Origin of the sequence: Ohtaekwangia kribbensis, assembly GCF_042676245.1 — a bacterium.
Classification (GTDB): Bacteria; Bacteroidota; Bacteroidia; order Cytophagales; family Cyclobacteriaceae; genus Ohtaekwangia; species Ohtaekwangia kribbensis.
Genome location: NZ_JBHTKA010000007.1, coordinates 1,153,428 through 1,211,098 on the forward strand (window position 1 = coordinate 1,153,428; position 57,671 = coordinate 1,211,098).

The 57,671-nt window shown below is 44.4% G+C and carries 31 protein-coding genes (2 of these 31 cut by a window edge); 23 read left to right on the forward strand and 8 right to left on the reverse strand.

The genetic code is table 11. From position 1 onward, the window contains the following. The 5 genes from ACFQ21_RS19875 to ACFQ21_RS19895 all read left to right on the forward strand — a co-directional run. A protein-coding gene (locus tag ACFQ21_RS19875; RefSeq protein ID WP_377581639.1) for a glycine-rich domain-containing protein crosses the window boundary here: on the forward strand, nt 1-7,599 show its 3' portion. It extends 1,158 nt beyond the left edge of the window; 7,599 of the gene's 8,757 nt are visible here — the last part of the coding sequence; its start codon lies off the left edge, out of view; the stop codon is at nt 7,597-7,599. A 311-nt stretch (nt 7,600-7,910) separates the two neighbouring features. Further along, entirely contained in the window at nt 7,911-8,618 is a 708-nt protein-coding gene (locus ACFQ21_RS19880) for a DUF4198 domain-containing protein (RefSeq protein ID WP_377581641.1), read from the forward strand. A 333-nt stretch (nt 8,619-8,951) separates the two neighbouring features. Then, nucleotides 8,952-11,411 carry a TonB-dependent siderophore receptor gene (locus ACFQ21_RS19885; protein ID WP_377581643.1) on the forward strand — a complete coding sequence of 820 codons (2,460 nt, stop codon included), beginning with the start codon at nt 8,952-8,954 and terminating at the stop codon, nt 11,409-11,411. A gap of 183 nt (nt 11,412-11,594) precedes the next feature. After that, nucleotides 11,595-12,272 (forward strand): DNA alkylation repair protein, encoded by a 678-nt coding sequence (locus ACFQ21_RS19890; RefSeq protein ID WP_377581646.1) that lies wholly within the window; start codon nt 11,595-11,597, stop codon nt 12,270-12,272. Between the two features lie 129 nt (nt 12,273-12,401). Beyond that, nucleotides 12,402-12,710 (forward strand): hypothetical protein, encoded by a 309-nt coding sequence (locus tag ACFQ21_RS19895; RefSeq protein WP_377581649.1) that lies wholly within the window; start codon nt 12,402-12,404, stop codon nt 12,708-12,710. A gap of 36 nt (nt 12,711-12,746) precedes the next feature. Here the strand turns inward: ACFQ21_RS19895 and ACFQ21_RS19900 are convergent, their stop codons facing one another. The 3 genes from ACFQ21_RS19900 to ACFQ21_RS19910 are packed head-to-tail and all read right to left on the reverse strand — an operon-like array spanning nt 12,747 to nt 18,241. Next, complete coding sequence (locus ACFQ21_RS19900; protein WP_377581651.1) at nt 12,747-15,968, reverse strand: error-prone DNA polymerase; 3,222 nt, start codon at nt 15,966-15,968, stop codon at nt 12,747-12,749. Nucleotides 15,969-16,014: 46 nt separating this feature from the next. Then, on the reverse strand, nt 16,015-17,508 hold the full coding sequence (locus tag ACFQ21_RS19905; RefSeq protein ID WP_377581653.1) for a Y-family DNA polymerase: 1,494 nt from the start codon (nt 17,506-17,508) through the stop codon (nt 16,015-16,017). A gap of 4 nt (nt 17,509-17,512) precedes the next feature. Further along, complete coding sequence (locus ACFQ21_RS19910; RefSeq protein ID WP_377581655.1) at nt 17,513-18,241, reverse strand: ImuA family protein; 729 nt, start codon at nt 18,239-18,241, stop codon at nt 17,513-17,515. A gap of 356 nt (nt 18,242-18,597) precedes the next feature. On the opposite strand from ACFQ21_RS19910, the gene ACFQ21_RS19915 reads away from it, so the two are divergent. Next, entirely contained in the window at nt 18,598-18,951 is a 354-nt protein-coding gene (locus tag ACFQ21_RS19915) for a hypothetical protein (protein WP_377581656.1), read from the forward strand. Nucleotides 18,952-19,008: 57 nt separating this feature from the next. On the opposite strand, the gene ACFQ21_RS19920 is transcribed toward ACFQ21_RS19915, so the two are convergent. Both ACFQ21_RS19920 and ACFQ21_RS19925 read right to left on the reverse strand, forming a co-directional pair. Beyond that, the gene (locus tag ACFQ21_RS19920; RefSeq protein ID WP_377581658.1) at nt 19,009-19,908 is read right to left on the reverse strand and encodes an SDR family oxidoreductase; all 900 of its coding nucleotides are present in this window, start codon (nt 19,906-19,908) and stop codon (nt 19,009-19,011) included. Nucleotides 19,909-19,984: 76 nt separating this feature from the next. Further along, entirely contained in the window at nt 19,985-20,563 is a 579-nt protein-coding gene (locus tag ACFQ21_RS19925) for a Crp/Fnr family transcriptional regulator (RefSeq protein ID WP_377581661.1), read from the reverse strand. Between the two features lie 406 nt (nt 20,564-20,969). Between ACFQ21_RS19925 and ACFQ21_RS19930 the strand changes: the two genes are divergently transcribed. Next, complete coding sequence (locus ACFQ21_RS19930; RefSeq protein WP_377581663.1) at nt 20,970-23,141, forward strand: malectin domain-containing carbohydrate-binding protein; 2,172 nt, start codon at nt 20,970-20,972, stop codon at nt 23,139-23,141. A gap of 270 nt (nt 23,142-23,411) precedes the next feature. Next, nucleotides 23,412-23,918, forward strand: a complete 507-nt coding sequence (locus ACFQ21_RS19935; protein ID WP_377581666.1) for a hypothetical protein — start codon at nt 23,412-23,414, stop codon at nt 23,916-23,918. Here ACFQ21_RS19935 and ACFQ21_RS19940 read toward each other — a convergent pair. Beyond that, nucleotides 23,907-25,394 carry a tetratricopeptide repeat protein gene (locus ACFQ21_RS19940; RefSeq protein WP_377581668.1) on the reverse strand — a complete coding sequence of 496 codons (1,488 nt, stop codon included), beginning with the start codon at nt 25,392-25,394 and terminating at the stop codon, nt 23,907-23,909. The two genes, ACFQ21_RS19935 and ACFQ21_RS19940, sit on opposite strands and share 12 nt — an antisense overlap. Before the next feature lie 208 nt (nt 25,395-25,602). Here ACFQ21_RS19940 and ACFQ21_RS19945 point away from each other — a divergent pair, with 208 nt between their 5' ends. The 9 genes from ACFQ21_RS19945 (at nt 25,603) to ACFQ21_RS19985 (ending at nt 43,390) form a co-directional block, all read left to right on the forward strand. Continuing rightward, entirely contained in the window at nt 25,603-25,920 is a 318-nt protein-coding gene (locus ACFQ21_RS19945) for a TMEM175 family protein (RefSeq protein WP_377581671.1), read from the forward strand. 801 nt (nt 25,921-26,721) lie between these two features. Next, nucleotides 26,722-28,533 (forward strand): carboxypeptidase regulatory-like domain-containing protein, encoded by a 1,812-nt coding sequence (locus tag ACFQ21_RS19950; RefSeq protein ID WP_377581674.1) that lies wholly within the window; start codon nt 26,722-26,724, stop codon nt 28,531-28,533. Nucleotides 28,534-28,538: 5 nt separating this feature from the next. Then, complete coding sequence (locus tag ACFQ21_RS19955) at nt 28,539-29,996, forward strand: glycoside hydrolase family 76 protein (RefSeq protein WP_377581676.1); 1,458 nt, start codon at nt 28,539-28,541, stop codon at nt 29,994-29,996. A 64-nt stretch (nt 29,997-30,060) separates the two neighbouring features. Beyond that, nucleotides 30,061-33,210 (forward strand): SusC/RagA family TonB-linked outer membrane protein, encoded by a 3,150-nt coding sequence (locus ACFQ21_RS19960; RefSeq protein WP_377581680.1) that lies wholly within the window; start codon nt 30,061-30,063, stop codon nt 33,208-33,210. A gap of 43 nt (nt 33,211-33,253) precedes the next feature. Then, entirely contained in the window at nt 33,254-35,311 is a 2,058-nt protein-coding gene (locus ACFQ21_RS19965) for a RagB/SusD family nutrient uptake outer membrane protein (RefSeq protein WP_377581683.1), read from the forward strand. A 38-nt stretch (nt 35,312-35,349) separates the two neighbouring features. Next, nucleotides 35,350-36,162: a DUF3823 domain-containing protein gene (locus ACFQ21_RS19970; protein ID WP_377581686.1), complete on the forward strand. Its 813-nt coding sequence runs from the start codon at nt 35,350-35,352 to the stop codon at nt 36,160-36,162. A gap of 161 nt (nt 36,163-36,323) precedes the next feature. Continuing rightward, the gene (locus ACFQ21_RS19975) at nt 36,324-38,525 is read left to right on the forward strand and encodes a hypothetical protein (protein WP_377581688.1); all 2,202 of its coding nucleotides are present in this window, start codon (nt 36,324-36,326) and stop codon (nt 38,523-38,525) included. 86 nt (nt 38,526-38,611) lie between these two features. Further along, nucleotides 38,612-40,867, forward strand: a complete 2,256-nt coding sequence (locus ACFQ21_RS19980; RefSeq protein WP_377582051.1) for a GH92 family glycosyl hydrolase — start codon at nt 38,612-38,614, stop codon at nt 40,865-40,867. 21 nt (nt 40,868-40,888) lie between these two features. Beyond that, entirely contained in the window at nt 40,889-43,390 is a 2,502-nt protein-coding gene (locus ACFQ21_RS19985; RefSeq protein ID WP_377581690.1) for a glutaminase domain-containing protein, read from the forward strand. 89 nt (nt 43,391-43,479) lie between these two features. Here the strand turns inward: ACFQ21_RS19985 and ACFQ21_RS19990 are convergent, their stop codons facing one another. Then, nucleotides 43,480-46,065: a Kelch repeat-containing protein gene (locus ACFQ21_RS19990; RefSeq protein ID WP_377581692.1), complete on the reverse strand. Its 2,586-nt coding sequence runs from the start codon at nt 46,063-46,065 to the stop codon at nt 43,480-43,482. Between the two features lie 191 nt (nt 46,066-46,256). Between ACFQ21_RS19990 and ACFQ21_RS19995 the strand changes: the two genes are divergently transcribed. Beyond that, on the forward strand, nt 46,257-47,117 hold the full coding sequence (locus ACFQ21_RS19995; RefSeq protein ID WP_377581694.1) for an alpha/beta fold hydrolase: 861 nt from the start codon (nt 46,257-46,259) through the stop codon (nt 47,115-47,117). 295 nt (nt 47,118-47,412) lie between these two features. Continuing rightward, complete coding sequence (locus ACFQ21_RS20000) at nt 47,413-49,410, forward strand: family 43 glycosylhydrolase (RefSeq protein ID WP_377581696.1); 1,998 nt, start codon at nt 47,413-47,415, stop codon at nt 49,408-49,410. Nucleotides 49,411-49,518: 108 nt separating this feature from the next. Here ACFQ21_RS20000 and ACFQ21_RS20005 read toward each other — a convergent pair whose 3' ends face one another. Next, nucleotides 49,519-49,728: a hypothetical protein gene (locus ACFQ21_RS20005; RefSeq protein ID WP_377581698.1), complete on the reverse strand. Its 210-nt coding sequence runs from the start codon at nt 49,726-49,728 to the stop codon at nt 49,519-49,521. A gap of 816 nt (nt 49,729-50,544) precedes the next feature. On the opposite strand from ACFQ21_RS20005, the gene ACFQ21_RS20010 reads away from it, so the two are divergent. The 4 genes from ACFQ21_RS20010 to ACFQ21_RS20025 all read left to right on the forward strand — a co-directional run. Further along, nucleotides 50,545-53,835, forward strand: coding sequence for a SusC/RagA family TonB-linked outer membrane protein (locus ACFQ21_RS20010; protein ID WP_377581701.1), 3,291 nt, complete (start codon nt 50,545-50,547; stop codon nt 53,833-53,835). Between the two features lie 11 nt (nt 53,836-53,846). Next, nucleotides 53,847-55,853 carry a RagB/SusD family nutrient uptake outer membrane protein gene (locus ACFQ21_RS20015; protein WP_377581704.1) on the forward strand — a complete coding sequence of 669 codons (2,007 nt, stop codon included), beginning with the start codon at nt 53,847-53,849 and terminating at the stop codon, nt 55,851-55,853. A gap of 146 nt (nt 55,854-55,999) precedes the next feature. Beyond that, nucleotides 56,000-56,989 carry a glycoside hydrolase family 43 protein gene (locus ACFQ21_RS20020; protein WP_377581706.1) on the forward strand — a complete coding sequence of 330 codons (990 nt, stop codon included), beginning with the start codon at nt 56,000-56,002 and terminating at the stop codon, nt 56,987-56,989. Between the two features lie 138 nt (nt 56,990-57,127). Beyond that, nucleotides 57,128-57,671: the beginning of a glycoside hydrolase family 88/105 protein gene (locus tag ACFQ21_RS20025; RefSeq protein ID WP_377581708.1), read on the forward strand. 560 nt of this gene lie beyond the right edge of the window; the window shows 544 of its 1,104 coding nt (coding positions 1-544); its start codon is at nt 57,128-57,130; its stop codon lies beyond the right edge, outside the window.

Genomic DNA, 57,671 nt, shown 5'->3' on the forward strand with positions numbered 1-57,671 from the left:
GCAGCAGTTGTATCCTGTAATACCTGGTATTCTTATCAAACAGGTGACTACAATGACTTCAATACATGGACGCTTGATCCTTCTGGTTCTACATTCGACAACCCGGCCAACGTTTATCCGGGTGCTTATGAAGAGATTGTTATTCTGAACGGCTTTACGGTAACTGTGAATGTCTCAAACCAGACTTTGTCAACAACAACAATTCAAGGTGGCGGTATCCTGGATATGTCTATAACAACAGGACACAATTTAGGTACTATTACAGGTGCTGGTTTGCTTAGAATAAAAGGTGTCAATTTACCTACAGGTACTTATACTGACTTCGTATCTACTGTAGGCGGTACTATTGAATATTATGATATAGGTGGAAACCTGCCGACTACGCTCACAACGTATAATAAATTGAAGATGACGAACAGCACAGGAGCAGGGATAACCTATGTGCAAGTAAGTGATCTTACTGTGAACAGTACTTTCGATTTGTCAACAACCGGTGCAGGTACTGTTACATGGCAAATCAACAACAACTCGAATACTCAGCGAACCATTACACTTAATGGTAATTTGACTGTAGCCAGCGGAGGAAGAATTACTGCTGGTACTGGTAACTCTGCATCAGCTTCACCGCACAGTCTTACTATGTATGGGAATATTATTAACAACGGTATTATACAATTCTTTGATCCAACGCAGGCACCGTTTACAAGCGCATATACTTCATCAACAGTATTAAACGCAGCCTTACGAGGAAACGCTGTTAACGTTACGTTCAGTGGTGCGGGTGATCAAACCGTTACTTGTAACAACCAGACAAATTTCTATCGCCTGATTGTGGACAAAGGGACTGGACAGCAAGCTATATTAACGATCAACTCATCGGCAGCATCTAACCTGAAATTGTTTGGACCCGCTAACCGATTCAGCACTGGTTCAAGTTCAACCAGTTATTCAAACTGTGCGCTCTCACTTGTCAATGGTACACTTCAGCTTACCGGTACATTAACAATTCCTACGTTGATTGAGAACGGTACAGCAGGTATAGGATCCGATCTTTTCGCTATTCCTCAAACGGCTGCTTTGTGGTTGAACAGTCCGAACGTGAGCGTTACACTCACTACCAATATTTCTGGAACCAACGAAGACCAGCGCTTATTAGCTAACGGATTATTCAGAGTATCCAACGGTAGTACGTTCGATGGAGGTTTCTCCAGAGGTATTGGTTCTGCTGCAGGTGGTAGTGTAATTATAGAAGGAACTAACACTGTTGTTAAGATCTGGCAATACAGACCAATTGCAACCGGAACAGGTATATTTACCTATCAGCAAACAGGTGGTAATGTGTATGTAGGAACAACAGGTTACAACGGTACACCGGCAACAGCAGGACCTGACGATGGTATAGGAGGGTATACGGATGAATTTGCACGTTTCTCTTTAGGAAACACAAACTCATCTTTCCAGATGTCGGGAGGTACCATTAACATTGGTTCTCCTACGAGCGGAGCTAGCGGTTCAGGTGCATTAGCAGGCGGATTGGACATACAAAGTACATCTGCTAATTATAGTGTGACTGGCGGTACTATAAATGTATACATTCCACGAAATACATCGCCAACTGCTCCCAGCACGAGTCCAAGTCCGTTGAGTGGTTCCAATAACTTTACGATCTATTCAACAGCACCGCTTGGTAATATCAATATATACAGAGAAGGAACTACCGACAACAGAACCGCAGTGTTGAATAGTGCGCTTACGGTGTTGGGAAGTATATATATAGATGGCGCTAACACACCAACGCTGAATGGTAACAGCAAGAATGTTACGATCGGTGGAAATTTTACCGTGAGCAATGGTGCTACCTTTACTCCGGGTACCAGCATCATTACATTCAACGGTACAGGCGCTCAGCTGTTAACCAACAACGGAACTATTTCAACATTGGCTAACACTACCATGGTTGTGAATAAAACAACAGGTACCGTGTTGACGCTTGCAGGTACGACAAGTCCCGTTCTTCCTGCTACATTGAATGCGTTAACCTTAACATCAGGAACACTTGCCGATGGTGGTACAACTGTAACCGTAACGACCAGTCTTACTAACAATGCTGTACATACATCAACTGGTACTGGTAGCATTACCTATACGGGAACAAATACAATCGGTGGTACAAATGGCACATTCGGAAATTTGACGATCAGTGCAAATGCTACTGTAGCTACTGCAGGTGCTCAGACGGTAACAGGAACGTTACGATTGCTGAATACAAACACCACTTTGAATATTGCTTCTTACGCCCTTACTGTTTTAGGGAATATATATAGTGATGCGGGAACGAGTGTAGTATTTAATAATACGAAGCGAATATTGACCAGTGGTTTACACAATGCAGGAGGTCTTACGCGTCAAGGTATAGCCGGTAATTTGTTATTCCCGGTTGGTACGGGTACGTTGTACACTCCCAACACGATCAATGTTACGGCATCAACGCACGGAACGATAACGGTGAAACCTGTGAACAGCGAGCATCCTAACGTAGCAACAACAGGTCAAAGCGTACAATACTATTGGAATGTTACGAGTTCAGGATATTCAGGTATAACAGCGGTTACACATTTAAGTTATGATTATAGCACTGCCGTAGAAAATAATCCTACGGCTAATTACAGAGTTGCACGTTTCGACAGAACTTCAAACACCTGGGGCTATAACAACACAACTACTTTCAATGCGACAACGACTCCTCCAATTCCTACTTTTAATACAGGCAGCGGATGGACGATTTCTGGTGATCGCCTGGATGGTGAATATACCTGCGGTAATGCTGTTGCATTTGATGTTATCAAAACGTACTATAGCAAAGCGAACGGATCTTGGAGCAGTCTGAGTACATGGACGCACAGTGCTACACATATAGGAGTAGATGCTACTACAGCTCCATGTTCAAGTTGTCCGGTTATTATTGGTGATGGAGCTGCTGTCAATCATACCATTACGATGGACAACCATGGTCTTGGTTCAGGATCATTAGTAATCAATACAGGTTCAACATTAGACTGTAGCGATAAAACAGGACTTAACTTTGGAGCCGGTAGTGGTGGAGTGATTTCCGGCCGAGGTACTTTAAGAATAGGATCGCCTAACTTCCCTGCCGGAGACTTTACTAATTTTATAGGCTCTTCCGGGGGAACTGTTGAATGGTATGCATTTACCAACAATGGCTCTTTAAGACCAGGTACATTGACGGCCACTTCAGGAACACTATCCGGAATGACAACTGGTACTTATACCAACGTTACGGCCAGTGCAACGAATGGTTCCGGAACAGGAGCACGATTTACCGTTGTGGTCAGTGCAGCCAATACGATTACATCCGTTACGGTTACGCAACCTGGCAGAGATTATGTATCGGGAAATACAATTACTTTCAATGGTTCGTTATTCGGAGGAGCCGGTAGCAGAGTTTACACTTTGAATGCTGCTAATATGGGATATGAAATTCCATCGGTTGGTCCGGCACCTCAATCCCTGAATTTAACTTCTTACTATGATTTGATTATAAATCCCGGATCGGCTTATACAATATATTTGCCTAAGACTGGTCTGACTATATATAATAACTGGGTTCAACAAACCGGTACAGGTATAGTAACAAACTCGGGAGCCTATTCGAATGTAATTACTAAAGATTTCAATATATCTTCCGGTACATTTACGCTTACCAACGCAGGTAACAATGCATTGACAGTTGGAGGGAATGTCTCAAACAGCGGAACCTTTAACACTACCAGCGGAACGCATACACTTTCTGTAGTTGGTAACTTTACCAATAATGGTACAGTCAACTATAACAACACAGGAACAGTTGCTCTTACCTTTACAGGAAGTAATAACACATCATTTACCGGAACTGGTGCTGGAGGAACGACACTTGCAACACTCATCGTTAACAAGGGTACATCACAAACACCAACACTCACAATTGATGTTGGTGGTACAGTGACTGCAGCGAACTCAGGATGGCTTACATTAACGAATGGAACAGCATATTTTAATAATGCACAAACCTATACATTGGTTTCAACGGCAACTACATTTACAATACCGGCTACAGCCAAACTGCAAGTTGGTGCGGGTACTGTTAACATATTAACCAATGCAAGTGATGCCGCTGATTTGCTGTTAACCGGAACACTTGCTGTAACCGGAACAGGAACAGTAAATATAGCGGGCGGAACAAGCGGTAATGACATTGAATATGCTTCGGCAGGAACACCGACCATCCAGGTCGCAGATAATGGTATATTAAATGTAAACGGATCAATCAGAAGATCGACAACTACGATTACAGGAGCACTGGTATACAACCAAACCGGAGGAACTGTAACGGTTGGCGGACGCAATTCAAATAACACACGCGGTGTATTTGAAATTGATGCTAACACGGGAAGTAGTTTTACAATGACCGGCACTAGCGTACTTAATGTTCAGCGTCAAACCGGAGGTACCGGGTATGCAGATGTCTTTATCAATCCGCTTAGCAGTAATGTGGCTTCAACCAGTACAATTACGGTTGGTTTGCCTACCGCTACAACGCAAAGTAATTTCAGGATAAATATTGCTCCTTCTATTGGTAACTTAACTGTTCAAAATGGCGGAGGCAGCAATGCGCAAACTGTACGCATGTATTCAAATCCCCTAGTTATAGGAGGAACGTTAACGATACCAACGCCTTCTGTTTTAATTACAAACTCATTGGATGTTTCTATTGCAGGAAATCTGATTTGTAGTGGAACTTATACCGGGGGAACTAATAACACCACGTTCAACGGAACAGTGGCACAGGCAGCACAGTTATCATCCAGCAGTTCGTTTTATAATTTTACGGTAAACAAGACAACAGGTACTACATTGACTCTGTCAGGTACGTCACCAATCTTACAGAATTTATACATTCTTTCCGGTATTCTCGATGTAGGTCCATTGGCATTAGACGTGCGGACAAGTGTTACCAACAACAGTTCACAAGTCGGAGCGGGGTCTATTCTGATTTACTCTACAACTTCTCTGAGTAATACTATTAACAGCTCTAACGGCTCGTTTACGAATATTACTTTAGGAGGAACGGCAGCTTTAAAATCCATTATAGTTAATGGTAATGCTACTATAAAAGGCGTGCTTACTTTTCCTTCTTCTAACACACGCTATTTCAATATAGGATCATATCAACTTACTTTTGATGTAGATGCATCAGTAGCGAACGCATCATCCATCGGCTATATAAGAACGAACGGTGTATCTGGCGATTTGGGAGTAGTAAAAAATTGGGGTGTGGGAGCTGGACAGACTTTCGTGTATGAGATAGGATCTTCTACTAACTATACGCCTGTTTCTTATTCACTGAATGTAACCGGTGCAGGAACACTATCAGTAGCGCCTGTTAATAGTGCTCACCCTACATACAATCAAAATAGCACTGAACAAATCTTAAGATACTATTGGATTGTATCGCGTGGAAGCACACTCAATGCTACAGCAAGTGGTGACCATACATACTCCTATCCATCTTCGCTCATGGCAGGATCGGGAGGCGCTTTAGTTGCCGGGTATCTGGATGGAAATGCAGATCCTCTGGGCTGGACAACAAGTGGACATGGAGGTAGTGCTGATGCTACACATATGACTTTTATTTCAACGCCTACTACCAATTTACCTTCAGCTGGTAATTACTATGATTATTCGGTAGGTACAGTAAATACATTACCTAATCCAATACTTCCATTATACAGTCGGTTGGTGACAGCATCGGTTGCAAACCCGGGTACAGGAGGTAACTGGACATCAGCAGTCAGTTGGACAGCTGACCCAACAGGGATGGGGGCCGCATCTGCTTTTGTGCCTAACGGAGTGCCGGTTGTTGTACTGAGCGGAGCACGCATAAATACCAATTCAAACGGCAGACGCGCCTATAAAACAACGATCAATGGATTACTATATGTAGGTACAAGAACTGGACATAACCTGGGTATAATTAGTGGAACAGGTACTATGAGAACAGGTACCAATACTTTGCCTGCGGGTAATTATACAGCCTTTGTATCATCAGGTGGAGGTACCATCGAATATATTGCTCCAATGACTATGAACAACAGAACCACATATAATAACATAAGTATATATGCAGGTTCAACAGGTACAGTTACCATGACAGCATCTGATATTGTTGTGAACGGTAATTTGACAATAGCAGCTGGTACTACCCTCAGCAATGACGCGAACAATGCAGATATAGCGATTGCCGGTAACTGGTCTAACGATGGTACCTTTACTGAAGGTACAGGTTCCGTTACCTTTGATGGTAACAACAATCAATCCGTAACAGGTACAAACTCGTTCTATGATTTAGTCATCGATAAAGGAGCAAATAATGTTACCCTTACTGGAACGGGTACCACCTCTATAACTAATTCACTGGCATTAATTGCTGGTAATGTTATTACTTCTTCTAACAACGTCCTGGCAGTTGGAACAGCGAATGTAACCGGAGGATCAGCTAACAGCTTTGTTGACGGACCGATGACTAAAACAATCTCAGCGGCAGGAGCTTTTGTTGCTCCGTTGGGAAGTGTTCCTTCATCGAAATATAGACCGGCAACTATTGCCAACACAAGTTCTACAGATTCCTGGAGCTTTGAATATTTTGATCACAGCTCGTCACTGGATGGTTACTCGAACACCACCATGAACACAACCAATATCAATAAAGTTAGTGCCTTTGAGTACTGGATGATATCCAGAACTGGTTCAACATCTGCAGACCTTACGCTTACATACAATACAGGAAGTTATATACCTCCAAATATTGGTGATGTTACCAGCTTACGTGTAGCGCGATGGAATGGAACGCAGTGGGACTTGCCTCCAACCTCTGGCGGTACATTCTCGCAGTCCGGAACAAACATTGCGGGATCTGTAACGGTAACCAACATGACTAACTTTAGTCCTCAGACACTTGCTTCTACGGATGTGAACAGTCCTTTGCCAGTAGAGTTACTCTCTTTCACTGCAAGACTAATCACGCGTGGCGTAGAATTGAAATGGAAGACCGCTAATGAATTTAATAATGATTACTTCGACATTGAGAAATCACGAGACGGACGGAAATTTACCGCGATAGGACAGGTTGATGGCCATGGTACTACGAATGATGTTCAGCAGTATATATATATTGACGAGAAGCTAGCGGTAGGAAAAACATATTACAGATTGAAGCAGGTTGACTTCGATGGTAATGTTGTTTACTCCGATGTTGTGATGGTACAGTACGAAAGTGAAGATGCACCGCGCCTGAATGTTTACCCTAACCCTACAGCGGGTAACACTATAAAAATCGAAATGGAAGGTGTAACCAGTACAACAGAAATGCAGGTAGCATTCTTTGATCAGTTAGGGAAATTGCAATTGCAAGTTACGTTGTCTGTAGATGATACCGGTTATGCTACTGGTGAAGTATCTGTTGACAATCTGACATCAGGTGTATATGTTCTGAAGTTTGGTGACTCAGGCTTTGTTCGGAAACTGATCGTAACAGATAAATAATTTATTAAATTAGCTGATGCAGAATACAGACCTCCTGAGTACACATTCAGGAGGTCTTCTTTTTGTAGGGCATTCAATAAGATATACAGCAGTGTGGAATATAGTGTCCTGATCACTACATCGATCTTTGTAATCGGCTAGTACACACGCGGTATTCTTAACCAAGAAGAAATCCCCTTTAATGGTGATGGTAATAACCTCATCCGGGTATTTTTTGAAACTCATGTACGAATTAATTGATTCGACTTGCATACTGCTTCATATTTGGTGTTTTATAAAAGTCTAATAACCCAATAACAAAGATTTCATTTATGAAGCTCTACCGATATCTCATTCTTGCGACACTGCTGATGCTTGCTTTTAATTCAACAAGTTTTGCGCATGCTTTATGGATTGAAGCAGAACCTCAGGGCGCGCTTGGAAAGTCTCATGCTGTAAAGATATTCTATGGAGAGTATGCTGAAAATGAATTCGAGAAGACCAATAAATGGTATTCGGATGTGAATACATTTCTTCTTTGGTTGGTAGCGCCCGATGGTAAGAAAGTACAGCTTAGCTATTCCGAAGCAGGAGACCACTATATGGCAACGTTCATACCCAATCAGGAAGGTGTATATATACTCACAACCAGTCACAATGCGAAAGAAGTTGATGGTGGCTATATCTATCAGTTCAATGCGAGTGCAGCCGTTACTGTTGGTAAATCAAAGGAAGTGGCACAGAGTGTGCCTGGTAACGAGCTATATCTTGAGCCTGTAAAAAATAGCAAGGGTAAATCTGGAATTGTTAAAGCGTATTACAAAGGACAACCTGCCGCTGATATCACAATTACTGTTTTTGGGCCTGCCGGCTGGAGCAAGAATTTCAAGACAGATAAAAACGGTGTACTGGAAATCGAACCGCTTTGGAAAGGTACCTATGCTCTCGAAGGATTTTATACTTCCAGAGAAACCGGTAGTCATTTTAACGTTGCTTACGAACACATCTGGCGTTGCGCCACGTTGAGACTTGATCTGTAAAACTAAATTTTATTTCTAATAAGACAGACCTCCTGAGTGAACATGTTCTGGAGGTTTTCTTATTTATATACTTCAGGATATATACTTTTAATATTGAATGACTCACAGAATCGGAGTGTAGTATAATAAATGTTTAGACACATTGATTGTCCTCAGTTAGTATAGTCTATATGTATTAAAAATATATGTATTAAAAATGACTCCCGTTGTTATTTATACCTTCTGTTGATAAATACAGATACCTGCAAAAGGGTATATTTTTCACTTTCAAAAGCGATTGTCATGCACATAAATCCAAATGTAGTTTTGCATAATTAATTATGACCAAATCGCATGAAAAGATTTTACCCCTTTACAGGCATGGCGTGTACAGTGTTACTGTCCATCTTTTGCTTGCTAAACATCACAGTGCTGGCACAGCAACAGCACGGAAGCATTAACGGAACGATAACCTCTGCGGACGGCAGTGCCGCACCGTACGTTAACGTGGTGCTGAAAGGCACAAACAAAGGAACAACTACAAACGCAGAAGGTAAATTTGAGATTAAACGTGTTTCGCCCGGCTCATATATGCTGGTGGCAAGCTTTATAAGTTTCGATCCCATTGAACAGCCTGTGGAGGTTCGTGCTAATGAGAGCACATCGCTCACCATCACACTCAATGAAACCTCTGAACAACTGACGGAGATTGAGATATATGGTAAGTATGAAGGCTACAAGGCTGACAAGCCTTCACTGACCCTTCGCTTGCAATCCAACCTGATGGAGACACCTCAAAATATACAGGTAGTTACACGTGATGTACTTCGTGATCAACAGATCATCAGTATGAGTGATGGCCTTATTCGTAATGTGAGTGGTGTTACGCGTGCCGAACACTGGGGTGATATGTATACCAATATCAGTGCACGCGGTTCACAACTTCAGGCATTTCGCAATGGCTTTAACATTGTGAATTCCTACTGGGGACCGCTCACGGAAGATATGTCATTTGTAGATCATATCGAATTTGTGAAAGGTCCGGCCGGCTTTATGTTGTCCAGCGGAGATCCTTCCGGATTGTATAACGTTGTAACCAAGAAACCTACCGGAGTTACGAAAGGAGAAGCTTCCATTACAGCGGGCAGCTATGGTTTGTTCAGAGCCACGCTTGACCTTGATGGAAAGATGACTGCTGACGGAAAACTTTTGTATCGTCTCAATTTTTCTGCACAAAACAAAAACTCTCATCGTGCAAATGAGTATAACGACCGATATGCTATAGCCCCAGTAATCTCTTACCAACTGGACGATAGAACCAAGCTCACGCTGGAGTATATATACCAACGCGCGAATATGAGCAACGTGGGCTCATTCTATGTATTCTCAAAAGACGGATATGCTTCGCTTCCTGTTGACTTTACATCGCTTCCCGCAGGTATACCGGGAAGTGTAATGAATGATCACAGTGTATATATAAACCTGCAGCATTCGTTTAACGACAACTGGAAAGTTACCGGACAGGTAGCACGTTTCATGTATAATCAGGTTGGTGCTTCGATGTGGCCCAACGATAGCACTATATATCAGGATGGTACGTGTGTTCGCCGTGTCAGCATCTGGGATGCGAAGAGTACGATGACAATGGGACAACTCTTCGTGAATGGTGAAGCAACAACAGGCTCCATTCGTCATCGTGTATTGGCTGGTTTGGACATTGCCAATAAAAAATATCTCGCTGACTGGGGACAGTCTTTTGATCTTGACACGAAGGAGCAACCATTCGATCCGAAGAATCCATACCTGGGCATACCCGTCACCGGATACCCGGAGTTCGATCGCTCGATGCCGCTGGAACAGCGTGCTCAACTCTCGGGAGGTATACTTGAACAACGCTATACCAGTGTATATGTACAGGATGAACTTGTTTTCCTCGATAACAAATTGAGACTTACATTGGCTGGTCGCTATACGCATCTCGAACAAGCATCTTACGGTGGAGCGCCTGATAAAGCTGATCATGTTACACCGCGTGTTGGTTTGAGTGCATCCATCAATGAGCAAATCTCCCTGTATGCACTATACGATCAGGCATTTGTTCCGCAGAGTGGTACGCTTGTAGGTGGACGGAAAGTTCAACCGATCACGGGTAACAACATGGAGATAGGAGTAAAGAAAGATTGGACAGGCGGATGGAATACTACGCTTTCACTCTACCGGATATTAAAGAACAACGAGATCACAGCAGATCCTGGCAATCCAAATTCAGGCATGAGTATTGAACTCGGTGAGAAGCGCGCACAAGGTATAGAGTTTGATCTTCGTGGTACGATCCTGCCCGGACTCACGATGACAGCCAACTATGCCTATACTGACTCACGTGTAACGAAAGTAGCGGAGGGCGTAACGTCTCCGACGGAAGGATCGATCGTGCCTGGTTTTGCCAAGCATACGATCAACGCCTGGCTCAACTATCAGATTGAAAGTGGTGTATTAAAAGGTCTTGGTATATCCGGTGGCTTTACCAAATTAATGGACCGCGCTACCTATTGGACACCCGCACCTTCAACGGATAAAGATCTGCAAGATTATTTCAAGCTTGATGCCGGTATATTCTGGCAGCAGGATAAAATCAAAATTACTCTGAATGTGTTCAATGTACTCGATGAATATCTGTACAGCGGCTCGTATGAAGACTGGATGTACGATGGTCCTCAACCATGGAACGGTGGAGACGGACAAGTGTCACCAACCTATAGCTGGCAAACAGAAGCACCTCGCAATTTTCGCTTAAGCTTAACCTATAGCTTCTAAATTATAACATTTGGTTTTCGTTGGTAACTGTCTGCCGGGTATACTGGCAGGCAGTTTTTTTTATGCCTTTTTGTAAGTTGGTACTAAAGTATGAGAGTAGTCCTCGGTAATTCCTATAATTTTGAAAGGAAGTTATTATTCATTGGTATATCGTTTGAATGATAAACAACTATATTATCTGCTATGACACTAAAAGAAACGCTCGCGTCACTCAAGGCAATGGCAAACGAAAAGATGTTTGCACAAAATGTAAAACATGGTGCCGGTAAAAATCAGTTTGGTGTAAAGCTCGGTGACATTCGCACGCTCGGTAACAAAATCAAGTCAAACCATGATCTGGCTTTGGAGCTGTGGAAGACTGAAAATATAGATGCTCGGTTACTTGCAACGCTGATCATTCAGCCAAAGAAATTATCAGTACAGGAGTTGGGTGAACTTGTAAACTCCATCGCATTTGTGCAAGAGGCCGAATGGTTCAATGCGTATGTTTTGAAGGATCATCCTCAAAAAGAAACTGTCCGGGAAAAGTGGATGAACTCAAAGAATCCGTGGACCGCCAGGGCAGGATGGAGCCTTACCAGTGGTCGGGTAGCGCGTGAGCCCGAAGGTCTTGATATTGTAAAGCTTCTCGACAGAATCGAGTCGGAGATGGCTGTTGCTCCTCTTGAAGTACAGTGGACTATGAACTCAGCCTTGGCACAGATTGGAATTCATTTCCCTAAACATCGCAGGAGAGCTATTGATATAGGTGAATCACTGGGCATTTATCGCGACTATCCTGTCTCAAAAGGTTGTACTTCACCTTTTGCCCCGATCTGGATTAAAGAAATGGTAAGTCGAAACGCAGATAAAGTTAGCTGATAAAATATATAGTATATCTTGAGAACCCCAATACTACAAGTTTTATGTTCGGCACAACGGCAGGGCTAAAGGCCGTGTTGGATTAAAGTGCTTTTCCTAAGTCTGATGTTACATGATTGTAAGGTTATCATGGTTTCATTGGCAAATGCTGACCTTTTGCCTAACTTTCTCCCAAATAATCTTTTTATGTTTGATGGTGCAGATTTTCCGAAATCTCTGGATGAAGAGGTTTTTAATCTTTGGTTAGAAAATGGCAGGCAAAGCAAGATACGGTATAATTATTTGCTGATTGTTTGGGATGGGTACGAATCAAACTATTGCCCGGTTTATGTAGAACAGCGAGACGAAATCGGTCAATATGAAATGTACAGAACAGCCGTGGGCCGGGAGTCACTGGTCGCTGCATACGATCTGTATTCGGAATCAAGGATTGTATAACACTAAATCCGGAAGCAGGGTATATATAGCGGTTTGCTACCTGAAGTTTCTTCCTTCCGGAAATATTTTGCCTTGTATCATTTTGTTTTCAGGGGATTTACCTGGAAAGAACGGAGAGGTAGTTTCATCAGCCCGTGAGCGTGGCTCGAGCGATAGTTCAGTTTGCGCAGGTGCCGTTAATTTGTTGAACAGTCTTGATAAATTATAGCAGCGTTTTACAACTACGTGTATCACTTCGCCTTCACGTTGCAGCTTACCTTCTACCATGAGTAATTTGGATTGGATGATTTCCTTTCTATACTCATCAAAAAGTTTTTTGAACACCACCAGGTTAGCCGTGGCGGTTTCATCTTCAATAGTAATGAAACATATACCACTGGCCGTACCAGGACGTTGTCGTACAAGTACAAGTCCTGCTACTTTTACGTAGTCTCCATCTTTGGCAGACTCCAGTGAAGATGCAGTGCGAATGCGTAGTTGTTCCAGCGAGTGTCTTACAAAACTTACCGGATGTGCTTTCAGCGATAGCGATGTTGTAGCATAATCATGCACAACATGCTCAGAAGGTGTCATTTCCGGAAGCGCTATATTTTCTTCTGCTATATCTTGTTGCACCTGGTTAGAGAACAATGCGCGCGGCTGATAGTCTTGCGTAGACACATTCCACAAGGCTTTTCGCCTGTCATTCCCGATAGAACGGAATGCATCAGCATCCGCTAATTTTTCGAGTACAATTTCGGATAGTCCGGTTTCACGCAATGCATGAATAGAAGTATATCCGTTGTTTCGTGCCTGCATCAATGCTTTCATATCTTCTTCGCGCAAACCTTTTACTTGACGAAAGCCAAGGCGAAGCGCACAATATTTACCAGATTTTGTTTCGAGTTTATTGTCCCAATCAGAATAATTTATATCGACCGGTAATACTTCCACGCCATGTTTACGGGCATCGCTCACAATTTGAGCAGGCTGATAAAACCCCATAGGCATGCTGTTGAGCAGGGCACAGGCAAATATATCAGGGTAGTAACATTTTATCCAGGAGGATACATATACCAATAGCGCAAAGCTTACAGCATGACTCTCGGGAAATCCATAGCTTCCAAAACCTTCGAGTTGCCGGAATACGCGTTGTGCATATTCCAGGGTGTAACCATTGCCGGTCATGCCTTTGATGAGTTTATCCTGAAAGTATGAAACCTTGCCCTTGGCTTTAAAAGTTGCCATACTTCTGCGCAGATCATCGGCTTCGGAAGGTGTAAATTTAGCAGCAACAATAGCAATCTTCATGGCCTGCTCCTGGAACAACGGTACCCCTAGCGTACGATGAAGTATATCTCTAAGCTCAGGCGAAGGATACTCCACGTCCTCTTCGCCATTGCGCCTGCGCAGATAGGGATGCACCATATCGCCCTGGATGGGCCCTGGACGTACGATCGCTACTTCAATAACCAGGTCATAAAAACACTCCGGTCGCAAGCGGGGCAGCATCGATTGTTGTGCCCTGCTTTCTATCTGGAATACTCCAATGGTATCCGCGTGACTGATCATTTCGTATACCTCTTTTTTATCCGGTGGTATATTGGCCAGTGTAAGATCAAGGTTGTAATGTTGCTTGGCCAGATCGAACGCTTTGCGTATACAGGTGAGCATGCCAAGGGCAAGCACATCGATTTTTAGAAACCCCAACGCTTCAATATCATCTTTATTCCATTCAATGTTGGTGCGATTTTCCATGCGTGCATTGAGAATAGGACAGAGGTCTGCTAAATTTCCTTGTGTGATAATGAAGCCACCCGTGTGTTGTCCGAGCTGGCGCGGAAAACCCATGAACTGCTCGGTGAGCTGTAATACTTTTCGAATAGTAGGATCATCCGGATTTATACCCTGACTGATAATGCGATCTTTGTCAAAACCTTCATCCCGGAAATCCCAGATTAATCCCGCGAGTCGTTGGATTGTATCTACGGAAAGTCCCATCGCTTTCCCCACATCGCGGATGGCTCCCCGGTGATGTTGCTGCGTAACCGTTGCTATGATGGCTGCCCGGTGCCGCCCGTATTTATCATATATATACTGCATCACTTCTTCGCGTCTTTCGTGTTCAAAGTCTACATCTATATCCGGTGGCTCATTTCGGGCAGAGGAAATAAACCTTTCGAATAACAGGTCAAATTTGGAGGGATCGACTGATGTTATACCGAGACAATAACATACTGTAGAGTTAGCAGCAGAGCCTCGTCCCTGACAGAGAATTTTTTGTGAACGCGCATATCTTACAATATCATATACCGTAAGAAAGTATTCTGCATAGTTAGCATCTTCAATAAATTTGAGTTCGTAAGCTATATTACTTTGTATCTTCTCCGGTATAGATTCTCCGAATATCTGTTTTGCTCCCTGCCAGGTGAGATGTATAAGTTCCTGCTGCGGTGTACGTCCTTCGCTGGTAACTTCTTTCGGATATTGATACTTGAGTTGATCGAGTGAAAATGTACAGGCTGCCGCTATAATTTGTGTTTGTTCGATAGCAGCCGGATACTGCCGGAAAAGCCGGTGCATTTCTTCGATAGGCTTGAGGTACCGTTCGGCATTGGCATGCAGGCGGAAGCCTGCCGTATGTATAGTACATTTTTCACGCACGCAGGTAACAATGTCCTGTAACTCCCTGCGTTCAACGTTATGATAATGTACATCATTCGTGGCCACCATCGGTATATTTAATTCTTTTGATAGGTGATGAATGCGATGCAGTAGCTTGGCATCATGTCCGTTATAAATGCGTGAAACTCCTATACTCAGGTGTTCGCCAAATGCATGGCGATATTCACGTGCAGCGTTTTTGAATGCATCATCAAAATCAAAAAAAGGATTCAATGTGTCTGGTGGAAGAACGATAAACTTTGTTCCTGCGGCATACTGGTATACATCCGCTTTGTATAGGGAACATTTACCTTTTTCAGTACGCATGTTCCCTGTAGTCAATAAATTGGATATCCGTGCATAGGCATTCATATCAGTAGGAAGGGTGAGCAGACTCGGACCATCGAGCAGATCGAGTCGGCAGGCAGGTATAATACGAATACTATTTTTCTTTGCCGCTACATGCGCGCGTACCAATCCTGCAAATGTATTGCGATCGGTAATCGCTATAGCTTTATAGCCATATGCCACAGCCTGCTCCACCATTTCTTCCGGATGAGATGCACCGCGCAGAAAGCTGAAGTTTGTTGTTACCTGTAATTCTATATAGCTCATGTTTACTCGTTATATATATTATATTTTTACCTGTATTTCGTAAATGTTATGCAAAGAAGCCGTGAATAAACCACTGGTATATCTTTTCATGATAATGTCCGAGCCGAAAGAGCCAGTAGCGATTGCCGGCTTCATCCTCTACGCGGTAGTAATCTCGGTGCTTGCCTTGCTGTAGCCACCATTCCTGTTCGATGCGTTCTGGTCCATCTGCTTTTGCTATAGTGATAACTTTACCTTTATACCTGAAAAGCATCGGAGGATAATCGGGTATAGGTGCTGATACATCAATGCGTTCAGGTACCTTCAATAGTTGTAACGGTCGTGGCGTATCCGGCCAGTATGTGGTTGGTTTTTCCTGCAGCGATGTTGCAGCCTTGAATGATCGCTCCGGCCAATAATGTTCATCCGGCAGGTAACGATGTATAGTATGTATACCGATCTTGTTTGCAAGCCGATCAATAAGTTCTGACAGGCGCACATCGTGTAGTCCTCCGGTACCTTGCCACATGGCTTCCTGCTGTGGGTAATGATCCTCTACAACCGGTGCTTCCAGTATAAATAACTCAATGCCTAAGGATGGTTCTATCGTTGCCAGTTTCAACTGAAACAATTTGAAGAGGTGCTCTACATGATGGGAGGGAAGATGGGTACCTATACTTACCTGTTCTGTTTTCCCATCCACCCGGTAACATTTTAATATAGCCTTGCGAAGTCCTTTTTGTTCCCGTTGTAAACGTGCGCAGAGTTTCTCCAGCAATTGCTGCAGTGCTATTTCTATACCAGGTGCAGTAACAATTGGTTCGAGGCAGGGCAGACGTTCGTGATAAAGCTCTGGTACTTCTATCGGTTGAAGAAGTTCATCTAATTGTCCTAATGCCTGCACCAGTCGCATCATAAAGTGATTGCCAAAGCGTCTGCGCAGCGATGTGCGGGGCATGCGAATAAATTGTTTTACCTGGTGAAGTCCAAGTTTATGCAAACGCTCTACAACTTCGGGTTCGAGACGAAGTGCCTGCGGTGGTAAATGCAGTAGCGCATCAATGTGTTTACTTCGTTCAATTACAATAGTATTACCAAAACGTGCTACACCCCAGGCGACACCAATGGTATCAGCCATTGCTGCATGTACATGATAACCGCGGATATATAGTTTGTTTATGATGTTCTGCAGGTAAGGTATATCTCCGCCCCACAGGTGGGAACAACCGGTAGCATCAAGTACAAGTCCATCGGGAGGATCTTTTGCTACAACGGGAGTAAAGCGAATGCACCATTCGGCCAAACGGTTTAACAATTTGTCTGAAAGATCAGGTTTATCGTCCAGCACTTGTAATGAAGGTATCATGGCGCGCGCATCGGCAAGCGCCATGCCTCGTGTTATACCTTGTTGTTCCGCTATAGCATTGACAGCAGTGATGATCATGCGACCATGTTCACTCGCACGCAATACAAAGGGCAATGTCTTAAGCGGTGGCTGGCGGAGAGTAAACCAGTCGGTAGTCAAGTACCGGAACCAGATGGAAACATAACGCTTTGCCATATCATCATCCTGCCTGTTGCTGTGTTTGTTGTAGGGTAAAGGAAGGTTGATATACCGGTACGAAGCGTCCGTCTATCCATTGTATATCCCATGTGCCAGGTTTGCCGTTGCGTATGCGTTGAAGATTTACTTTCCACTTGGGAAAACCTATACCGGGCAGATCATCGATAGAAGCACTTGGCAGTGGCTTGATATACCAGCGCGATATACTGGCAGTTGTACCAACAGCGCGTGGCTGATTGCGAAGCAGGAAACCTGTTACCTGACTTTCTTCCACCGCCAGTTGAAGGCGTCTTGAATGTGTAAAGGTTATATGGGGGAGTTCACCAACAACAGCAGTAAGCGCACTGCATTTGAGTGCTTCATCTAACGCCCAGAGCGCATCTTTTTCTTTTTGTACATCGATGAAGATAAACCGATCGGGACTCAGACCAAAGCTCTTTAATGCTGGCGGATAAAGCATGCGCGAAGAACTTATCCAGAGGACAGCCCCGTTTGTACCCATAAGTATATTTAGCAGTCCATTCAGGAAACCGATGGTGGCAGCTGTCTCTTCAGGCCTTGTGGATATAAATTCATGGATGGCACCAAGCGGAAATGTTGCGTTTGGAAAAGCATACTTCAAAGGGCCCAGGCCGGATTCCAAAACTGTGTTTTGCACAGTTTTAAAACCCTGAAGACGAAGGATGTCGGCCTGCAGTCCTGCGAAAATATCGGCTTTCTGTTGAGACACTTGTAGCGAATTGGTATTGCAAATTTATGACTAATTATATTAGTTTTTATATCTAATTTAATTAGTTTTGTTCTATTGTAAGAAATTCCATTTTTCTGTGAAATTTGAAATTGAGACAACAGATTAAAGCTTTGATAACAAGTCATCAAATGGGCGCACCGATCGATATAGAAAAGTTATTTCCTGCGCACAAGCATGAACTTTTCCTTATACCCCCGGGGAACCGTGCACGCATCCGGTACGGGCAATCTTGTGCTGGAGATAAGTTCGACACCGTATATATATACTTTTAAAATGTACGACTGGCTCCGGGTCACCTGGATGGAAGTCCCAGACCCTTGAACATAGCGCGCGGTATGCAGAATCTTTCGTTTGAGCGGAAGGGGGAAATGGTGAGTCGTGAATTAATAAGTAAGCCTCGTCTTGTAGCAGAGTCCGATGCGTATGCGCTTTATCATTTGCCTACACATGCAGAGCATCTGTATGATGTGCATCGCTATAGCATTAAATCAGAGGTCGTGGTGGTAACCAATGGTAAAGTAAATGTACTTAACGTGGTAGATGGGAGCGGAGTGATGGTGGAAGTGAATGGCGCAGAGTATAGCTATCATTATGCAGAAACATTTATTATTCCTGCATCCGTACCAGCATATACGCTTCGTGTTACGGGCGCAACTGCGATTATGGTTGTAGTGGCATTTATTAAATAAATATATAGCCAGTTCTCAGCTCACTGGAACTGGCTATATACCGATCAATCATTTCAATTAATGATTGTTTCTGAAGTATATGCCGGAATTCAAATCATCGATAAGTTTGGCTGCCGTTGGTTCCCATCCCAGGGTATGACGGGTCAGTTCGCTGGAAGCCTGGCAATCCATAGAAGCGAAATAGGTAAACCAACCGAAGTGGTTTTGAGCTTCTTCAGGACTTTTACTGATGGCAGGTACATTCAATCCTTTGCCTATACTTTCTGCGATAATTCGAAAATCAATACCCGATTCCGCCACCGCGTGAAACACCCGTTGCTTCGGACGTTGCTCGATGATGAGACGATATACTTTAGCCGCATCCTGGCGATGAACAGCAGGCCAGTGATTGGTGCCATTCTGCATATATACTGATTGTTGCTTCTCGCGGGCCATGCCAATGATGATAGGGATAAAACCATGATCACCTTCGTCATGCACAGTAGGTGGCAGACGCACTATATATACATTTACACCTTGAGCGGCCACAGCATTTGCTGCTTCTTCGGATGCAGCACGCGGAATTTGATCCGAAGAAGGAGGAACATCACTTTCGACAATGGGACGTGCCTGGCGGAGTAGCCCGATGCCGGAGGTGATTACGAGTGGTTTGTCAGAACCCAGCAGTGCAGAACCGAGCGCCTGAATAACACGTCTGTCAGTTTCACAGTTTTCTTTGAACTTGCTGAAGTCGTGATTGAATGCGGTGTGAATAACAGCGTCACATTGTGCAACACCTTGCTTTAGACTTTCCGGATTGTCTATATCACCGCGATAAACTTCTGCACCAAGTTGCGTCAATGCCATGGCAGCGCTATCGGAGCGCACTAAACCGAGAACACGATGACCGGCTTGTAACAGATCTTTAACAATAGCGGAGCCTACAAAGCCAGAGGCTCCTGTAACAAATACACGCATATAACTATTCCATTTTTATTGAACGCAAAATTGCTACGAACGCTTCCGAAAAAACGTAGTCATTTGACCATATTTTTCAGCGATGCAATTGTGCGTGACGAATGCGCGTGAGCGTCTTCAGGGAGATACCAAGGTAAGCAGCGATCATTCGCAGCGGTAATCTTTTCATGAGTGCGGGCGAGTCCCGAATGAAATCATTGTATTTTTCTTCCGGTGTAGCACCCAGTGCGGAAAGCAAACGCTGGCGACTATTATGGATAGCCCGTGATATAAGTTGTTCGGAAAGACTTTTGAGTAAAGGAATCTCCGCGAGAAGCTTATCGAAATCAGATTTTGTCCACATCAGGACTTCACTTTCTTCGACAGCAGCGATATTGCAACGTGAAGGGATTTGTTTGTCATAACTTTCAGCATCCAGTGTCCACGTGTGCTCCGGGGAGAATAGCAGAATATGCTCGCTGCCATCCGTACGTGTACCGAATACACGAAGCATACCCTTTACAATAAATGTCTTATGACGGCAAATCTCTCCTTCCATCAGCAGGAAGTCGTTACGATGTAATACCCTGGGCTCAGCAAGTGAACTGATTCGTTTCAAATCACTTTCATTGAAGTTAGCATGCGACTGTAGATATGATTCAAATTTGATAGTCATAGACTGTTCAAAGGTAAGAAAAATCGAAAAGGACAGTGGTACTACCCGGAATATGTGATTCAACGGGCATATACAGGTTGTATATTTGCAATTCCACCTGAATAAACAGGTAGGTTAGGAATCGAGACCAGTCGAATCCAGTCGGGATTTTACTGGTCTCATTTTTTTATCCCCATTTTGCTTTCAATAGGAATCGAAGTGTCTCAAACGAGACTTGCCTCTAAGAGCGTCCTGGATCTTAACTATACATCGCTGTAGCTGCGAAATATTCTCCGGAGTATATATGTCTGATACCAACAATTGGCCCGAAATTTTATAAATTTCACCGACTCATTACCGGTGATGATACTCTAGTTAAATAATCTGTTATTAGAAATTATACTCTGTACATTTAAACTAACAATGTATGACAAGAACTCTATGTCTGAATTTATTCCTGCTGGTTATGGTACTCTTCACCGCGCGGCAGGCCGATGCTCAATGTGATTGTGATTTTCATCTTTCCGATTTGCTGATACCTGGTAAGAATATCGTTGAAGGTCGGAATGTCCCCCCGGGATCTGTTGTTTGTCTGGATGCTGCTACACCACGTAATGGCAACCTGTTGTTCAAGCGGTTTAACGGAACATCGGCAGCTCCCATTATCATTATGAATTGTGGAGGAAAATATACTGTTAACTCCGGAACGTTGTCTTTTTCCATCAAGTTTTTCGGCAGCTCTCACTTCCGGTTAACTGGTACCGGTGATGCGTCCCTCACGTATGGTATAGAAGTGAATGGCGGCAGCCAGGGAATTTCGGTTGATAGTCTCAGTACCAATTTTGAAATCGATCACCTCGATGTCCACGGACAAAATTTTGCGGGCATCATGGCGAAGACCGATCCGGATTGTAATCCGGCTACGTGGCGGGAAAATTTTACCATGCACGACATTCGTATTCACGATAACTATATACACAGCACCAACCAGGGCGAAGGTCTGTATATAGGAAATTCATTTTACGCAGGTGGTGTGAATCGAACATGCGGAGATACCGTGATCCGCGTTTATCCTCACGCGATTGTAGGGGCCAAGATATATAATAACATCGTGTTCGATACAGGTGCCGATGGTATACAGGTAGGATCGGCAACACAAGGTTGTGAGATATACGACAACCGGATTGAACGCCACGGCCAGCGGCCCTTTGACAACCGGAACGACCAGGGAAATGGTATACAGCTGGGAGAAGGAACCGGTGGTTTATGTTACAATAACTTTATCTTAAATATACCGCCCGCCAATGCGGTTGACAGGACGGGTTACTCGATTATATGCCTGGGCCGCGGAGATAATGTTATCTTCAATAATATCATGATCAACCCGAGCAACGGAGGTATGTTCGTTGACGAGCGGGGAGGAGCCGCTACCATTACAGGACCTGGTTCCGGTTACAAGATCATTAACAACACCATCATCAATCCGAAGAACAATGGCTTGTTGCTATATAGTGAGCTGGTGGAAATGAACGTTGTTAAAAATAATATTATTGTTAACCCGCAGTTAAAGTATATCAGTTACTCCAACGGTGTTAACATCGATTCTGCCGGTAACTATGAAACCAGGAATATCAATACGGTCCAATTCGCAGATGCCACCAATCAAGATTATCATTTGACATCCTCCAGTCCTGCGATTGGCTATGGTGTTAATGTGAGCAGCTATGGTGTAACGTTTGACTTCGACCATGTAGCGCGTCCCGTAGGAACGGGATGGGATGCCGGTGCCTTTGAATCTCCGGAGACACCGTCAGAACCCTGGGCTATATATATAAATGCCGGTGGTGATGTAGTGAATAACCAATGGGAGCGTGATAAACAAACAACACCGCATCCTTATTTTGATACCACCTATCCGTCATTGACAACCGGAAGTGCCAGTTCCTTCTCCGGTGTGAATAATACCGATGCTCCAAATGCAGTGCTGGGATCCTATCGCTATACAAGCGGAAATGGTACAACCATTCAATACAATATACCGGTTCCGGAATCAAATGAAACGTATAAGGTTTCACTTTACTTTGCCAGGAAAGGTGGCGATACATTTACATCCGGTCAAAGAAGATTTAATATTTATGCAGAAGGAAATTTAATCACGACATACGATGTATATGATTCAACCCTGAGTGGTGCGGACTCTCATTCCTTTACAACGCATGTAGCTGACAATACACTTCAGTTGAAGTTGGTAGCCGTATCCGGAGCGCACGCACATATCAATGCCATTGCAGTTTCAAATATGGTAACAGCCGCTGCAGCGGCAGCGAATGTTGAACCGACACAAGCGAAGAGCCTCGGTGTATCGCTATATCCAAACCCGGTGTCCAATTATCTTGGTATAGCAGTTGATCCGAATAACTCGTATACCATCAGCATTTCGGATGCGCGAAACCGGGTATATTCAACTTTGACAGTGAGTGGTGAAGAACGTAAGCAACTAGATATATCGACATTGCCAGACAACCAGATTTACTTTGTTCATGTCCTTTCCGGGGATGGAAAGAAGGAAACCTACAAGGTTGTAAAATCGCAGCGGTGAATTGATAACCGTTCAACTGAAATGACCGGTAAACGTAAAGGCATGAGATCACCGATCTTATGCCTTTTTGCATTTATAGAAGCTTATATTTCATGCTATATCTTTTTTTGTAAATGAAATCACGCTATACACTTCTGTTATTTATCCGGACACTTTTTTTATTAATGTTTCCGCTCGCGTTATGCCGGGTGCAAAACGCTGCGCAGCAAAAACTCGAACACAAGTTTCTGGCAATGTTTTGTAATTGTTTTTCTGACAGTCTGGACATCGATGATTTTTCAGGCAACGTTGGAGCGGGAAATGGAATGTCGTGCAAAGTTTTATCAGGAGCATGAATCAGCATTTGATTCCGTTGTAACCAAAGAGTCACCACGCCTTGCGCATCTCACGGCACTCGAAAAAGATCATTTTATAGATGATGAGCTGATGACCAACAGCATACTGCACTTCATGAAGAAGTGTGATGTATATACCAGGACTATGACCAACATCAAAACGTTATACTTTAAGGCGCTTGATAAACGGAAACAGGAGGGGACATTGAAAGGCAAAAAAGAATTTCTGGCAATAGCGTCAACGGATGAGAAAGGAAAGGAATACAGTCGGCAGGCAGCGGAAGCCTATGGCAAGGTAGCAATGCTATATGAACTTGAGGGCGATATGGCACAGGCTGATCAGTACTATAAAAAGTCTTTAAGCGTGTATCCAACGCCCATCATGATGGCGTTCTATCATCTTTTAAAACGAAAAAAAAGTAACGCAGTCTCAATCCGATAATTTCCGGTTGATCTCACGCACCACACTGTCCAATTCTTCTGCACAGTATAGCAGGCGTGAATTATACTCTCGAAGTTCATCGATAGATGATTCGTGCGACATCAATGTGCAAAGTCCCAAAATACGCGCTAACGGACCACGTACATTATGAGCATTAAAGTATGCATACTCCAGGAGCTTTTGATTTTGCAATTTTATCTCGGCTACACGTTGTGATACTTCCATTTCAAGTGATTCATTCATCCGGCTGATCTCTGCGTTGGCCTGTGTCAACTCTTCAGCCTGCGCCAGAATCTCTTCATGCTTTTCATATATATCATTGTTCAGGCGTTTCATTTCGACAAGCGATCGCTTCTTATCCCGATATAACCGGAATACAATAATTACCAGTGCCGTAATGGCCAGAAGTAAAAGACTACCAATGATAACGGCCAGGGTTAACGTGCGTATCTTCTGATCTCGCATTGCCAGCATCTGGTCTTTTTGTTCGGATTGATACAGGTGTTCAAGTGCTGCAATCTGCCTCGACTTCTCCGCATTAAATACTTCATCGCGAAGCGCTATATAGTTGTCGTTATAGTACCAGGCGGAATCATACGCCTTGAATTTCCGAAACGTGCTGCTTAGATTCGCCCGCGCGGTTATCCGGGCGTTGGCATCATTCAGTGAATCGGCCATGGCCTTTGCCTTGTACAGGTACTTCGTGGCGTGTTCAAAGTCGTTCAGGTTGGAGTATATCAATCCTATCGTTTGATGCAGTTCAATGGTAGAGAAGAAGTCACGGTGTACGGGCAGCGATGTCTCAATAGCAAGCCCGGTCTGCAAGGCGAGCTGAAATTTTCCCTGGGCATTCAGTACACTGATGCGCTTGGCTTCTGTCCATAATTTATAATCGCTCAGGTTGGCACGTACGCTTATGTCACGTGCCGTGGTATACATTTGCAAAGCCTTATCGAGATCGTTCCGTTTCAGGTATATCTCACCGAGTGAAACATAGGCATTGGCAAGGGCTTTGGGATCATCGGTGCGTTCAATAAGCGCTATTGATTTTTTAGAGTAATCAATTGCCAGGTTGTAATCGCCCTGGTAAATCAATACTCTGGAAATGTTATTGTAGATATGAGACATCCCTTTTGTGTCTTTGAGACGCTCACGAATTCGTAACGCTTTAATAAAGTAATCCATGCCTTCAGCATGTTTGCCTTGTATCGAAGCACAAATACCCAGATTGTTAAAGCTTGTGGCAATCCCTTTGTCATATTCATTTTCCTGTGCGGATACGAGTGCCTTTTGTGCTAATTCTTCTGCACGACTGAGCGAAACCAATGTATAGGCGTGCGAGAGCTGGTTCAGTATATCAATTTGTTCCTCGGTGGAGCGCGTTGCTGAAAGTTGATTTTGGAGAGAGTCAATAAGCACTTGTGCATCGAGCCTGAACATTACCATCGTCAGGGCAATCAATAGGAATCGTTTCATAGAGAGAGGTTTGGGCAAGCGATAAAACCAAATTTAACGATTAATTGATACAACGCTACGGCCGGGCATCACAGTTATGGCTTAAATCCCGGAATGCTCTTGTCTTGGTAACGGAGAAGATTAAAGTAGTAGGCCCGGGTATATATAGCGACAGACCAATCCCATTGGTGTTTATAATAATTCTCTATTTTTACGCTCAAAGTTCGTAATGGAAACAGATAAAATGACTTCCTGGCTGGAAGCATTCAGTGGCGGTGTTTTTGGTTTTGCAATCACGCTTCTTGTTCTGGATATTCATGTTCCGTCTGTTACCGGTAGCGAATCGCTGTTTCAGCTCTTGGCCGCAGACTGGCCAACCTATATAGCATTTCTCATTGGCTTTTTTGCAATTCTGATTTGTTGGATCAATCATCATTTCATGTTTAGCTATATCCATAAGGGTAACAGCAAATTATTATTGCTTAATGGCTTCAAGCTATTGGTGGTCACGTTTACTCCGTTTGCCACAGCGCTATTGTCCAAATAAGTTAATACCGAACAGCAACAAAACGCTGTTAACGTCTATACTTTCAATTTTGCATTGATGGGTTTGTCGATGTTTGGTATCTGGTTGTATGGTGTACGATCCGGATTTTTGAAAGAAGAACTTTGCGCGACTCTTAAAACCATCAGCCGTTATTATTTACTGGCAGCGATCCTGTTGTGTCTGATATTTATACTTTCGTTCATAAATGTATGGCTGTGTCTCGCTCTGTCCGGTATCATGTTTATAATTTTTCTTTTTCCTGAGCAGGCTATAGGTTATGTGTCCCGTGTCGGGGTTAGGTCTGCAGATTGATGGTATAGCTATAGGTGCCTATCCATTTTATTAACTCTTTTTTATCGACCTTAGTTTTTTCTGCAGCCTTGAGGTAGGAGAGGTAATGAAGTCTTCCTCGTTTGTGCACGGTCTCTTCATGGTCCAATCACACAACGGTGCGCGTACACGCCAGACGGTCATGAGCGAAACGGTTGAAGTTGTTATTTCAACTTTGCCTTTTGTAAAATAAATCTTGCGATGAAAGGCGTGCAGGCATACCGTTGCGAGTGACACGATCTGCTGATTTTTTCTGAGGGGGCGAGTCATTTTCATTAAAGTATTTTTTAGAAAACGCGCCAAATTCCAACGATTAACATTTTTCTCCGGGTTATTAACCCTGTTTTAACCCATAATCTAACCAGGGGTCGTTAACGTTTGCATCCGAATTGCAATCGATGGTTCCGGACAGCCCGGATGAAACAAGCAGCTTTTGCAAGCAACATGTTCAACCTAAAACCATTCAAACCTATGACCAAAATTTTACGATTCCTTTCGTACATCGTTTTGATGGGAACGTTCTTCGTGTCGCTGAGTTCTTGCGACAAAGATGACGACCCGATCAACGAAAGTGTCGGGACAATAACGGGTATTGTTACCGATGGTTCCGGACAACCCATTTCCGATGTTACTGTTACTGTTTCCGGTGTTAGTGAAGAAGATATATCCGTCACTACGGCAACTGACGGACGATACACACTTGAAAACGTATCGGTGAAAATACATGCCGTTACGTTCTCGAAAGCCGGATGGTTAACCATCAGCAAAAGTGTCGGGGCTAAAGATTTTGATGGTACCAAGGTAGCTACAGCAAATGCTACGCTTGTAAATGCATCTGCAAAAATTACCGGGACCATTACCGATGCCACCAAAGGTGGTGTACCACTCGAAGGTGTAACGATCAGTGTAGGCGTTGCCGGGACAGTTACTACCGGAAGCGATGGAACCTATACGCTTGAGAATTTAATTGAAGACAGTTACACAGTAACCTTCAGCAAGGGAGGTTATGTTACGATTACAAAACCGGTAGCACCTGCCGATTTCGTAAATGGTATTGTTACGCTGAACGTAACGATGGGAAGTCAACAACTGCTGCGCGGTTTAACGGGTGACGATCTTTTGTTATCCGGCAAATGGTACTTCAACGAATATAGGGGCGGACGCAATGCCGATGCATATCCTCATTGGGACTGGGCCTGCGACTATATGTCTACGCTTGACTTCTGGGGAGGATGGCAGGAACAGAACGAAGGCACTACGCTGCAGATTCGTAACAACGAAGATCAACGCAGCAATCCTGCTGACCTGAATGTTTTCGATTCGTATGTATACGGCAGCAAGCTTATCACAGAAGACAACAAGATCTTATCCGTGAGATTGCGTACGCACAACGCTGATGCTGCGAGCCCTGCTCACTTTGGTGTACAGGTAGTTGATCTTTCTGCAGCTCAACCCGCAGCTGTGAAAATAGGTGAGAACAAAACCTATGGCTCAGGCGACTACGCTGATTTTGAATTTGACTTGAGCAGTTATGTAGGCAAAGAAGTTATTGTTGCTATAGGTATATATCGCCAGTCTACCGGTGATTATTGGAAACAACTTGTTCTTCGTGCGATTCGCTTCGCCAACAAAAAAGTTGTGGGCTGGGATTGGCTGCCGGGTACGGAAGTTATTCCGGGATGGAAGTTGTCTCAGGAGACTATACGCTCTATCATGCCTCACACTAAAAAATCCTTCACCGGTCTGAGCCCTATATCCGGTAACCGCGATAACTATGTTGATGCTTATCGTGCATGGCGTAATGTTGCGCACGTTGCTGCAGAGTGGTCGTTCGTTCCACTGTTGAAAGATCCTGAAGTATTTCCTTCCGAAGGCTATATTCTCAAAACCCGTAACACAGCAGATGTGAATACAACGGTTCCGGAAGCATACCTGTATGCGAAGTTTGCTATAGGAGCAGGCACGGATCAGCTCACGTTTACCACGCGCAATTTCGGCAGCAACTATACGTACTTCAAACTCACCGCGATTGAAGATGATGGTACGGTTACACACCTGGCTCCTCAGTCTAACACAGCACAGGAAGCACTCGCAGCAGACAATGGCTGCTGGAAATTTAAACATGGTGATGGTGGTGTCGGAAATCCCGAAGGCTATGCATCGTTCGTGTACGACTTGTCTCCATTTACGGGTAAAAATGTAACGCTCGCGTTTGGTGTATACAACGGTGAAGCAAGCACGGGTGAGAACAAGCTTGTTTTCCACACGATTAATCTGAACTAAAAAGAATGAACTATACAATGACACTATTTCGCACGATTACTACAGCAAGCCTTGCCTTGTTAATGACTATAGCGGCTTGCAGCGACACGGCTTCTGAAGATGGTCCTGTTAATCCACCCAACGAAGTAAGTCTGTCGGAACAAAATCTTCGCAGGGCTATAGAGCTTACCGACAATGCTGTAACCGCTCACTTTACAGGAGATGGTATGGCGATGGCGCGTTACTATAATCCCTATACCAATGTACGTTCTGAAGAGAAAGGAAGTATATGGATGTATACCAGCGCGATCGAAGCTGTGAATGCTATTCTTCATGCACTCGAAGCACAGAAGGAGCACGGTAGTGCTACCCTGTACAACGAGCATTTCAACAAGTATACCGAGCTGCTTCACAAGTTGTATGAGAATGCAGATTACTACGAAGGAACGTTCGAACTGACCTCCTATACACAAACCAAAGAATGGTCTGTATACGGTGTAAACCGCGGTGGTTCAAAAGGCTCTGCACAGGTAGCAGGAATCCAAAATGTATATGACGACCAGATGTGGCTTGTTCGTGAGTTTATCGAGGGGTATAAGGCTACAGACAATGCTGAGTACCTGGCGAGAGCCGAGTATCTCACCGAATATGTACTCGATGGATGGGATTGCACACGCGATGCCAATGGCGCTGAGCGTGGTGGCATTACCTGGGGCCCTGGTTATGTAACGAAACATGCCTGCAGCAACGGGCCCATAGTCAGTCCGTTGGTGTGGCTGCACGAGTTGTATAAAGACAAGAACGATGAAATAACCTACAGCTATATAGATGCTGCAGATAAGCAAACCCGCGTAACGACACAGGTAAAGAAAAGTGACTACTACCTGGACTTTGCCAAGCGCATATATGCATGGCAGAAGAGCCAGCTACTGCGCGGTGATGGTGTATATGACGATATGAGAGGCGGCTGCTCACCGGGCAATCCACAGACCGAAACGGTAAATGGTACAACGTATCGCAAAGGGATCGCGTGTCAGGATCGTGTAGGTCCTGCAATTACCTATAACAGCGGCTCGATGCTTTCCGGTGGTGCAGATCTGTATCGGGTAACAGGCGATAATATATACCTGGACGACATCAGTAAATTATCGGATGCGAGTTTCCAATACTTTGCAAAACTTGGACAGACTAAAGATAACTACTATACCTACGACATCAGTGGTTTCAGAAACTGGTTCAATGGTGTGCTGATGCGAGGGTATGTAGATGTATACGAAGCAGACGGAACAGTAGCAGACTATATCAATTCTTTCCAGAAGAATCTTGACTACGCGTACGACAACTTCCTGTACAAAGGTTTTCTTCCGACAAACTTATTGGTAGGCTGGAACCGTGACAACGGTAAGAACAATACAGAGGGCATGTTCAACTTTGCATTTGCTGCCGAGTATGCTGTGCTGTCGCAATATGAACTTGAAAAATAAAAAAGTCATTGAGCATATGCAGAATATATACAAGCAAACATTGACAAGGCTGATAAAGTATTCCGTGTTTGGAATAATTTTTCAGTGTATTGTTTTAGCCCCCCTCGTTTCAACGGGCGCTATACAGCAGCGAATTACGATAACCGGTGCTGTTACATCCTCCGATGATGGGTCAGCTTTACCAGGAGTAAACGTAGTGATCAAAGGTACAACCCAGGGAACAACAACGGATGCGGATGGGAAGTATTCACTGGAAGTTCCGGATGGAAATGCTACACTCGTTTTTTCATTCATCGGGTATACTACACAAGAGCAAGTCGTTACAGCACGCACCGTGATTGATGTAGCGCTGATTGCCGATCTGCAGGAACTTAGTGAAGTTGTTGTGATTGGTTATGGTACACAGCAAAAGGTTACGCTCACCGGGGCTGTAACAAACATCAAGGGCGATGAGATGCAGCGCACCAAAAACGAAAACCCGCAGAACATGCTTACGGGTAGAGTGGCCGGTGTTCGTGTATGGCAGAAGAGTGCTGAGCCGGGTAGCTTTAATAACGTTTTTGATATACGGGGTTATCTCGGAAATCCGCTCGTGGTGATCGATGGTATACAACGCACCATGTCTGATTTTCAACGTCTCAATCCGAATGACATTGAAGATATATCGGTGTTGAAAGATGCATCTGCTGCTATATATGGTGTGCGCGCGGCTAACGGGGTAATTCTGGTGACTACGAAGAAAGGAACGAAAGGCAAAACGGAGATATCATACAACGGTTCCTATACACTACAGCAACCATCCGGTATGCCGAAGCTTGCAGATCCGTATCAGACCATGACGCTATATAATGAGAAGTCCATGAATAACATCAATGGCGGAAGCATTATATATGACGAAGAAGATTTTGAAGCTTTCCGTAGCGGAGCGCGAAGGTCTACCGACTGGAATTCACTGCTCATTGCAGACTTTGCACCTCAGACACAACACGATTTAAGCATCACCGGGGGTAACGACAAAACGCAGTACTATATAGGCGGAGGTTATCTCTACCAGGAAGGTATATTCAAATCAGGTGACCTGAACTATAACAAGTATAATTTGCGCACCAACATTACTACTGAACTTGTAAAAGGATTGACGTTCAACATCAACTTGAGCGGCATGGCCGACCAAACCAACGCACCGCTGGCACGTTCTGTAGACATCATTCGAAATTACTGGGCGCAGGGTGTATTGTTCCCGGCTTATGCGGATCCGGAAAATACCATGTTGAACTACGAGGGACTGAACCTCGAAACGAACACAGTGGCCCTGATGACTTCAGATGTATCCGGTTATCGCAAATTAACGCAGAAGAATCTCCAGTCATTGGTGTCACTCAATTTCGACTTTGGAACTGTCTCAGGTAAACTGGAAGGTTTATCTGCCAAAGGAGTGATCAGCTACGATTATCGTAATGATGATAATACAGGCTTCAGAAGAGAGTACTACCAGTATATGTATAATACATTGACCGGTACATACGATTCCAAACTATACAACGCAAGTTCTCCGAGTCAGTTGGCGCGCCAGATGTTTACCAAACAGCAAGTGCTTGGTCAATTCCTGTTAAACTATAATCGCACGTTCGGTAATCATAAAGTAGTAGGACTCCTCGGCTGGGAAACGCAGAAAAGAAAAGGAGATAACTTCTATGCGCAGCGAAATCTTGCCTTTGCTATGGATTACCTGTTGGGTGGTGTGAACGATGCACAGCTAAGCGGTATGTATTCCGGAGACAATGATCTTTATGAGATAGCCAACAACGCGTTGTTCGGAAGAGCAAACTATACATTTGCGGACCGATATATAGCCGAGTTCCAGTTCCGCTACGATGGCTCTTCGAAATTTGTGAAAGACAACCAATGGGGGTTCTTCCCTTCGGGATCTATAGGCTGGCGTATATCCGAAGAATCATTCTTCAGAAATATATCAGCACTGTCATTTGTTGATCAGTTCAAGTTGCGTGCCAGCTACGGTGTAACGGCAGACGATGATGCATTGAAATACGATTGGTACCCGGGCTATCTATACCCGGCTACAGGCGAAAATGCAGAGAACGGTTACTATAATAAATATGCACCCGGCTATATGTTCGGTGGTGAGTTTGTAAACGGAGTATCGTTGATTGTGCCGAATGAGCAGATCACCTGGTGGGAAGCGCGCACGTTCGATGTGGGCGTAGACTTTGAAGGATGGAACGGTCTCTTTGGTTTTACTCTCGATTACTTCGATCGCCGCAGGGATGGACTCTTTGCCAATCGTAATGGAGATGTTCCTACGGTAGTGGGTACCGGTGCACCCAGAGAGAACCTGAACAGCGATCGTCAATATGGTATAGACCTGGAATTGTCGCATCGTAATCGCATCGGTGAATTGTCCTATACGGTAAAAGCGATTGGTACTATTACCAGACGTGAACATTTGACTGCAGTAGAAAAAGGACCGTGGGGTAACTCGTATGATCGCTGGCGTAACGATAACCTGAACAACCGTTATCAGGGTGTACAATTCGGATACGAATCAGACGGACGCTATACAAGCTGGGAAGACATCTGGTCTTACCCTATATATAAAGATCGCGATATACTTCCGGGCGATTACAAGTATGAAGACTGGAATGGTGATGGTGAGATCAACGCGGAAGATGAACATCCGTATGCATACGATCAGACACCGTGGCTGAACTTTAGTCTGTCGTATGACTGCCGATATAAAAACTTTGATCTGAACTTCCTCTTCCAGGGAACCGCGATGGGGTCAATGCAGTACAAAGAACCGCTCTATGCTATATGGGGAATTAATGGTGGCGGTACATTGGAACAGTACACCGACCGTTGGCATCCGGTTGATCCAACCGCAGATCCTTACAATCCGGAAACAGAGTGGGCGAGTGGCTACTATGGCTATACCGGAAGATACCCGCGTGAGAACTCAAGCTTCAACCGCGTGAGCACATCATACCTGCGTCTGAAGAGCATCGAGCTCGGCTATACATTGCCGAAAAAGACAGGACTGCTTTCTACGATGAGTCTGCGCGTGTTTGCCAATGCTTACAACATGTTCACGATTACAGGAGTGAAGTTTGTTGATCCGGAACATTCAGACGATGAGCTCGGAAGATTGTATCCGCTTAACAAAACGTATACGGTGGGCATTTCTGCCAAATTCTAAAATATATACTGAGAAAATTACGAGTTATAAAACTGAAGAAAATATGAAAAGGATATATATCGTATTCCTGATCGGCTTATTCACTTTCTCCGGCTGTGCAGACCTTGATATTCCACCACCCAACGTGGTGGGCGATGAGACACTCTTCACCAATGAGTCTGGTATGAAAGTATATATGGCCCGCATGTATAGCAGGATGCCGTTCGAGGATTTTAAATACATGGCACAGTGGGGCATTGAATACAATGCCTGGCTGGGATCCATGGGTATAGAAGGAACCGGGGAAGCATTGAATCGCGATGGAATCTGCTCCGCCTTTACCGGTGAGCGAACTCCGTATTGGACAGAAGCATTTGTTCTGCTGCGCGATGCAAACTACCTGATTGAGACATTGCCCGACTATCAAAGTAATTTCCCGGAGGTTACGTACAACCACTATTTAGGTGAAGCATACTTTGTACGCGCCACGGTATTCTATGCTATGGCAAGACGCTTCGGTGGTGTGCCACTGGTAACAAAAGTTATTCGTTACCCGGGCGATGCAGATGAACTGGAAGTGCCACGCTCTTCGGAGGAAGAGACCTGGAACCAGGTGCTTGCAGACTTTGATCAGGCTATATCTTTATTACAGCCGACAAGTCCGGAGCGAGGATATTCAAACAGATATATAGCCCTGGCATTCAAATCAGAAGCAATGCTATATGCCGGCAGTGTAGCGAAGTACAATGAAACTGTTACCGGAAGACTTACCGGGTTAGGACAGAAAACCGGTGTACGTGTGATGGGATTTGCAGCGGAGTCCGCAGCAGCGGCTTCCAGAAAATATTTCAAGGAAGCTTATTCCGCTGCGCGTGAAGTTATCGCCAGCGGACGTTACTCGCTCTATAAGAAGAAATGGGCAGCCGGTGATCGAGACGCACAGTATCAGAACATGGTCGATATGTTTAGCGATCTCACAAGTCCTGAAAATATATATGTGAAAGAGTACGGCTATCCTACATTTACCCATGGCTATGATGCCTATAGCGCTCCGTTTATATTCAAGGCGCCACTGGCATCCGGCACATGTCCTACACTAGACTTTATGGAATTGTTCGATGGCTTCGATCGTTATTCCAACGGTACGATAAAAGTTACCAATGGTTCTTCCAACACCGATGGAACATACCTGATGTACGATTCACCGATGGACTTCTTCGCGAACGCAGAGCCACGTCTTCGTGCCTATGTAATTTTCCCGGGGGATGTATTCAAGGGAAGAGAGATTGAAATCCGTGCAGGAGTATATACAGGCTCTGCACCCATCAGTCCGCTCTTCAGCAATTATACCTATGCAACGGCTGAGACACGCTATCAGAACCTGGCAGCCTATACACAGGGATCAAAAACGCTTTACCTGAGTGCGCGCGAAGGAAACGGCCAGGAGATAGTGTCCTATGAAGGAGAAGACATGACCGCAGCCGGTGCGAACGGTCCGTTCTACGATAACGGAGAAGGATGTCTCACCGGACTATATGGACGTAAATGGTTAAATCCTGATCCTTCATTCGAAGCAGGCGAAGGTAAATCTGCACAACCGTTCATATTGATGCGCTATGCCGAAGTATTGTTAAATGCTGCGGAAGCTGCTGTTGAACTTCGCTTGGCAGGTGAAGCTTCTCCGGATGGAACAGACCTGCTGCAGGTAGCGACATCAGCGGTAAATGAAATTCGTGAAAGAGCTGGAGCAACGTTACTGGTAGGAAGTGTTACTGCCGATGACAACGGACGTAACATCGTTCGTAAAGAACGCAGGAAAGAACTTGCACTCGAGCATAAAACAAAATGGGATCTGCGGAGATGGAGAGTACAACACTACGAAGAGCGCGATGGCTTCTGGGGAGAGTACAGAGAGAAAGATGCCTTTAGCAATAACGCACGCTATCGCTTCCGTGGCTTGTATCCGTTCTTCTCTACGCAAACCGGAAAATACTTTTTCGATGCGCGCTTCCAATGGGTAAGCCTGAAGACGTTCGAGTATAATATAGTAGACTACTACTTTGCTATACCGGGCGGTGAAGTATCGAAGAGTGCTGTAATCGATCAGCAACCGAACCGATAATGAATAACGAGTTATAAGACAATTAAGAATTACAGAAGATGAAGAAGATATCATATATACTATCGATCGCCCTGTTTTCTTTCACGTCCTGCAGTCTGTTTGAAATAGACAACAAGGAAGTGCCTGCAGAAACCATTCAGGGTGAAGTAGTGGATGTAGAAACTGGCGAACCTGTGCTTACCGATCAGGGAAGTGAGGGCATCCGCGTGCGTTTGACAGAAGATAGCTGGGGCGAAAATGTTACACCTAACCCGGACTTCTTTTGCATGCCGGATGGTACATTTCAGAATACAAAATTATTCAAAGGCACCTATCACATTCGTATTGACGGACCTTTCATTCCGCTGATGCGTGAGGACGAAAGAGGTGTTCCACTCGCAGATGAATCTCAAATCGTAAACATCAGTGGTGTTACGAAAGTAAAATTCGAAGTGCAACCTTTCCTCAAAATAGAGTGGGTAGATGAGCCTGAAGTAATCAATGGTAAAGTAAGAGCGAAGGTGCGTGTTACGCGCGCTGTATCGGAAGAAGAGTTCCGTAACAAGATTGAGCCGATGGGGGGCTATAGCAGCAGCTTCCAGAATATTACGGACATTCAGTTGTTTGTGAGTTATTCATCTTCGGTTGGGTATCGCGCACGCGATGAACGCTGGTCAAACAAAATCGAATATACCGGTTCAGCGTTCAATTCGTTGTTAGGACAAACGATCACCATCGAATCGACTGGTACGATTCCATCAGGAAGAGTTGTCTTTATCCGTGCCGCGGCTCGTATCAACTACGATACACCAAAAGGTAGCGGAACGAGAAGATGGAACTACAATGAGCCCCTGCAGCTCTTGATTCCGTAAGATATAGTTCAGGTTTGAAGTCATCTCGTCATGGGGGTGGCTTTGAACCTTTACTTTCCAAGGGGCCATGCAGTCATTATACGAATTGCGCATAATCATACCGTTGTATGATTGGTATCTCCACCAGGCGGTGAGGATTTTTTTATTTTAACAAAAGTATCATGCAAAAAACGATTATACTTTCCCTGCTGCTGGCACTATCCGTTCAAAGTTATTCGCAGTCACGGCAAAAGGACAAGCAATCAAAGACTCAATCACGGGAAAAAACTACATTTCAAACTTCCAATCCGTGGAAACCGGTAACGGATTTACGTGCCGATGTTGCTATCGTATATAGCGTAAAGGATCATCACGGAAAAGGAAATATGTCTTTTGAAGAACGCGTTCAAAGCTGGCGCGACAAGGGATATACAACGCACTTCATGACCGGTATAGCATGGGGTGAGTACCAGGATTATTTCACCGGTGCTTGGGATGGGGAGCAACATCTTGATGAAGGACAGGTAACACAAAAAGGTGACACGCTATGGCACGGACACATGGTGCCCTATATCGTGCCGTCCGCCAACTTCATTAAGTATATGAAGGAGAAAGTCATCAAGCGTGTTATAGATGCAGGCATTGATGCAATCTTTCTCGAAGAGCCTGAGTTCTGGGCGCGCTCCGGTTACAGCGGTGCATTTAAAAGCGAGTGGAAAGCTTACTATGGATTTGACTGGAGACCGCAGCATGAATCACCTGAGAATACATACTTGTCCAATAAGTTGAAGTATCATTTATACTATAGGGCGTTGAACGAATGCTTTACCTATGCAAAGGAGTACGGCAAGAGTAAAGGCATGAACATACGTTGCTATGTACCCACGCACTCGCTGGTAAATTATTCACAGTGGATGATCGTTAGTCCCGAAGCAAGCCTGGCATCATTACCGTGTGTAGACGGATATATAGCACAGGTGTGGACGGGTACATCACGCGAGCCTAATTACTTTAATGGGCAAATGAAAGAGCGCGTATTCGAAACGGCCTTTCTCGAATATGGTTCAATGGAGTCCATGACGGAACCTACCGGAAGAAAAATGTTTTTCCTCACAGATCCGATCGAAGACTGGCCGCGCGATTGGGTCGACTATAAGAAAAATTACCAGGCTACGTTTACAGCACAACTGCTATATCCGAAGATCGCTGACTATGAAGTAATGCCGTGGCCGGATCGTATATATGAAGGCTACTATCGCACGAGCGCCAACAGCGACAGGAAAGAGCAGATACCGCGTTTTTATTCAACACAAATGCAGGTCATGATCAATACGCTGAACAACATGCCCGAGTCCGGGAATAAAGTGAGTGGTTCGCAGGGTATAGGAGTTCTCATGGCAAACTCATTGATGTTTCAGCGGTTCCCGGTTCATCAGGGATATGAAGATCCGCAGTTGTCCAATTTCTATGGGCAGGCACTTCCGTTGCTGAAGCGTGGCATTCCGGTTAAGACCGTTCATATCGAAAATGTATCCTACCCCCAGACGTGGAAAGATCTGAAGATACTCATCATGTCTTACTCGAACATGAAGCCTATGGATAAAGCCGCACACGATCACATTGCCGAGTGGGTAAAGAACGGTGGTGTGCTGGTATACTGTGGCAGAGATGAAGATGCGTTTCAACGTGTGCAGGAGTGGTGGAATACCAACGGCAATACATTTAAAGCACCATCAGAACATTTATTTCTGAAGCTCGGGGTGAAAGAGCCTTTTAACGGAGGCGAGTATATATATGGAAAAGGAAAAGTATATATCCTGCGCAGCGACCCGAAGGAGTTTGTGTTGAAAGCAAATAACGATGAAGCGTTTGTAAATACAATCAAGACGCTATACGAAACAGGATCAACCGAAAAGCTTGAGTATAAAAATCACTTCACACTTACCCGCGGACCGTACGAACTTATTTCTGTAGTGGACGAAAATTCAAGTCTATCCCCCTATATCATGACGGGCAGGTTCATCGATTTATTTGATCCTGAAATTCCTGTTCTCCATGAAAAACAAGTTCGCCCTGGAGAGCAGGCATTCTTGTACAATATCAGCCGGGTCAAGAATCCCAAAACGCCACAGGTGCTTGCCGCTGCAGCAAGAGTATATCAGGAAAAAGTAACGAAGAGTACATATTCATTCGTAGCGAAAAGTGCATTGAACACCACGAATGTGATGCGGATACTCTTACCTGTAAAAGCAACCAAAATAGAAGTGACGGATGCGGCAGGTAAAACGTTACCCGTGGAGTCATCATGGGATGCAGGTAGCAAAACGTGTTTTTTAAAGTTTGAAAACAACCCGGAAGGAGTTCATGTAAAATTGAGTTGGTGAAAATTACAACATATATAGGTGTATAAATTAATAAATGTAGAATTAAGATTAAGAAAGAAATGAGGAAGAAAATTGGTTTACCAGGGATGTTTTTTTTAGGGTGTCTTATTCTGAAAGTAAATGCGCAGGTTAGTGATCCTGTCAGTTATGTAAGTACACTGGTAGGAACAAATTCAAAGTTTGAGTTATCAACCGGAAATACATATCCTGCAGTGGCGCTGCCTTGGGCAATGAATTTCTGGTCGCCACAAACCGCCAAGATGGGCGATGGCTGGATGTATACCTATACAGCAGACAAGATCAGGGGATTTAAGCAAACACATCAGCCAAGCCCGTGGATGAATGACTATGGGCAATTCTCGATCATGCCCGTTACAGGCAAGGCTGTGTTCAACGAAGATGAAAGAGCTAGTTGGTTTTCTCATAAAGCGGAAGTTGCAAAGCCGTATTACTACCGTGTACATTTAGCCGATCACGATGTAACCACGGAAATAGCTCCGACTGAAAGAGCTGCCATGTTCCGCTTTACTTTTCCGCAAACTAAAAATGCGTTCATTGTTACCGATGCATTTGATAAAGGTTCATTCATAAAAATTATACCGGAAGAAAAGAAGATAGTAGGCTATACCACGCGCAACAGCGGAGGCGTGCCGGATAATTTCAAAAATTACTTTGTTATTATTTTCGACAAGCCGTTCGCGTATGTAGCGGCTGTTAAAGATGGCAAGATTACAGAAGGAGAGAAGGAGTTTAAAGGAAATCATGCTGGTGCCGTTATTGGTTTCTCAACTTCTGATAACGAGCAGGTCCATGCCCGTGTCGCTTCGTCTTTTATCAGTGAAGAACAAGCGCTTCGTAACCTGAAAGAATTAGGTGATGCTGACTTCGATAAAGTTGTGAGTAAAGGAAAACAACGCTGGAATGATGTGTTGGGAAAGATCAAGGTAGAAGACGATAACCTCGATAACCTCCGTACATTCTACTCTTCATTCTATCGCTCTGTTTTATTCCCGAGAAATTTTTCAGAAGTGGATGCTAATGGAAAAGTAGTTCACTACAGCCCGTACAATGGGAAAGTATTACCGGGCTATATGTATACCGATACCGGCTTCTGGGATACATTTCGCAGTCTGTTTCCATTCCTCAATTTTTTATACCCTTCTGAAAATGCAAAGATGCAGGAAGGTCTCGCGAACGCCTATAAAGAAAGCGGCTTTCTTCCCGAATGGGCAAGCCCCGGTCATCGCGACATCATGGTGGGTAATAACTCTGCGTCTGTCGTTGCTGATGCTTATCTGAAAGGTGTGCGTGGTTATGACATTGAGACACTATGGGAAGCTTTGAAGCACGGCGCAAACAGCGTGCATCCTAAAGTTTCTGCATCCGGAAGAAAAGGATATGAGCACTATAACCAGTATGGCTATATACCAAATGATATAGACGTTGATCAGAATGTAGCGCGTACACTGGAATATGCGTATGACGATTGGACAATCTATCGTTTAGGGAAGGCACTCAACAAGCCACAGCATGAAATTGATATATATGCGAAACGTGCCTTGAATTATAAGAACCTGTATTATTCGCAACGCAAGTTGATGGCAGGCCGTGCACGTAACGGCTCTTTCGCTGAGACATTTAACCCTGCTGACTGGGGGCGCGATTTTACCGAAGGAAACAGCTGGCATTACTCATGGTCTGTGTTTCATGATCCACAGGGATTGATCGACCTGATGGGCGGACAAAAGCAATTTGTATCGATGCTCGATTCTGTTTTTGTTATTCCCGGTTCAAGAGGAATGGAAAGCCGCTCGATGATTCACGAGATGCGCGAAATGCAGGTGATGGACATGGGGCAATACGCACACGGTAATCAGCCGATCCAGCACATGGTATATTTATACAACTATGCAGGCGAACCTTGGAAAGCACAGTATTGGGCGCGTGAGATCATCGACAAGCTATATGCAGCAACACCGGATGGCTATTGTGGTGATGAAGACAACGGGCAGACTTCTGCATGGTATGTTTTCTCGTCATTGGGTTTTTATCCGCTATGTCCGGGCAGCAACGAGTATATTGTGGGATCGCCTCTGTTCAAGTCTGTGAAAATTAAATTGGATAACGGGAAAGAGATCGTGATCACGGCTACTAATAATTCAAAAGAAAATCGCTATATATCGGATATGAAGCTGAATGGTAAAGTGTACACGAAGAATTACCTGACGCACGAAGACCTGATGAAGGGCGCAACGATCAATGTTAACATGAGCGCTTCTCCGAATAAAAAGAGAGGCGTGGAGAAAAGTGACTTTCCGTACTCATTCTCAAATGAAAAATAAACCGAAAAGGAAATCTATCGTATGTTCAAAATATCCTTAAATCAAATACTGGCAATTTTTGTTGCCATCGCCCTGGCTTCCTGTGGTAAGCAGGACGTGCAAAAAAAGGAAGAAGCTGGTTTGGCGTTTCGTGCTCCAGCCTATCCGTTGATAACCATTGACCCCTATACCAGTGCATGGTCAACATCCGATCAATTGTTTGATAGTCCGGTAAAACATTGGACCGGTAAAAATCATTCGTTGATTGGTGCTGTACGGGTTGACGGGAAAGTATATCGCTTTCTCGGAAAAGAGGAGATTCCATTGAAACCTGTTTTACCCGATGCAAAACATGAACCATGGCAGGGAAAGTATGTAACGAAGGAACCTGCAAAGGGCTGGGAGCAACCTGACTTCAAGGATGCTGTATGGCAAAGTGGTAAAGCCGGTTTTGGGACACCTAATACTTTTGAGACTAACACTCCGTGGCAAACAAAAGAGATATGGGTGCGCAGAGAATTTATTTTGCCTGCTATAGGAAATGGCGAATTATATCTAATCTATTCGCACGATGATGATTTCGAGTTATACCTGAATGGTAAGGAGATCGTTAACACCGGTAATCATGCCAAGAACGGTGTTACCATGAAACTTGATAAGAGCTTGTTGAATGCCAACGGTAAAAACGTAATTGCTGCACACTGTCTTGATCGAGGTGGTCTGGCGTACGTTGACTTTGGTATTTTCAAAGAGAGCGATCAGCAGCCAATCTTTGCTGACGCTGCGGTTCAGAAAAGTGTGAAGATCACGGCTACACAAACTAAATATGATTTCACGTGTGGTCCGGTAGATTTGCATGTTGAGTTCGCTTCACCTTTGCTGATCGATGATCTGGATTTGCTTTCACGTCCCGTAAACTATATCAGCTACGAAGCTGTTTCCAACGATGGTCAGTCGCATGATGTACAGGTATATTTCGATGCTACACCGGAATGGGCTGTTAACGAATTGAATCAGGAGGTTGAAATAACTACCGGTAAAACAGGCGATATAGACTTTGTGAAAACGGGAACAACCGAGCAACCTGTTTTGAAAAAGAAAGGTGACAATGTTCGCATCGACTGGGGATATTTTTACATCGCTTCCAAAGAATCTAAAAATAACGGACTGGCTATGGGCGATTTCTCAGCCGTGAAAAAGTCGTTCACCGAGAGTGGTAAAGTAAATCCTTCCAGCGAGAAGATTACTGCAGTTCTGTCGAACACCATGCCGGTGCTTGCTTACACAGACAACCTGAATAAAGTATCAACAACACCGGCAACGGGGTATGTTATGCTGGCCTACGATGATATTGAGTCACTGCAGTATTTTGAAAAGAATCTGAAAGCATGGTGGACGAAAGATGGACAGGTAAGTTTTGATAAGGCTTTGTCGGGTGCAGCAGCAGACTATGAGACAGTTATAGCACGTTGTGATGAGTTTGACAACAAAATATATAGTGATGCACTGGCAGCCGGAGGTGAAAAGTATGCGCGCCTGTGCGTGCTCGCCTATCGTCAATCTATAGCGGCACACAAGCTGGCGAAGGATATGGAGGGTAACACGCTTTTTTTATCGAAGGAGAATTTTAGTAATGGTTCGATCGGTACGGTGGATATAACGTATCCGTCTGCTCCGCTCTATCTCAAATACAATCCTGAACTTCTGAAGGGAATGATGAACCCGATATTTTACTATACCGAAAGTGGCAAGTGGACAAAGCCGTTTGCAGCGCACGATGTCGGTACCTATCCGCAGGCCAATGGACAAACGTATGGTGGTGACATGCCTGTAGAAGAGAGCGGTAACATGCTGATACTGGCAACGGCCATTGCTACAATAGAAGGAAAAGCTGACTATGCCGAAAAACATTGGGAAGCGTTGACTACATGGGCGAACTATCTGCTGGAGCATGGTCTTGATCCGGAAAATCAACTTTGCACAGATGACTTTGCCGGACACTTTGCGCACAACGTAAATCTTTCAGCAAAGGCGATCGTAGGTATAGCAGGCTATGGTAAACTTGCCGATATGCTTGGCAAAAAAGATATAGCAGCGAAATATACCAGTGAAGCCAAAAAGATGGCGCAGGAGTGGGTAAAGATGGCGGACGATGGCGATCACTTTCGCCTTACGTTCGATCAACCCGGAACGTGGAGCCAGAAGTATAACCTGGTTTGGGACAAGTTGCTAAAGCTTGGTATTTTCCCCGACAGCGTATTGCAAAAAGAAATTGCTTACTACCAGACCAAGCAGAACAAATATGGTTTGCCATTGGACAACCGGAGAACCTATACTAAAGCAGACTGGATCGTTTGGACAGCAACACTGGCCAATGATACAGCAACGTTCCAGAAGCTTATCGACCCGCTATATGGTTTTGTTACAGAAACACCAGATCGCGTTCCGATGAGCGATTGGTACGAAACACCGGATGCCAAGCAGGTGGGATTCCAGGCGCGCTCCGTAGTGGGCGGGTATTTTATCAAGATGTTGGAGAAGTAGCGGTAATCGTTATCCGGTAACCGCTAATGGTTATTCGTGAAGTGTGCTATATATGCGGAGACACCGGACTTTTAACGATTAACGGATAATCAGACAAAGCTCTTGAAAGGATGGGGATAATCAGTCCCCATTACTTTTTTATACTCGATGATAAATGTCTGGTAGCGCAGTCTCGCTTCATCATTCATCTTTAATCGTTGCATCGCTTTAACCTGGAACGTTAACGCGGCATCATTCAGCGGATCGATGTTGGTTATGGCTTCTGCAAAGGCAATCGTTGTTGGATAAAGCTCTGCTGTAAAACTCTTTTCCATCTCCAGCAGCAATACCGGTTCGAGTTTCTTTTCTACTTCTTCTTTGAATGAATCGTATAACTCGTGATCGGAGAGTTGCAGAAACTTGCCACGTGATAGTATATCCACGAGTTCATCCCTGTACTTATCAACTTCATTGGAAGAGATGATCTGTATACATCGTGTATAGTCACAATAAAACGCTTCGGATTGTTCTATCTTGAAATTCCCTTTGTCGTAGATCAATTCGATACCATCCAGCTCGCTGAGTACTTTGCGCAAATGGTTGATCGTAACACCTCTTGAGTTCTTTACTTTGTCAGCAGGCTTGTCAGGCCACAGTATATTGCTGAGTCGTGCGGATGCTATACCATTTTCGGTTATGCTGTATTGTAAAATGAGACAGAATATCTGCTTCAGTTGTGCGCTGAACAAATAGGTAACATCCCGGTTGTTACGATCGCGAACGGTAAAATCTCCAAACAGGTAAATCGAGTTGGGGCGCGATGTTATAGCTGTCGCTTCTGACGGAACTTCACCAGGTAGTGTAACAATGTCTTCCGTGTCACCTTCAACCGTGCTGTATTTAGATTTTTGTTTTCGGTATAACAAATATATACCTCCCGCAGCTACTATAGCGACAAGGAAAATGATCACCAGCGCATAATTGCCTTTTTCCCTCGAATAGCTTGCGAGCTCCTGTGCCGTAAGGGGAGGGAACGACAACGAATATACTTTCAGGTCTGATGAAATATCATCGTCAAATTCCTGAACAACAGCATACAGGTTGTTGAGCATACTGTCGTAATACAGGTTGGCGTTCGTGGTAATCTTGTCAGAAAATATAGGGATAGAGTCTCCCAGTATTTCATAACTGCCGTCTTTCAGCGAAAACCTGTAGAGCTTCAGAAGCGATTCCGTAAAGTGCTCCGGGTAACATAATGTGTAGAAGCTTGAATCATCCAGTATCACCATTCCTCTTACCGGAACTACATTGTCGCGCTCCCAGGGAATTTCCCAAAGCTTTGAGACATGCTTCGTGGTCAAATCTATCTTGTAGAGATCATAATAATACTTTCTTCCCACCGTCTGCTCTCCGGACTCATTGCCCATTCCACCAAAGACATATATACAGTTTGTCTTTTTTAAATATCCTACGGACGAAAAATAACGAGGGGAGAGAAAGTCTCCCGTATAGCCACGAAGTGTGTCCCATTGCTTCCTGTGTAAATCATACGCAAAGAAATCCTTGCTATAGCGCATTCGTCCAAAACCCCCGAAGATCGTGTACTGTTGAGCCGGTGTGTTGAAGTAGGAACCATGATGGTGGAGCGGGCTTGTGAGTTGCTCCGAATTCTCGGCTGTCCATTCATAAGTATTCAGATCAAGACTCGCTACCGTTGGTCCCGCGTAGTTTTCGTTGGGATGAGAATAGTAAGTCTCATACGAATATAGTTTGTTATGTTGTGTGTCGATGAAGTTTGTGCCCAGCATAAGTTTCACCGGACATGCTTCCCGGAAAACTTTAACATCCGTGTCGCCCGATCGCACATTGTATACATGCAGTGAATCGCGGTTGAAATAGTATATCTCTTTTTTCTCCGGGTTATAATTAGCACCTGCTACTGACTTCGATTTGAATGAAGTCTTATACCGCCAGTGGTAGGCATCATTCACCAGCCACTCCGGATTGGCAACTTCACCCATGGCATTGCCGCTTATATCGTAAACAACATTGCCTTTGCTTTCATTTAACGGAAAGCTATATTTCTCCTGGTTGCCCACGGAGAGATCTTTTATAGCGAATGACGGAACGTCAATGATGTGATCGCTTTTACCGAAGAGAATGATCGGGTAGTAGAGCTCTGGAAATTCTTCATTACCGGTTCCAAACGTTTTGTTATGAACGGTTAGTTTAATCGAATCGCTTTTCAGATCGAATACGATTTTCATTTTAAACCAGTGCAGGTCGAGCAGCTCATCACGATTCATCGTGGCCACGATCAGGTTATTCTTGCCCTCTTCATTAAATTTAAAAACGAGATCACTGCCCTGACCATCGTAGAACAGATTATAGATTCGGTTACTTTCCTTGTTTTTAATGCGGATGATATACCCGAACTCTGTTGTGGGAAAGAGCGACAGGTTGAACTCAATATCAAAGTGATCTGAAAACTCGGGAGTCTTCTCCCCAAAAACATTGTATGATGTGCGTTGATTGATGGATTGCTCGCTTCCATGAAACTTTAGTCCACCCGGAGGCGCTGCTTGCAGGGACACAAAGCCAAAAAACAGGAATGCAAAGCAAAATGATTTAATCAGGGAAAGCATATCTTCAAAATTCCGGCACAAACTCCACAGGCCTGCTTGCGTTCTACTCAAGGTTATTCACCGTTTTTTGGTGACAAAATAAAAAAAACGCTGACGAGTTCGCTGATTTTCAGCGCGTCTTTTTTTTGCGGCCCACCACGAATGCTCCACTTGTTCGAAATAACGCTTCTGCGCGCCACTTCGGGCATGCACGTGGTGAAGGCATATTATTTTATGATGGTAAAATAAGATGCCGTTGTAACATGAGCAGTCAAATTTTCAATAAGACAGTCGCAGTTGACGGAGTGGATGTTTTTTATCGTGAAGCTGGTGATCGCAACAATCCAGCAATGTTGTTGTTGCACGGCTTTCCAACATCATCGGTTATGTTTAAAAACCTGATGGTTATACTCGCTGATAAGTTTTACCTCGTGGCTCCGGATTATCCCGGCTTTGGATTCAGCGCGTTTCCTGACAAAAACAATTTCAGGTATACATTTGAAAATATAGCAGCATACATGAACCGGTTTACAGAGGTGATTGACTTGAAATCTTTCAGCATTTATCTCCATGACTATGGTTGTCCTATAGGCCTGCGGATATGTGTGAATCATCCGGAGAAGATCGAAAGAATTATAGTTCAGAATGGTAATGCCTATATGGAAGGCATCGGCAAGGAATGGGATGAGACACGCGATTACTGGGAACATCCTACAGAAGAAAAGAAGAAACGCGTATCAGCTTTTCTAAGTGAAGAAGGCGTGCGCATGCAGTATACGGCCGGACTCTCTGAAGAACAACTCGCTCGTGTCAGTCCCGAATCCTGGATGCTTGACTGGGAACGCATGAGCAGACCCGGTAATATCGATATGCAGTTTGAACTCAATTGCGATTATAAAAGTAATCTGGAAATGTACCCCGCATTTCAAAAGTATTTGCGCACATACCACCCATCCACGCTTGTTATCTGGGGCAAGAAGGATGTGTTCTTTCGTGTGAACGAAGCTTCTTGCTATAAAAGAGATGTGCCAGATGCTCAAGTCTATATTCTGGATGCAGGCCACATGCTGTTAGAGACAAATTTTGATGAGGTGTCGGAGCTTATCCGGAATTTCATGTCGTGAGTCAGCCCTGCTTGCCAATGAGGTATATATATACTTTTTCGTGAGCCGTCACGAAACTTTCCCGATCAAAATACTTCATCAGCATTTTCAGCCAATTAAAAAATAAGTTTTATGAAGTGTTGAAAATACACTATACTTGAATCAGTAATCGTTTCACCAGACGCGAGTGCTACAACCCATTTCCAATCTTTAATTTCCGAAGTGTTTTTGCGTACGGATATGAAGTGCCCGTGGATGGAGCATCGTGTGCGCAGTAATTGACAATTGAAACAAAAAGTAATACTACAATCGAAGAATGAAAAAGATAACGCTCATGATGATGGCTTTGACCATCGCTTCTTTTACATGGGGTCAACAAACAAATTCAGCTGCTGCCAATAGCAAAAAAAAGAATGCAGCGGAAGGAGACCGAACTGTAGTGAAAGAAAAATTTACAGGCTATCTTTTTGCTTACTTTGAAGGCTCGGGCGATAAAGACAAGCAGGAGCAACTTCGTTTTGCAGTGAGTGAAAACGCGTTGAACTGGTTTGCTCTGAATACCAATCAACCCATCTTGTCGTCAAGTGATATATCCGGAACGGGTGGCATTCGCGATCCGCACATCTTGCGCAGGGAAGATGGCAAAGGTTTCTACCTCACTGCGACTGATATGTTCGCCCACAAAAACGGATGGTCGCATAATCCCGGTATAGTATTGCTGCGTTCGGATGATCTGATCAATTGGACACACAGCATTATTGATTTAGCCAAAGCGTATCCCCAAAAATTCAGCAATGTAAAATGGGTATGGGCACCACAGACTATATATGATCCGAAAGCAAAGAAGTACCTGGTATATTTCACGGTCCGCTTTGAGGGCGATAACAAGCTTGATTTTTATGCAGCGTATGCCAATAAAGATTTTACCGGATTTGAAAGTGAGCCACGCCTGATGTTTAGTCCCAGATTTGGCGCTATAGATGGCGATATCATTTACAAAAACGGAATCTATCATTTCTTCTTCAAGGGGAATACAAAGGATGAGTCCGGGAAAGAAATAAAAAATGGTATTCAGCAGGCAACCAGCAAATCGTTGTGGGGACCATGGGTAGAAGACTATAAATACCTGGATGCTTATTCGGCAAAGGGAACGGTTGTGGAAGGATCAAGCGTGTTCAGGCTCAATAATTCTGAAGAGTATATTTTAATGTACGATCTATATACCAACCTGCGTTATGAATTTCAACGCAGCAGCGACCTGGTAAACTTCACACAAACTCCCGAGTCTTTTAAGAAAAATTTCAATCCCCGTCATGGCAGTGTGATTGGAATCACGAGGGAAGAAGCACGCTTGTTGCAGGCGAAGTGGGGCGGTGTACCCGGTGCGCTGGTACGTCCGCTTGAGTCTTCTGATCAATATCGTTTTACATCTTCTGCCAACCCGATCATCACGCATGAGTATACAGCAGATCCCGGAGCATTGGTGAAGGGAGATACGTTGTGGCTTTTCGCAGGGCATGATTCTACCGGTGCACAAAAGGGATATAAAATGAAAGACTGGCTGGTTTTCTCCACCACCGATCTGAAGACGTGGACACAATACCCGGCATCACTGAAAATTACCGACTTCGCATGGGCCAAGAGTGGTGATGCCTATGCGGGACATGTTGTTGAACGAAACGGAAAGTATTACTGGTATATCAGCACGAATTGGACAGGTATAGGTGTTGCCGTTGCTGATCGTCCGCAAGGTCCCTATAGAGATGCATTGGGTAAGCCGTTGTTAACGAACAAAGATTGCTTCGCGTCCACACATTCATGGGCCTGTATAGATCCGGCTGTGTTTGTTGATGACGATGGTCAGGCGTGGTTGTTTTGGGGTAACGGGCAATGTTACTATGCGAAGCTAAAGGATAACATGATTGAGATTGATGGTGAAATAAAGAAGATTGACTTTAAGGACTTTCAGTTTACCGAGGCACCGTGGGTTCATAAACACAACGGCAAATACTTCTTGTCGTATGCAACGGGTTTCCCCGAACGAATAGCATACGCGATGGCCGATCGTATAGAAGGTCCGTATGTATACCAGGGAATTCTCAACGAGATTGCCGGGAATAGCAACACCAATCACCAGGCAATTGTTGAGTTTAAAGGAAATCCATACTTCATTTATCACAATGGAGCGCTGCAGCATGACGGAGGCAGCTATAGCAGATCAATCTGCATTGACCGTTTGTATTACAAAGCTGACGGAACATTGGAGCGCGTAAAGATGACCTCTGAAGGTGTGAGCCCCGCGTCTGGCAAATAGGACAGGGGCTTGGTAAGTATATATATTCCGTAAGAAACTGATGGGATGATCATTTCTCCAAGCCTATATATTGCCAGGTATATACTTCAATCGTACTGACGCTGTTGGCTATAGTGTCTTTTTCTTTCGCAGGTAATTTTGAAGCAGTGAACCGATGTAGGAGAGTATGATTCCGTTCAGTATGGAAGCCATCACCACAATTCCGGGTGCAAGTTCATCCGATGGAGGTGTATTATCCAGGATGATTATTTTGAATAAAAAAAGAAAGCCTGCTACACCTGCGATAAAACCGATCGCCATACCTGTCTTGTTTTTCATAATCTGAATTTTTGGGTTTGTCCTATTTTACTTTCCGACCCTATTCTATTTATAAAACTAATGTAATTAAAAGTACTTTGTTTTTAAAAGTTAAATTAATAAACCTCAGAGGTTGGCAACGCCGAAAGTCTTTTCGAAGCGACACTGAACTCATCACCGTGGCTGTGCGATTCCATTCTGAGCGATGAGACAACGATCATCAGGAGGCGTATCTCCAGACCGACAACTCATAAGGTACAGAGCGATGACATCCGAAAGTAAGGGCTAATAAAGAAAAGTGTTACGAAGACATTATTTTGTATTGAAACCGTTTGAAGTGTTCTTTAAAACGTTTGAAAAAGTCTAAGTCACCCCCAACAAACCCCGAATTGACCCCCCGGAAAAAGGCCGTTTCAGCGATAATTTTGAAATATCAGGGGCGGAAAGACTTGCAAAGTCCACACAGCAGTTTTCTCGATATAAGGAGCTGTTTGTTCAAGCCGACCCGTCTTGATTTACATGTTTTACCCAAACCAAAATTGAATGAGACGTAAATGTTTACTAGAAACCAGTTCGCTGGCGCCCGCCAGATGTGTTGCACCGCGGCAAAGAATGCTTTGATAACAGAGTGCACACAAAATGCTTCCTGCTTGAATCAGGAAGTGTTGTGAATCGATTGCCAACAGCGCCAAATGTTTTGAGACACGTGCTGCTATAGCAATCCGAAGCTCTGCTTTCCGCTCATACTTAACAGTATTCTTTTACTCAGACCTGACGACTGAGGCTTTGCCTGAGTATGTCTGTTAATCTATTACCTAACCTTAAAGATGATCCACTATGGGAAAACAACTTTTACTATTTATTAGAAGCGAACTGTTGATGGCCATCGTCATTACGTTTGCCCTAACTCCGGTGGCAGGAGCAACGGTCAACTACGGAGTTCAACAGGAGTTTATTGTTAGCGGTAAAGTAACATCGAAGGATGACAACACGCCATTACCGGGCGTGAACATTGTTATCAAAGGCACTACTTCGGGTACAACTACCGATGCGAATGGTAACTATTCATTGAGTATAGCCAATGAAAATGCCGTGCTGGTTTTTACATTCATCGGCTACGAGCAACAGGAAGTGCCCGTTGTAAATCTGCAGGTAATCAACGTAGCGCTTCAACCGGATATACAGCAACTGTCGGAAGTCGTTGTAGTCGGCTATGGTACCATGCAGAAAAAAGATCTTACCGGTGCCATTATACAGATTCAACCTTCGCGACTTGAGAATGAAAATCCGAAGACCGTGCAAGACATCCTCCGCGGTACCCCGGGTTTAAATGTAGGCTATGATCCATCGGCAAAAGGTGGAGGATCATTACAGGTACGTGGTCAACGTTCGGTATATACTGACGGTGGTCACAACGATCCGCTGATTGTACTCAACGGTATGATCTTCTATGGTGAACTCTCTGAAATCAACCCGGATGATATAGAGCAGATCGACCTGTTGAAAGATGCTTCTGCTGCTGCGGTATATGGAGCGCAGGCCGCGAACGGTGTTATCATCATCACCACCAAAAAAGGAAAAGAAGGTAAACCGGTTATTGTCTTCAACTCAAATATAGGCACGACAAGCCGCAGTGCGTATCGTGAAGTATTTGGTCCGGATCAATACATGCAGTATCGCCAGGATTGGTATAAAACTTCTACCTATGGTGTAAATGCCACAACCGGAAATTACGAAGCATACCAGACCGCAGCGTATGTAAATCGTCCGGGATATTTTGATAGTCCGGAGAATCTCGGTGCCCTGGGCGTTTCATTGACTGATTGGAGAGCCTATACTACCAACGAAGCGAATGAATCGGATGCCAGTATATATGCGAAGCGTTTAGGACTCGGCTTTAACTCCCTGTCCAATTACCTCGCAGGTAGGTCGTTTGACTGGTACGATCATACCTTCCGTACCGGCTTTAACCAGGACTACAACCTGAGTGTATCGGGAGCCAGCGATCGTATCAATTACTATATGTCGATGGGCTACGTGAAGAACGAAGGTGCCATTGTAGGAGACAACTACCGGGCTATACGCTCGAACCTGAGTGTAGAAGGTAAAGTAAACAAGTGGATCACGATTGGGGCCAACGTAAACTTTCAGGATCGAACCGATGGCGGCCTCCAACCAGGTTTAGGGTTGAACTACTGGGATGCCAACCAGGTACGCAACAGCCCCTATGCAACGTATGCCGACAGCACGGGACAATTAGTAGCACACCCGATGGGAGATGCAGCACCACACCGCGGCTATAATTTTGATTTCGACAGGCAGTATATGGACCTTGAGAAAGGATATACTGTATTGAATTCAATTCTCTCCGCAAAAGTTACCCTTCCGTTTAACATCACCTATAGATTCAATGCAGCACCTCGCTACCAGTATTTTTATGATCGTTACTTCGAATCAACCGAACATCCGGACTGGCTCGCGATCGATCATGGTGTAAACCGCGAACAGGCAAAACGTTTTGATTGGTCGCTTAACAATACCATTACCTGGGACCAGACTATAGCAGAGAAGCACCACGTGAATGTTACGCTTGTGCAGGAAGCAGAAGAACGCAGGTACTGGCAAGACCGAATTGAAGCACGCAACATTCAACCATCAGACGCGCTCGGTTTGCATAACACACAAAACGGAGGTAAAGCGGAAAGTAATTTTTCGTCAACCGATACGCACCAGACAGCGAACGCACTCATGGCCCGCTTGTTCTACTCGTACGATGATCGCTATATGGTAACGACATCTGTTCGCAGAGATGGTTACTCGGCATTCGGTAGTTCGAATCCGTATGCTACATTTCCCTCTGTAGCGGTGGGTTGGTCATTCGTTAATGAGAAATTTTTCCAATGGGCACCGATGAGCACCGGTAAGTTGCGTGTGTCATGGGGTAAGAATGGTAACCGTTCACTCGCAGATCCATACTTGTCGCTCGCAAACCTCGGTGCCGGCACTGGTGCAACACAAGGGTATATCAATGCATCGGGTAGCACGGTACAAGTTCGTTATCTCACCATTGATCGTCTCGCGAATCCATACCTGCAGTGGGAGAAGACCAAGAGCTGGAACGTTGGTCTCGACTATGGTTTCTTCGCAGACCGAATCTCGGGTAGCATCGAGTATTACGTGAGCAATACCAATGACATGATCATGACGCAGCGCCTGCCCGGCTTCTCTGGTTTCTCATCGATCGCTACCAACCTGGGTGAAGTTCAAAACAGAGGTATAGAACTTATGATCAACTCGGTGAATGTTAAAAATCAGAATTTCGAATGGCGCACGACACTCGGCTTGTCATACTACAAGAACGAGATCAAGCATCTATACTATCAATATGAAAGTATAATTGATGCAGAAGGAAATGTAGTAGGCGTAAAGGAGATGGATGACCGAACCAACAACTGGTTTATAGGGCAACCGATCAGTGCTATATGGAATTATAATGTAACCGGAGTGTGGCAAAAAGAGGAGGCTGCAGAAGCTGCTAAATATGGACAGCGCCCGGGAGATCCGAAAGTAGCAAACAATTATACCGCAGATGATAAGGTGAACGCTGATGGCACCACCACCCCGGTATATAACGACAGCGATAAAGAGTTTCTCGGTCAGACAGCCCCTCCGTTGCACTGGTCGCTTCGAAACGATTTCACACTGTTCAGAAATCTCACGGTATCGATCAATATATACGCTTACTCCGGACATAAAAGTATAGATGGTAATTACCTGAATCAGGACAATGGCGGCTCGCTGGTAACGTACGGAATGAACATGTACGCGAAGCCTTATTGGACATTGGACAATCCGACCAATGAATACGCCCGACTGGATTCACGTGGACCTGCCGGTATAACTTCACCCGGAAGACTTTACAACCGCTCCTTTGTTCGTCTTGAAAACATCACGCTGGGATATACGATACCAACGCAGTTGTCTTCACGATGGGACATTGAGAAAGTAAAGGTATATGGTACCGTTCGCAACGTGGCTGTCTGGAATAAAAACTGGGAGTATGGCGACCCTGAAACCGGAGGCCTGGCAACACGACTGTTTACAATTGGATTAAATGTAACTTTTTAAAGTAACGAGCAATGAAAAATACGTTTAAAGATATACGCGCTATAGTGGGGAAGCTTCTGATACTTGTACCGTTCGTAGTATTTCCCAGTTGTTCCGATGAATTTCTGGAACCCGACCCGCTGTCATTTTATGAACCGTCTACTACGCTGAGTACGGAGTCTGGCCTGCAGGCTGTGCTGGCGATGGCAGATCGACACCTGCGAAGTTACTGGACATTCTACAACAGCTCGAACAATAATATATCGGTTCCGATAGCAACCGAGTATATGTTTTCGGAAATGGCTGTTGCCAGCAAGACGGATGATGGCGGTATGTTCTCGGATATAGCCAACGTGCTTACGCCAACAGGAGGTGCAGAGAACGGAGATCGTAACCGCATCAGTTACTTCTGGGACGAGACGTACAATGGAATTAAATACGCGAACACGATCACCAGTTTTATTGAGAATGTGAAAGGTCTGGATGAAGCAACGAAGAACGCGTATCTTGGAAGAGCATACTTCCATCGTTCCTTCCGCTATCTCACACTTGTGTTTCAATTCGGAGATGTTCCGTTGGTAACTAAAATTCTTCAGGTGCCTAAACAGAATTACCGCTCTACGAAGAAGGAAGCGATCCTGGAGATGATCACCAAGGACATGGAGTTTGCCGTGGAGTGGGTGCCCGATCAAAAAGACATGGGATATATAGGCATGATCAACAAAGGTGCTTGCCGCCAGTTGCTGATCAAATGTTACCTCGCTACCGGACAGTTTGAAAAAGCGAAGGAGCAGGCAGATATACTGATCAGTCAATCCGGATATCAACTCATGCAGACTACATTTGGTACCTTCAATGATGGTGGCGAACCGCAGACCTGGCCGATTACGCGAAATGTAATTTGGGACTTGCATCGTCCTGAAAACAAATTGATCGGTGCCAACAAAGAAGTAATTCTGGGTATGCCTAATCGCGGCACTACATCGGAGTCGTTCATTCAATTTCTGACGATGCGAATCTTTGGACCGTTCTGGAATGATGGCAACGGTACAAAAACACCAGATGGTAAAAATGCAGTAAACAACTATGCACGTAACAACACATCGAACTATAATTCACAGTATGATTACCTGCGAGCGGTAGGCCGTGGTATAGGTACATTTCGTCCTACATATTTTGCTACGCATGCTGTATGGAATGTAAATGGACAGAATGACGAAGGTGACTTGCGTCATAACAGCACCGTAGGTAACTGGGGCAAGATGACTTCGCTGAAGTATAATGATAAGACATCTGCGTGGTATGGTCAAAACCTGGTTCTTCGTCACCCGACTACAAACGCTCTGTTGTGTAGCGATACAATCCGCGACTGGTTTGACTGGCCTCATTACAAACTATATCTCGAAGATGTACTTGCAGAAGCAAACCCGGGTGCCACGCAGTTCAACGGTGCTACCAACGGTGGCAATGCTGACTGGTATTTTTACCGCCTGGCAGAAACATACCTGCTGCGTGCCGAAGCTAAATTCTATTTAGGCGATGCTGCTTCTGCTGCAGAAGATGTAAATGAAGTTCGTAAGCGAGCATTGTGTACACAGCTATACTCGACCGTTACGATTGGCGACATCATGAACGAGCGCGCACGCGAGCTATACCTGGAAGAGTGGCGTAACGTAGAATTGAGTCGTGTCTCATACTGCCTGGCACTGAGTGGCAAGTCAGACGAGTGGGGTAATTCTTACGATGTTAATACGTTCGACAAGCAGTCAGGTACAGATGCAACCGGCGGCAGCTACTGGTATCAGCGCATCATGCACTATAGCATATATAACAAAGGCTCTGTAAGCGTGAGAACCGGTACGTTCAACTATACCATGGACAAGCGTAACTTTTACTGGCCTATACCCAATGCTGCTATAACAGCGAACAACAAAGGCGTGCTGAGTCAAAACTATGGTTATGCCGGTTATGATGCTGCTACACCGAAGTGGGAAACCTGGGAGGAAGCTGTTGCTGATGAAGATAAAGTGACCGATTAGAAGCAGCATCGGAGTTTGTTAAGTGTGCCGTAAGCGTAAGTTGCTTACGGCATACTTGTATGAAAGACTATTCGTTTTTTAGAAGTATATTATCCCGGTATATTGGTTCAATAATTGTATATCGTTTGAACACCCTGCATGTACTTATGAGCAAGATTATATTCATCTTCTTATCCATTACATTTTTTTCAGGCTTTGCGCAACAACCTTCTTCCGCTGAAAAAGACCGGTCAGCATACTTGTTTGTGTACTTTACCGGTAATGCAGTAGCGGATGAATCAATTCACTATGCGGTGAGCATCGATGGACTAAATTTCTTCGCCTTAAATAATAATAAACCTGTTGTGGATTCAAAAGCGATAAGCTCAACGGGCGGTGTTCGCGATCCTCATATTCTGCGAAGCAACGATGGAAAAACTTTCTATATGGTTGTTACCGATATGACTTCCTCGAAAGGCTGGAACTCCAATCGTGCCATGGTGCTCATGAGATCAGATGATTTGGTGTACTGGCAATCCAGCGTCATCAACATGCAAAAGAGATTTTCGAACCAGGATAGCTTGTTGCGTGTATGGGCGCCACAGACTATTTACGATCCGCAAGAGAATAAGTATATGGTATACTGGTCGATGAAGCATGGCCGCAAAGGAGAAGATATTATATACTATGCTTACGCGAATGAAGCCTTTACGGATTTGGAAAGCGAACCGAAGCAATTGTTTTTTCCTGCAAATGGTAAGTCCTGTATTGATGGTGATATAGTTTTCAAAGACGGAGTATATCATTTATTCTATAAAACCGAAGGTCACGGTAACGGCATCCGGAAAGCTACATCCACTTCGTTGACTTCCGGTAAATGGTCGGAGCAAGAGAACTACTTACAGCAAACCAAAGATGCCGTGGAGGGCGCATGCGTTTTCAAACTTCATAATTCTCCTGAGTATATATTGATGTACGATGTATATACCAAGGGTAGATATGAATTTACCCGAAGCAAAACACTCGATTCGTTCACGCTGGTGGAAAATGTTTCCATGGACTTTCATCCAAGACACGGAGCGGTGATCAGCATCACGCGCGATGAATTGAATCGGTTAATAAAGCAGTGGGGCAGGCCCGAGCGTTTTCGGGAGTAACTGATGCTTTAGTATTTCATAACGTAAGTCCCTCGCGATATAGCCTGCGAGTATAATTGTTAGACGTGGGATCATAAAAATTTCGTGTGTATCCTGCCCGAATTGGAATTTAGACATCACATTAACCTCTACTGTAACGTGAATCAGAATCATTCGAAAAAGAAATTATATTTCATCGTAGTCGGTACGATGATGCTTATCGTCCTGACAACCTCAGGCTTGTTAGCAGAAATGTTTGCCGATATATTTTCTAAAAAAAGTATACTGTCTCAAATGCGTAAGGTGTGCGACTGGCAATTGGCAAACCCGGTTTCGTTCAACGCGAAGAATGACAACGATTGGGCACGCGCTGCTTTTTATACCGGTGTAATGGCAACCTATCGCACAACACAGGATGCCAGGTATCTGGATGCTGCTACAGCCTGGTCGGAATCATTTGATTGGAAATTAGCCGAGCGCCTGCGACATGCCGATGATCACGCCAAAGGACAAACCTATCTCGAACTTTACGATCTGAAAAAGGATCCGCAGATGATTGCTGATATACAGCACACATTCGATTCGCTTATGGCAAATCCAAAGCCGGGCCGCGAAGACTGGTGGTGGTGTGATGCGCTGTTTATGGCGCCACCTGTACTTGCTAAATTAGCGGTTGCTACGGGAGACCAGCGCTATCTTGATT

Excerpts from the sequence above, each read along its gene's own strand:
- ACFQ21_RS19880 (WP_377581641.1), top strand. The coding sequence starts at position 7,911 with ATGAAGCTCTACCGATATCTCATTCTTGCGACACTGCTGATGCTTGCT.
- ACFQ21_RS19885 (WP_377581643.1), top strand. The coding sequence starts at position 8,952 with ATGAAAAGATTTTACCCCTTTACAGGCATGGCGTGTACAGTGTTACTG.
- ACFQ21_RS19890 (WP_377581646.1), top strand. The coding sequence starts at position 11,595 with ATGACACTAAAAGAAACGCTCGCGTCACTCAAGGCAATGGCAAACGAA.
- ACFQ21_RS19895 (WP_377581649.1), top strand. The coding sequence starts at position 12,402 with ATGGTTTCATTGGCAAATGCTGACCTTTTGCCTAACTTTCTCCCAAAT.
- ACFQ21_RS19900 (WP_377581651.1), bottom strand. The coding sequence starts at position 15,968 with ATGAGCTATATAGAATTACAGGTAACAACAAACTTCAGCTTTCTGCGC.
- ACFQ21_RS19905 (WP_377581653.1), bottom strand. The coding sequence starts at position 17,508 with ATGGCAAAGCGTTATGTTTCCATCTGGTTCCGGTACTTGACTACCGAC.
- ACFQ21_RS19915 (WP_377581656.1), top strand. The coding sequence starts at position 18,598 with ATGCAGAATCTTTCGTTTGAGCGGAAGGGGGAAATGGTGAGTCGTGAA.
- ACFQ21_RS19920 (WP_377581658.1), bottom strand. The coding sequence starts at position 19,908 with ATGCGTGTATTTGTTACAGGAGCCTCTGGCTTTGTAGGCTCCGCTATT.
- ACFQ21_RS19925 (WP_377581661.1), bottom strand. The coding sequence starts at position 20,563 with ATGACTATCAAATTTGAATCATATCTACAGTCGCATGCTAACTTCAAT.
- ACFQ21_RS19930 (WP_377581663.1), top strand. The coding sequence starts at position 20,970 with ATGACAAGAACTCTATGTCTGAATTTATTCCTGCTGGTTATGGTACTC.
- ACFQ21_RS19935 (WP_377581666.1), top strand. The coding sequence starts at position 23,412 with ATGATTTTTCAGGCAACGTTGGAGCGGGAAATGGAATGTCGTGCAAAG.
- ACFQ21_RS19940 (WP_377581668.1), bottom strand. The coding sequence starts at position 25,394 with ATGAAACGATTCCTATTGATTGCCCTGACGATGGTAATGTTCAGGCTC.
- ACFQ21_RS19945 (WP_377581671.1), top strand. The coding sequence starts at position 25,603 with ATGGAAACAGATAAAATGACTTCCTGGCTGGAAGCATTCAGTGGCGGT.
- ACFQ21_RS19950 (WP_377581674.1), top strand. The coding sequence starts at position 26,722 with ATGACCAAAATTTTACGATTCCTTTCGTACATCGTTTTGATGGGAACG.
- ACFQ21_RS19955 (WP_377581676.1), top strand. The coding sequence starts at position 28,539 with ATGAACTATACAATGACACTATTTCGCACGATTACTACAGCAAGCCTT.
- ACFQ21_RS19965 (WP_377581683.1), top strand. The coding sequence starts at position 33,254 with ATGAAAAGGATATATATCGTATTCCTGATCGGCTTATTCACTTTCTCC.
- ACFQ21_RS19970 (WP_377581686.1), top strand. The coding sequence starts at position 35,350 with ATGAAGAAGATATCATATATACTATCGATCGCCCTGTTTTCTTTCACG.
- ACFQ21_RS19975 (WP_377581688.1), top strand. The coding sequence starts at position 36,324 with ATGCAAAAAACGATTATACTTTCCCTGCTGCTGGCACTATCCGTTCAA.
- ACFQ21_RS19980 (WP_377582051.1), top strand. The coding sequence starts at position 38,612 with ATGTTTTTTTTAGGGTGTCTTATTCTGAAAGTAAATGCGCAGGTTAGT.
- ACFQ21_RS19985 (WP_377581690.1), top strand. The coding sequence starts at position 40,889 with ATGTTCAAAATATCCTTAAATCAAATACTGGCAATTTTTGTTGCCATC.
- ACFQ21_RS19995 (WP_377581694.1), top strand. The coding sequence starts at position 46,257 with ATGAGCAGTCAAATTTTCAATAAGACAGTCGCAGTTGACGGAGTGGAT.
- ACFQ21_RS20000 (WP_377581696.1), top strand. The coding sequence starts at position 47,413 with ATGAAAAAGATAACGCTCATGATGATGGCTTTGACCATCGCTTCTTTT.
- ACFQ21_RS20005 (WP_377581698.1), bottom strand. The coding sequence starts at position 49,728 with ATGAAAAACAAGACAGGTATGGCGATCGGTTTTATCGCAGGTGTAGCA.
- ACFQ21_RS20010 (WP_377581701.1), top strand. The coding sequence starts at position 50,545 with ATGGGAAAACAACTTTTACTATTTATTAGAAGCGAACTGTTGATGGCC.
- ACFQ21_RS20015 (WP_377581704.1), top strand. The coding sequence starts at position 53,847 with ATGAAAAATACGTTTAAAGATATACGCGCTATAGTGGGGAAGCTTCTG.
- ACFQ21_RS20020 (WP_377581706.1), top strand. The coding sequence starts at position 56,000 with ATGAGCAAGATTATATTCATCTTCTTATCCATTACATTTTTTTCAGGC.